The organism is Kingella potus, assembly GCF_900451175.1.
Taxonomy (GTDB): Bacteria; Pseudomonadota; Gammaproteobacteria; order Burkholderiales; family Neisseriaceae; genus Neisseria; species Neisseria potus.
Genome location: NZ_UGJJ01000001.1, coordinates 1,147,978 through 1,203,254, shown reverse-complemented (window position 1 = coordinate 1,203,254; position 55,277 = coordinate 1,147,978). Strand labels below are relative to the sequence as shown.

The following is a 55,277-nucleotide window of genomic DNA, read 5'->3' as shown; positions in this document are numbered from 1 at the left end:
CGCTTTCCCACCGCGCCGCCGCAAACGGCGCGGTTTTTGCGTTTATAATCCGCCCTTTCCCCACCTCCGCAAGGAAACGAAAATGAGCCTGAAACAGCAAATCAACGAAGACATGAAAACCGCCATGCGCGCCAAAGACCAGCTTGCATTAGGCACCATCCGCCTTATCAACGCCGCCATCAAGCAATACGAAGTGGACGAACGCGCCGAAGCCGACGATGCAAAAATCACCGCCATCCTCGGCAAAATGATCAAGCAGCGCAAAGACAGCGCGAAAATCTACACCGAAGCGGGCAGGCAGGATCTGGCCGACAAAGAAAACGCCGAAATCAAAGTGCTCAACCGCTACCTGCCCGAAATGCTTTCCGCCGAAGCCGTGGCCGCCGAAGTGGCCGCCGCCGTAGCCGAAACCGGCGCATCCTCGCCCGCCGACATGGGCAAACTGATGGGGCTGCTGAAAACCCGCCTCGCCGGCAAAGCCGACATGGGCGAAGTGAACAAAGCCGTCAAAGCCGCACTCGCCAAATAAGCGCGCCGTATCGTCAAAGACAGGCCGTCTGAAAAGCGGGCGGCACACGCCGCTGCGGCAGCGGCCGCATTCCCCGCTGCACACGGCCCGCCCGAACCCGTTTTCCGAATGCCGTTTTCAGAAAGGAAGCCGCCATGCGCCAATCCTCGCTGTTTTTTCCCCTGCTGCTGATTACCGTCGGCGCGGCCTGGTTTCTCAAAACCACCGACATCCTGCCCGCCACTTCCACCATGATTGCCATCGGCCTCGCCGCATTCGGCATCCTCGTGCCGCTGACCGACGGCATCAACAAACAGTCCGTCGTGGCCGGCCCCCTCCTGATCTACTGCGGCGCGGCGGTCTATCTGCACAGCGAATATCAGACCGCCCTTTCCCCGCTTACCGCCTTCGGCATGATGGTGCTCGGCTGCCTGCTGCTGCTCTCGCGCAGCAGCCTGATTCCCTACAAAACCGTCAAACAGCCGCCGCAGTAAACACCCGACATCCGCACCCGTTCCCCAAAGCCGTCCGTCCCTTTTCAGACGGCCTCATCCGGGCCGCCCTCCCGCCTGTGCGGGCAGGCGCGGCCTTCATGCTAAAATGCGCCCCCTTTTGTCCCGCACACACGAATACGCCATGAGCAACACCCGATACAGCGAATCCAGCATCACCGTACTCAAAGGCTTGGAGCCGGTTAAAGAACGTCCGGGCATGTACACCCGCACCGACAGCCCCACGCACATCTGCCAGGAAGTCATCGACAACGCCGCCGACGAAGCACTCGGCGGCTTTGCCGACCGCATCGACGTAGAAATCCACGCCGACGGCTCGCTCTCGGTGCGCGACAACGGGCGCGGCATCCCCACCGGCATCCACCCCGCCGAAGGGCTGCCCGTAATCGAACTCGTGTTCACACAGCTGCACGCGGGCGGCAAGTTCAACAAAAAAAGCGGCGAAGGCGCGTATTCCTTTTCCGGCGGCCTGCACGGCGTGGGCGTATCCGTAACCAACGCACTCTCCACCCGCTTGGAAGTAACGGTCAGACGAGAGGGCAAAATCCACCGCATCGCGTTTTCCGGCGGCGAGGTCATCGAGCCGCTGCACGAAACCGGCAAATGCGCCGCCAAAGACAGCGGCACCGAAGTGCGCGTATGGCCGGACGGCAGATATTTTGAAAGCCCCCATTACAGCATCGCCGAACTCGAACGCCTGTTACGCGCCAAAGCCGTGTTGCTGCCGGGCGTAACCGTATCGCTCACGCGTCCGGCAAAAGGCGCAGACGCGCCGCAAACGCAAAGCTGGCACTATCCCGACGGCCTCAAAAGCTACCTCACCGACCTCATCAGCGAGGCGCAGGAGGCTGTGCCGCTGTTTTCCTGCGCCAACTACCTTTCAGACGGCCAAAGCGGCGATTTTGCCGCCGGCGAGGGCACGGCCTTTGCGCTCACCTGGCTCGAAGAGGGCGCGTGTACCGGCGAAAGCTATGTCAACCTGATTCCCACCCCCTTGGGCGGCACCCACGAAGCAGGTTTGAAACAGGCCGTATTCCAAGCAGTAAACAACTTCATCAACCTGCACAACCTCCTGCCGCGCGGCGTGAAAGTGCAGAGCGACGACGTGTTCGGCAAAGTAGCCTTCGTCCTCTCGGCCCGCGTGCTCGACCCGCAGTTCCAAGGACAAACCAAAGACAAACTCACCAACCGCGACGCACTCAAACTCGTGGCCGCCGTATCGGGCGACCCGCTCGAACTGTGGCTCAACCAAAACGTCGAATACGGCAAAAAAATCGCCGAACTGGCCATCCGCCAAGCACAGGCGCGGATGCGCTCGGTGAAAAAAATCGAAAAGAAAAAAGGCAGCGGCGTGGCCGTATTGCCCGGCAAACTCACCGACTGCGAAAGCGAAGACATCCGCGAAAACGAGCTGTTTCTGGTGGAGGGCGATTCGGCCGGCGGCTCGGCCAAGCTCGCCCGCGACAAAGCCACCCAAGCCATCCTGCCCCTGCGCGGCAAAGTGCTCAACAGCTTTGAAATCCACCCCGACCAACTTTTCGGCAACGCCGAAATCCACGACATTTCCGTCGCCATCGGCGTTGACCCGCACATGCCCGGCCAAGAAGCCGACCTCTCCGGCCTGCGCTACGGCAAAATCGCCATTCTCTCCGATGCCGACGTGGACGGCTCGCATATCCAAGTCTTGCTGCTCACCCTGTTTTACCGCCATTTCCCCAAACTCGTTTCAGACGGCCATATCTACGTTGCCCAACCGCCGCTGTTTCGCGTGGACGTAGCCGCACAAGGCAAAAGCAAACCCGCGCGCAAATTTTACGCACTCGACCAAAACGAGCTGGACGGCATTTTGGAGCGTCTGCAAAAAGAAGGCGTACCCGAGGGCAAATACGCCATCAGCCGCTTCAAAGGCTTGGGCGAAATGAATCCCGACCAACTCAAAGACACCACCATGCACCCCGACACCCGCCGCCTGCTGCGCGTTGGAATCCCGGAAGGCGCAGGCGAAGAAACCTACGATATTTTCGTCAAACTCATGGGCAAAGGCGAAGCCGCCGCCCGCCGCGCCTGGATGGAACACGAAGGCGGTACTGCCGCAGTCGATATTTAACGTCTGAAAACCCAAACAGGCCGTCTGAAAATCCGAATATGGGTTTTCAGACGGCCTGTTTGGGTTTTATCCCCTCCACCGCCTGCGGGGGAAGGTTAGGGTGGGGCTTTGGCTGCTTGTCCGGCATTTGCGGCGCAGCGGGCAAAGCGGCTCTGCGCACCGCCGCCCTCCCCGGCCCTCCCCCGCGCGGGCGCAGGGGAGGGAGCGCGGGTTTGCGGCTGCTTTTGCGGTTTTCAGACGGCCTCTGTATCGCGGGAACGCGTGCGTGGCTGCGCCACACACCCTACGGAGGATTCCGCACGGCAGTTCGGCAGTTCGGGTAGGGTGTGCCGCCCGAGCGGCGCACGCGTTCTCTGCGGACGGCGGCTTTGGCTGATTAGGAAAACATGAGGCCGTCTGAAAAACGTATTGCGGTTTTCAGACGGCCTCATGTTTTTGTATCCCCTCCCCCGACTGCGTAGAAAGGAATGGAACGCGTGGGCTGCCTAGCGTTTGTCTGCTTTGGCGGAAAGATAGTTGCCCGCGCTTTGGATGACGATGACGATCAGGCTGAGCAGGGCGACGACTTCGGCCATTACGTCGGGCATATAACGCTGGTGGCCGTAGCGGATGCCCAAGTCGCCGATGCCGCCGCCGCCGATCAGGCCGGCGGCCGCGCTTTCGCCGAGGATGGCGATCAGCAGGATGGTGATGCTCAGAATCAGGCCGGCGCGGGCTTCGTTCACCAATACTTTGAAGACGATGGTCAGCGGCTTCGCCCCCATGGCCTGCGCGGCTTCGATTACGCCTTTGGGCACTTCGTTGAGGTTTTGTTCGACCAGGCGGGCGAAGTAGAAGGAGGCGGCGATGGAAAGCGATACGGAGGCGGCCAGGGGGCCGAAGGAGGTGCCGACGATGGCGCGGGTGAGCGGCATCAGCACAATCATCAGGATGACGAAGGGGAAGGCGCGCATAAAGCTCACCAGCCAGCTTACCGTGCGGTTGAGGCCTGGGCGGGCGAACACCTGGCCGGGGGCGGAGGCAAACAGCCAGATGCCGAGTGCGCCGCCGATTACGATGGCAACAGCGGCTGATACGCCGACCATAATCAGGGTCTGCCCGATGGCTTTGTAAAATTCGGGCAGCAGGCGTTGCAGGTTTTCCAGGGCGTTGGCGTTCACAGTTCCTCCGAGACGAGTTCGCGGCCGATGGCGGTTTCGGCGTGTATTTGGCGGTTTTCCACGCAGGCCACTTCCAGCAGGCGGCCTTGGTCGAGCAGGGCGGCGCGGCGGCACAGGCGGCGGATGACGCTCATTTCGTGGGTTACGATGACGATGGTTACGTTGAAGCGGCGGTTGATGTCTTCGAGGCATTCGAGCACGCTGCGGGTGGTGGAGGGATCGAGGGCGGAGGTGGGTTCGTCTGCGAGGATGACTTTCGGGTTCGGCGCGAGGGCGCGGGCGATGCCGACGCGCTGTTTCTGCCCGCCGGAAAGTTGGGCGGGATAGTGGCCGGCGCGGTCGGCAAGGCCGACGATTTCAAGGCATTGGTATACCCGTTCGGCGGTTTTTTCAGACGGCCATCCGGCAATTTCCAGCGGGAAGGCGACGTTGCCGGCCACGGTGCGGTTGGCGAGCAGGTTGAACTGTTGGAATACCATGCCGATGTTTTGGCGGGCTTTTCTCAATTCGTCGGCACTCATGGCGGTCAGTTCCTGCCCGCCGACCAGTACCCGGCCGGTATCGGGGCGTTCCAGCAGGTTGATCAGGCGCAGCAGGGTGGATTTTCCCGCGCCGGAATAGCCCATCAGGCCGAAAATTTCGCCTTCGCGGATTTCGAGGCTGGTGGGATGAACGGCGGCAAACGATGTTTTGTCGCGGTTTTGATAGTGTTTGGAGACTTGGTCGAGGATGATCATGATGCGGTTTGTCTAAAAAACAAAGCCCGATGTGCGGCACAGCGGGCGGTGTGGTTTGCGGGCGCGATTAAACGGCAAGCGGTGGAAAATGTCAAACGCCGGAGCCGTGTGCGCGGGCGTTGCGCCGCACCCGGGCGGCAGAGGCCGTCTGAAAACACGGATTGCGCGTTTTCAGACGGCCTCTGCCGATGGCGCGCGGGCTTTATTTCATGGCGTTGGCCAGCGAGTCGATATTGTGGCGCATCATGCCGGTATAGGTGTCGGCGGGCGGGGTTTTGCTCAGTGCGTCGGAGTAGAGCTTGCCGCCGACTTTGCTGCCGGATTCTTTGGCGATGCGTTCGATCATCCGCGAGTCTTTGATGTTTTCGGCAAACACGGCTTTGATGCCTTCCTGTTTTACCTGGCGGATAAGGGCGGCAACCTGTTTGGCGGAGGGCTCGGCTTCGGTGCTGATGCCCTGCGGCGCGTAGAATTTGATGTTGTAGCGGCGGCCCATATAGCCGAAGGCTTCGTGACCGGTCAGCACTTTGCGGCGGGCGGCGGGCACGGCATCAAAGCGGCCTTTGGCATAGGTGTCGAGCTGTTGCAGCTCTTTGCCGTAGCTTTGCAGACGCTGGCTGTAATAGGCTTTGTTTTGCGGATCGGCTTTGATGAAGGCTTCGGCAACATTGGCGGCATATTTCTGCATCAGCGAGGGATCGCTCCATACGTGCGGGTCGTATTTTCCGTGGTGGTGGTGGTGTTCGTGGCCGTGATCGTGGTCATGGCCGTGTTCGTGGTGGTCGTGATCGTGATCGTGGTCGGCTTCGATGGCTTTGATGCCGGCGGCAGCTTCGGCATAGGGGATTTTGCTCTGCTTGACGGCGCGGGTCAGTTCGCCGGATTCCAAACCGAGGCCGTTGAGCAGCACGAGTTTGGCGGAGCGGATTTTTTTGATGTCGCCGCTGTTGAGGCGGTAAACGTGCAGATCCTGATCCGCGCCAATCAGGCTGGTTACGGCCACTTTGTCGCCGCCGACCTGTTTGGCCACGTCGCCGAGTATGCTGAAGCTGCTGACGACGTTTAAAGGCTCGGCCTGTACCACGCCGGCCAAAATCAGGGCGGCGAAGGCGGGTTTCCAATGTTTCATAGTTTGTCCTTTCTGCTTTGCTGGAAAAATGCGGCAGTAAAAAAGCCGCCGCGGTTGGTTAGAATGTTTTGTGGCGGCTGCCGCGCAGCCATTTGGCCAGCAGGCCGCCTTCGCTGCCGAACAGCACCGAAAAGGCGTACCAGCCGCCGCAAAAAAGAATAATCGAGGGGCCGGAGGGGATTTCCACATGATAGGAAAACAGCAGTCCGAACAGCCCGCACAGGAGGGCAAACAGCACGGCAAGCAGTATCTGCCCGCCCATGCCGCGCACCCACAGCCGGGCGGTGATGGCCGGTATCATCATCAGGCCGACGGCCATCAGCGTACCCAAGGCCTGAAAACCGGACACCAGGTTCATCACCACCAGTACGAGGAAAATCAGGTGCCACAGCCCGCCTTTGCCGTTTACCGCCTTTAAAAACAGCGGGTCTATGCTTTCCAGCAGCAGCGGACGGTAGATAACCGCCAGCGTAACAATCGTGATGCTGGCAACGGCGGCCACCAGCGTCAGCGCGGGCAGATCCACGGCGAGTATCGAGCCGAACAAAAGGTGCAGCAGGTCGATGTTGCTGCCGCCCATGCTCACCAGCAGCACGCCGACGGCAAGGCTGCTCAGGTAGAAGGCGGCGAAATTCGCGTCTTCCTTCAAGTCGGTAAAACGGCTCACCAGCCCGGCCAGCAATGCCATCACCATGCCGGCGGCAAAACCGCCCGCGCTCATCGCCGGCAGGCTCAGGCCGCCGAGCATATAGCCCACCGCCGCTCCGGGCAGCACGGCGTGTCCCAGCGCGTCGCCCACCAGGCTCATGCGCCGCATCACGAGAAACACGCCCACCGGCGCGGCACTCAGGGCAAGGAACACCACCGAAGCCAGCGCGTAGCGCATGAAGTCAAACTCGGCAAACGGCTCAATCAGCCATTCGTATAAAGAGATAGTCATATTTGCTTGTGCTTTTTTGTTTTCAGACGGCCTTTGGATGCGCGGCCGCCTGTGCTTCCGTTTGCGGGAATAAAGAGCGGGGCGGCGGACGGGCTGCCGCAAACGTTTTCAGACGGCCTCGGCTGCGGTTTGAGGCCGTCTGAAAACGCGGTTACCGAATACGGATGCCTACTTGTACAAGGCTTTTGTGCCTTCAAAGATTTGCAGGGCGGCGGCACAGGAAGCGGCGGCGCATTCCTTCATCGTCAGCACGGCGGTGTAGCGGCCGTTTTTTTCCGCCTTCCAGGACAATTCCGGTTCTTTGGTCGTGCGCGGGTCTTGCTTGACCAGCAGGCCGTTGATGCTGTCTTCGTCGATCAGGTCGAGATATACGCCGCTGTCGTACAGTTTGAGAGACATATTGCCGCAGCCCGAGCCGCAGCGGCCGGCGATGTTGTAGGTTCTGCCCGCCGTGAAACGCACGATGCCGGTGATTCTCTCCCTCGGGGCGAGCTTGGCCTCCTCGGAGAGGATTTCGCGTGAGCCTGCGCCTTCGCTCTTTTGGTATCGGCGGACGGCATCCTGCGCCTGCGAAACTGCACTGGCTGCCCCATGCTGCCCGGAAACGTTTTTTTCAGCGGCTTGCGCGCTGCTTTTCCCGCCGTCGGCATGGGCGGCGGCACAGGCAAAGAATGCGGCAAACAGAAGGACGGATTTTTTCATGATGCTTTCCTTTTTATCGGGGAGGGCGGACAACACTCCGCATGGACACTTTGCAGCGGGAAGAAGGCCGTCTGAAACCGTTTTCAGACGGCCTGAAATGTTTATGCGGCACACCATTGCGGATAATCGTGCTTCTGCATGGCGGCGGCGGCCTGTTGCAGGCAGCTTTCGGTCAGCACTTCCTCCGTTTTGCCCGCCATGATTTTTTCCCGCGCAATCAGCAGCGTGTTGGGAAAATAGGCGCGCACCTGTTCGTAGTCGTGCAGCACGGCGATAACGGCCTGTTTGTCGCCGTTGCAGCGGCGCAGCACGTCCAAAAGCGCGTAGGTCGTTTGCGCGTCCACCGCGTTGAAAGGCTCGTCGAGCAGCAGGAATTTGGCATCCTGCGCCAGCATCCGCGCAAACAGCACGCGCTGGAACTGGCCGTTGGACAAATGGGCAATCTGCCGGTCGGCCGCCCCGTCCATCTCCACCCGCCGCAGCGCGTGCATCACGCGCTCTTTCTGCGCCGCACTGACCCGGCCGAAAAAGCCGATTTCATACCACAGCCCCATCGCAGCCAGCTCGAACACCGTCATCGGCTGGCTGCGGTCGATGTCGGCCTGCTGCGGCAGATAGGCAATGTCGCGGCGGCTCATGCCGTGCCACGACACTTTGCCTGTGGAGCATTCGAGCAGGCGCATCACCGCTTTGAGCAGGGTGGACTTGCCCGCGCCGTTGGGGCCGAACACCGCCCACATCGAGCCTGCTTCAAAACAGATGTCCACATGGTGCACCGCCGGCTTCTGCCGGTAGCTCACCGTCAGGTTTTCCACCGCAATCATCACAAAGCCGCCCAGAAATAAACGCCCCACACCACGGCCAAAGCCGATGCCGCCAGAAGCAGCCGTTGGAGCAGGCCGCACAATAATATATTCATAAACACCTGCGCCGTTCTTGTCGCGCCGCCTTTTCAGACGGCCTGCCGCCCGTTCGGGCGAAAAGTGCGCATGATACGGTGTAACATTATTCTTGTAAACCAAACCGCCGTATAATCGCCCGTTTCCCCGATACGGGCCGTCTGAAAACGCAGGCCGCCGTGCCGCCGCCCGCGCCGGATGCCGTTTGCTTCAAAACCAAACAAAATACTTTTTCAGACGGCCCGGCCGCACCGCCGCACCCCGACAGGAGCCTTATCATGAATCCCGATTTTTCCAGCCGCAAACCGTTTCCCGAGCCACGCACACGCCTTCTTCTGGGCGCGGGGCTGGCGGCCGCACTTTGTTGGAGCGCGGCCGATATGCTGCTGGTGGGCTTTGCCGTTGACCCCGAACGTTATCCGCTGTTTTCCCAAACGCTCGCGCCGCTGCTGGGCGATGATGTGGATATTGCCGTGCTGATGCTTGCGGGTTCGGAGCAGCGTTTGTTTTGGGGCGTTTTGCCGGCCACGTTCAGCATGGTGCTGTATCTTGCCGCCGCCGTCGGCGCGTACCGCCTGATTGCGGCGGGCAGAGCCGCCAAAGCCTGCCTTGCCCTGCTGCTGGCCGGTTACGCGCTCTCGCCTCTGGGACACGCGGGTTTTTACTATGTGGGCATGGCCGCAAAAACGCTGGCCGCCGTGCCGCCGGACGCGCACGCGCCGCTGGTGGCACTGTTTGCCGCGTTCCACAAAATGCTGGCCGTGCATTGGTTTGCCTCGGTCGGCATATCGGCGGCGGCATGGCTGCTGGTGTTGGGACTGACCCTGGGCGGACGCACCCGCCTGCCGCGCCGTGCGGCATGGTGCAACCCGATTCCCGTCGGGCTGGCGGTCGGCTTCGCGTGCAGCCTGTTTCCGCAGTCGCCGCTTGCCGCCGCAATCGGTTCGGCCACGTTTAATCTGGCGCAGGCCGCGTTTTACGGCAGCGCGCTTTGTTATGCTTTCAAGCGGCAAAAGGCCGCCGCAACATAATGCACGGCACACGCCCGCAGGCTTTTCAGACGGCCTGTTTCCGTTTTCCCCGATACACACCCGCCTATGCCCCTGTTTAAAACCCTGCCGCCCGACACCGCCATCCGCACCCGCCTGTTTTACTATCTCGGCAGCGGGCTGGTCATCGTTTGGCTGACAGCCAACGCCGTCTCCCTCGTTCCCGCCCTGCGCGAACTCAACGAATCGGCCGACAGCCAGATGAGCGAACTCGCCCGCGCCCTGCCCTATATCGAATCCGACGAACTCGTGCTGCTGCCCGGTGTGGAAGAAAGCCTCGGCGACGAGCGCGACGGTTTTGCCAAAGACAAGCACAACGGCATCGCCATTTGGAACGAAAAAGGCGAGCTGCTGCTGGCCGACAGCAAAGGGATGCTGATTCCGTACAGCAGCACCAACGGCTTCGCCAACACCGCCCCCGTGTGGGACGACGACAGCTTCCGCGTCGTGTACTACCGCAATCCCGACACCGGCCTCACCGCCGCCGTATCGCAACGCTGGCACGAACGCTTTGAAATGCTGTGGCACATCGTATGGGTGCAGCTTGCCGCCTCCCTGCTCGTTTTGCCCGTGCTCGCCCTGCTGCTGCACATTGCCGTGAAACGCAGCATCCGCCCGCTCGACATGCTGGCAGACGAGCTTTCCCAACGCCGCGCCGACAACCTTTCCCCCGTCAGCCGCGCCGTTCCCCGCGAAACGCAGCCCCTCATCGACGCGCTCAACCGCCTGTTCGGCCGCGTACAAACAGCCTCCGAACGCGAAAAACGCTTCACCGCCGATGCCGCCCACGAGCTGCGCAGCCCGCTGGCCGCCCTCAAAGTGCAGGCCGAAGTGTTGGAAATGAGCAGCCCCGAAGAACAGCCGCACCATCTGCACCAAATCCGCGCCGGCATAGGCCGCGCCGAACACCTCACCAACCAGCTCCTCACCCTCGCCCGCCTCGACCCCGAACAGGGCTTGAAACAGCGCACCGACATCAACTGGGACACCCTCAGCAGCCAAGTGCTGCAACAATGCAACCTCGCCGCCCGCGAAAAACGCATCCGCCTCAAACGCGAACTCGGCGCAAACCCGCTGCCGCTGGCGGGCGACAACACCCTGCTGCAACTGATGCTGCGCAACCTCATCGACAACGCCATCCGCTATTCGCCCGAAAACAGCGAAGTGCTGCTGCGCTTTTCAGACGGCCTCATCGAAATCCGCGACCACGGCGCAGGCATCGCGCCCGAACACCTCGCCCGCATCAAAGAACGCTTCTACCGCCCCCCCGGCCAAAACGCGCAAGGCAGCGGACTGGGTCTGTCCATCGTCGAACAGATTGCCGCACTGCACGGCCTGAGCGTACGGCTGGAAAACCGCACCGGAGGCGGATTGAGCGTGCTGATCGAAAAAGCGTGAGGCCGTCTGAAAACCAAGAGGCCGTCTGAAAATCTAAAACGGATTTTCAGACGGCCTCTTGGCTTTATCCCCTCCCCGGCTTGCGGGGAGGATTAGAGTGGGGGCTTTCGCCGCCTGTCCTGTATGTTTGGCGCGGCGGAAAAAGCGGTTTCTGCGCACCGCACCGCCCCTCCCCTTCCCCGCACAGGCGCAGGAGAGGGAGCGGGTTTTACGGCGGGGTTGGTGTTTTCAGACGGCCTCCGTATCGGCAGGGAGCGCGTGCGCCGCAAGCGGCACACCCTACGTTGGTGCATCAAGTTGGCGCGACAGGCGGCAGGGTGTGCCGCCCGAGCGGCGCACGCGTTTCCTGCGGGTGCGGTGTTTGGCAGAGTAGGAAAACATGAGGCCGTCTGAAAACCATAAAACAGGTTTTCAGGCGGCCTCTATGTCGTGTACCGCTGCTGCGTCAGAGCGGGACGTAGCCGGCGGGATTGACGGTTTTGCCGTCTTTGCGCACTTCAAAATGCAGCTTCACGCGGTCGGAATCGGTGTTGCCCATGCGGGCGATGGTTTGGCCGCGTTTGACGGTGTCGCCGTCTTTGACCAGCAAGGCTTGGTTGTGGCCGTAGGCGGTGAGGTAGGTGGAGTTGTGTTGGACGATAACGAGGTTGCCGTAGCCGCGCAGGCCGTTGCCGGCATAAACGACTTTGCCGTCGGCGGCAGCGACAACGACTTGCCCGGCCGTACCCGCGATGTCCACGCCTTTGTTGTTCGCGCCGTAGGCGGAGATGACGCTGCCTGCGGTGGGGCGTTGCCAAGTGATGCCGGCCACGCTGCGGCTGCCGCCCGAAGAGGAAGACGAAGAAGAAGACTGCGCGGCAGAGGCGGCAGGCTGCGCCGGCACGGCTGCCGCAGGCGGCGGGGTATAGGCGGGTTCGCTGCGGACGGGTACTGCGGGGGTGGCGGCAACCGTGGAGGCCGAGGCATAGCCGGAGGGCTTGACGCGCAGGGTTTGGCCGACGCTGATGGTGTTGTCGGCGGAAAGGTTGTTCCACAGGCGCAGGTTGTCCTGGCTGATGTGGTAGCGTTTGGAGATGTTGTATACGGTGTCGCCGCGCACGACGGTGTGGGTGGCGGCATTGATGTCTACTGGTGCGTAAGAAGGTACGTAGGGGGCGGACGGTGCGGCTGTATGCGGCGCGGCGGCCGGACGGGCGGCTGGCGGCGGGGTGTAGGGCGTGCTGACGCTTTCGGCGGCAGGCGGGGTGTAGGGTGCCGCGCCGTACGGGTTGTCGCTGCCTGCGGCATAAGTGTTTGCCGACGGTATTCCGGTGTTGCCCCCTTCGATAACCGGAGCGGCGGGCTGCTGCATCCACGAACATGCGCCGAGCATGAAAACAGCCGCCAGCGTGGCGGTTTGGAGTGCCGTTTTTTTCAACATGTGTCTCTTACCTTCTTGGGTTGGTCGTTTAAGCGGACGCTATCATAATAAAACCCCGCGCCCTTCTCAACCCCGTGCGGGACGGGGCGGCAGTTTCAGCGGGATACGGATTGTAAAATCGCGTTATGGCACAACAGACGGCAGAGGATGCCGCAAAGGTTTGCCTGCCGCTTTATCCCGCACGCCGGAAACATTTTGCATAAAAGTGGCTCGGTTTCGGCTTTGTCGTGAAAACCATCACTCAGCCGTTTGATTTAGAACGAGTCTGTACCGCGCCAGTATTGCGCGGTTTCCTGTTGGCGGTTGTAGGCGGTAAGGTCGATTTGCAGCGGGGTAATGGTAATGAAACCTGCGGCGCATTCGGCAAAATCCGTACCTTCTTCGCGGTCGGCAGCCTGGCCTGCCGCGCCTATCCAATAGACTTGCTCGCCGCGCGGATTGCGGGCGGGAACGATGCTTTGTTCGTGATGGCGGCGGCCGAGGCGGGTAATTTTGCAGCCGCGCAGGTCTTCGGGCGCGGCGGCGGGAATATTGATGTTCCACAACACGGGCCGGGAAGGCGGCTCGGCGGTCAGGCGTTCGAGCAGCTTCCATGCGGCCTTTTCGGCAGTAGGCCAATGGCGGTCGTCATGGCTGTCGAGGGAGAAGGCAACGGCTGGGAAACCGAGCAGATAGGCTTCGGTGGCGGCAGCCACAGTACCTGAATAGAGGGTGTCGTCGCCCATGTTTGCGCCGTGGTTGATACCGGACAAGACCAAATCGGGTTTGAAATCGGGCAGCGCGTGCAGGGCGAGATGGATGCAGTCGGTGGGGGTGCCGCTGACATAATAGAAACCGTTTTCGGCCTGTTTGAGTTGCAGGGGGCGGTCGAGTGTGAGCGAGTTGCTGACTCCGCTGCGGTTGCGTTCGGGGGCGACGACGCGTACGTTGGCAAATTCGGCGGCCACGCGGGCAAGGACGGAGATGCCTTGTGCGAGATAGCCGTCGTCGTTGCAGATGAGGATGTTCACGGTATGCTGCTCCAAAAAAGAATGAGGCCGTCTGAAAAACGGATTCCTGCTGTATGTTGCCGTGTTTTCAGACGGCATACAAGGCTTTGTTTATAATTGGTTTAAAAGCATTTCTGCTGCCAGATTTCCGCTTTGCACCGCCGCTTCTAGGGTGGCCGGATAGCGCGGATGGAGATAGTCGCCTGCGGGATAGATGTTGTGCTGTTGCAGCCAGCGGCAGTCGGGAAGCTGTCTGCCTGCCTCAGATGCGGCAGTAGCGCGTTTTTCGGTAACGGCTTTGGCGGCAAGCAAAGCTCCCGAGTCGGGACAAATCCGGCGTAAATCGGCATCGGCGCGACGTATCCATTCTTCCGCATCCTTTTTGCCTGCCTGGTCGGATGCGCTGACAACCGCCGATACTTCGCGGCTGCTGCCGCCCAACAGGCTGCGCTGGAAAAACCATTGTACGTTACCGTCGGCCAGCCCGCACATCGGCGCAGGCAATCGGACGGCTTCGGCGTAACGCAGATAAACCGTTGTGATGGCATGATGGCGGATTTGCGAAAAGGCCGTCTGAACAACAGGCGGTGTTTCAGCCGGCAGCAGCGCGGCGGCATGATACGGAGCCACCGCCAATACGGCGGCATCGAAGATTTTACCGTTGGCCTTTATGCGTCCGTCGGGCAGAATTTCCAACCGCCCCACCCTTTCGCCAAAACGGATTTCCGCACCGCGCCCGCGCAGAAAATCTACGGCAGGTACGGCCAGCAGGCTGCCCAAATCGGTTTTCGGCAACAGATAGGCGGCAGCATCTTTTTCTGCCCAAATGCCGTCGCGCAATACGTTTTGCAGAATGTTCAGGCTGGCGGTTTCAAGCGGCGTATTCAGCGCACCCAATACCAAAGGCCGCCAGAAATCCCGCAGCAGTTTCGGCGGGCAAGCCTGTTCGCGCAGCCATTGCCCGACAGACGTATCCGCACCACTGCGCTTTTTCAGTTGCCACATTTGTCCGAATAAGGCGGTTTTCTCTCTTTGCGCTATACCCTCTGCCCGCAGAATGCCCCAAATCAGATGCAGCGGCGCAGGAAGGGATGCCGTCTGAAAACGCAGTCCGTCAGCCAAATACCATTGCAACGGCAGCTTTGCACAGTTTCGACGGTAATCGACACCGATTTTGTCCATCAAATGCCGTACGCTGCGGTAGGCATAAAGCATGATGTGCTGGCCGTTGTCCAAAAACGAAAAGCCGGCATTGTCCCCGGCCAATGTCCGCGCCCGCCCGCCTGCACTTTTTCCCGCCTCAAACAGAACAATATCGGCACAATCCGACAACCGTACGGCGGCAGACAATCCGCTCCACCCTGCTCCAATGACTGCAATTTTGCGTTTCATATTTGTACTCATGGCTTGAATCCGAACAACCAGGTTTTCAATGCAATGCGCGTTTTACGCGGTGTGGGGATACCGGTTTTGTATTTCAGCACATTGCCCACTCCGTCACGGCGGATTTCCAGCAACAGCGCGTGATAAACCGCTGCCATAACCAAGCCTGCCTTTTGTTTTTTGCTGTCTTGCGGCGGAAGCAATTCCTTCGCATCGCGATAAACCTGCAATGCCCTATCGGCTTGAAAATCCATCAGCGCAACAAATTCTTCCGTCGGACGACATTGGAGAATCATGTTTTCCGTTACGTTGAAACGGCGACATTCGTCTTGCGGCAGATAAATCCGCCCCATACACGCATCTTCGCCGACATCGCGAATAATATTGGTCAATTGCAAGGCCAAACCCTGCTTTTGCGCATATTCCAAAGTTTGCCGGTTTTCAAACCCCAAAATACGCGCAATCAGCCGTCCGACTACTCCCGCAACCCGATAACAATACAGAGAAAGGGAAGAAAAATCCGCATAACGGCTCTGTCGCAAATCCATGCGCATACCTTCGATAACTTCCACTAATTCCTCATGCGGCATATCGAACTTCCCAACAATCTGTTTTAAAGCCTGATTTACAGGATGCGCCGGACAGCCGTCTGAAAATACTTTTGCCAAATCCTCCTGCCACCACCGCAAACTTATTTCGGCTATATTTTTATCCGAACAACCGTCTACAACATCATCCAATTCACGGCAGAACGCATACAAAACAAGCAATGCATTATGTCTGTCTCCTCTAAGGAAACGGAAACCGGATAAAAAACTGGAACGGCTGGATAACGCTTTTTCACGGCAATATTCTAAAGGCTGCATCGATTTGCGGCTCTATCGGTAAAAGTAAGCGGCGATTGTAATGTGATTCACACATACAAACAATTAACCCGCAAACCACATCCGGCTTACGGGTCGAAGAGAGAAGTATGTGCAGGTACCGTGCTATTTCTTTGTACACGGCGCAGTAGTTCGAAATGCCTTAGCTGCTGCTATATTGGCTGCCCTGTTGCCTTCAATACAGGAATAATCCGACCCCGCAGTATCTCCCCATGCTGCATACTGATAACCCGACATTTTTGGCTCTACATAAACACGGAAACCTACCTTGTAATTTGTCCCTGGACGTTGGATAAATTCTGTTTTGAAGTTGTATTTCTCGTTTATTTCCGAACTGATTAATCCTTTAAATTTTCCTTCCAGTGCAGATTGATTTTGAATGACTGTCTCCAAATAATCAGGTCGTTTGACAATTTCCCCCTTAATAAAGGCAATGGCTCTTACCATATCGGTTCTGGCATGTGTCAAATTAGTTTTCTCAACATGCCTTTGATACGATGGAAATGCTATTGTCGCAAGAATTCCTATAATAATTACAACTATCATCAATTCAATGAGCGTTATACCTTTTATGTTTTTTTTATTCATCATAATTTAGTTTACCCGTTCATTACAAATCAGATATGACATAGGATTGAACTGTTACAACAGTATTATCTTTCTCACCCCATGCCCGAGCCGTAACACGAAAGGTAATCCTCTTATCATCATCGGACACCCATTCGATCAAAAAGCGAGGATTTTGAGAAACAGGAACTTTTGCGTTTATAGAATAGACAGCACCATCTTTGTCCAAACAGGGTTTACCCTTGCCACACTCTTGCTCCCAAACAGCTGGATCACTTGAATTCTTATCCAAAGAACACAAGCCTCCACCACACTGATCAGTAAATTCACCTTTTTTATCAAGTGAATTTAATCCCCTAGTGGAAATTTGATTTTCTGCATACCTAAGAGTATCTTCAGCCACCTGCATTGCCATTTTCTTATCTGCATCATTACTACTGATACGGCTTTCCGTATTAAACGACTGTGTTGCAGCCAAAACCATTACAGCCAAAACCAACATCATTACCATAACAATAGGTAAAGAAAAACCTTGCTGTTTATTCATGTTATCCTCCATCAAGCCGGTTGATCGTAACTGCGTTCTGCACATGAGTTACCCCCGCGTACAGTCGCATCAATATAATAGGTTTGCACATCGGACTCGTAACTACTCCCCACTCTTCCGGCTTTAACATCTCCACCGCCGACACCGGTCAATTGGATTTTTAATAAAGTAGGTGCAATCGCATCATTACCTGTACGGATATCAGATTCAAATTTAATTTTTGCATCATTCCGTAATGCCGTACAGCCGCTTGAATACCCAAATTGGACATTCCAATTATCAACCCCAGCCAACAACAACTGAGGATCACTAAATTCCCCATCTGCATTCAATTGAAACAAATAAAGCCCTTTTTCCCCTCCGGTTGGAGTTCCAATGGCATAAACATTTACAGCCTGCCTGAAAACCGATGTTTCTCCTTTAAAATCAGATGAACTACTATCATGATTTGCTGACAACGCATTAGGCAATGATGTTACTTTTAGTACACCGTTATCATTCTGTTTTTGCGCTCCTACAAACCGATCCAATAAGGAACAACTGCTCACAACAATAGGAGCCTGAAGATGCCCACCCAATTCTTTCAATTCATCATCACTACCCGCATTTACTGAAAATGCATTCGCACTACTAGACTTATAGCCGCTTGAGGATCCCAATCCGTAAGTAAAAACTAAGACCTTACCATTTGATATGGCAAAATTATTAAGGGAACTAGAAGCATCCGTACTATTGATAAACTTCACCCCTTGATTTTGATCTCTAAAATTTATAGATTTTAAATTGCCACCATCATGATCATTAGCCTCCGAACCAGATGCCTGTTTAGCCAAGTTGAAGCAACCAAATGCTCCTGCCATTCGTGCATCACGAACTATCATATTTGCCGCATTGCGCAAATCTTGTTGAACTTGCAAACGGTCATTAGCAATTTTACTCAACCGCTGTGTAGTAAAAAAACCAGATCCAGCTGCAATCAAAACAATCATGCTCAATGCTGCTGCAACCAATAACTCAATAAGGGTAAAACCTTTCATTCTATTATTGTATGAGTTAAGAAGATTCTCTCTAAGTTCCATCATTTATTCCTTACATAAGTCTGGAAACTAACCGATTGGGGATTATCTGTATCACCTTGAACCAACCAAGCTATCTTAATGGCCACATCGCCCATATTATCGCAGTTATCATAAAAATTACCATTATTGTCAATAATAGGTTTGTGTGCTTCCAAATCGCTATCCTTACAAATTACTGATCGGACATTCATATCACCCAAACGGTTATTTAACTCCATTTTGAAATCATAAACCTGCTTCCTGGCTAATGTATCTAAATCATAACCATCGCTGCCCGGCGCAGGATTAGAAGTAACATTACCCATAGTTCTGGTTTCATAATGGTCATATCTTCTCTCGGTAATTTTTTTTGCATCAAATTGCAATTGGGGATTAGCCAGCATCCCCTCAATCAGGTTCTGTGCAGCTTGTGCCGCAATAGTTTGAGTTTCCGCATTGCGGACGCTGCTTACCGAACGCAATTGCGTGGCCAAAAGTGCCAAAATACCGAGCACAAGCACAACAACCGATACCAACACCTCAATTAATGCAAACCCGCTTTGGGCATATTTCTTCATTATCATTTTGAACACCCTCCATAAGCATTACACTTCGTTATATCAAAATCCGTATATTCACATACCGCACTGGTATTTGAAGAGTCACAAAAACTAACTTGACTTCCAGATACAAGAAGAATTGCTGACCTTCTTTTTAAAATTTCCACCTCCCTTGCCTGTCCGTCGGTAAATTCATACTTGACATAGCCGCTGATCGGATATCCTGTCCCAGTTATTCCATTACTATCCAAACCGTAACGGCGGATAGAGCCGTCAGGCAAAAAAGCCAATACTTTTGTATTTACTCCATTGCTCGCGCTTATAGAACCACCAGAATAATTCACATTCAATATTTGACTACGAATCCGCACATCCCCAGCCTTATTTAAAATAATAGCGCGCAAAGGTTGGTCTGTATTTCTCTGATATTTTTTATCATTCGATTCAGCATCAGCCCACAAGGCCAACCCTGAACCCTCATTTTCCGCCTTACAATATCCGTTCGGATTTCCGTCTTTCCTGATTTGTACAGGACAGAGATAAACAGGCCTGTTAAGCCTGGCCGCTTCGGAACGTCCAAAGCGAATCATATTGGCCACTTTTTCAGCAGCAGCCGCAACCCGCCTTTTAGCCACCCACTCCGAGAGGTTGGGTATCGCAATGGCCATCATAATAGCCATGATGGCTATCGTAACCATCAGTTCAATTAATGTAAAACCCTTTTGTATATTTTTCATGAAGTTATTCCTAATCTAACCCGTTTGCGCAAAGGGTATTTCTCTCGAAAAGAATTATTTTGTCATTTTAAGCGATAACACAGCATATATTCCAGCAAAATTTAACCAATCCCTGTTTTTTCTTCACCTTACTCCTCAATTGTTACCATATCCGGTACATAAGCCGCGTTGTCAAACTTGGTAAACTGCCCCATCCAAGTTAGGTGGATTTTGCCGACGGGACCGTTTCTATGCTTACCGATGATACATTCGGCCAGCCCCTTCATCGGTGATTCGGGATTGTAGTACTCGTCACGGTACATAAACATAATTAGATCGGCATCCTGCTCAATTGCGCCGGATTCGCGCAAATCGGACATCATCGGACGTTTATCAGTGCGCTGCTCTACCGATCGGCTCAACTGCGACAGAGCAATAATCGGAACTTGTAATTCTTTGGCTAGCGATTTGAGCGAACGGGAAATTTCGCCCAGTGCAGCAGCTCGGTTATCGTTACGGCCAGAACTTTCCATCAACTGCAGATAATCAATAATAATCAGCCCGAGTTTGCCGTTAAACTGCCTGGCCAGCCTGCGGGCACGGGCGCGGAGTTCGAGTGCGGTCAGGCCGGCAGTTTCGTCAATGAACATCGAGGCATCTGACAACTTAATGACCGCTTCGTTCAATCGGCCCCAATGTTCGTCCTGCAATTTGCCGGTTTTCAAAACATGCTGATCCAGCCTGCCGACCGAGCCGAGCATACGCATAACCAACTGTGCTCCGCCCATTTCCATGGAAAACACAGCAACGGGCAGTTTTCCTTCTATGGCAACGTGTTCGGCGATATTGAGGGAAAAGGCGGTTTTTCCCATAGACGGACGACCGGCAACAATAATCAGGTCGCCCGGCTGCAAGCCGGAAGTTTTTTTGTCCAAATCGGTAAAACCCGTGGCGATACCGGTTACTTCGTCGGGATTATCGCGGGCGTACAGCATATCGATACGCTCCACTACTTCTTGCAGCAAGTCGGGAAGTTGCAGGAAGCCCTGTTTGGATTTTGCCGTACTTTCGGCAATTTGAAAGACTTTGTTTTCGGCCTCGTCCAGCAGTTGTGCGGCATCTCGGCCTTCGGGGTTATAGGCATTCCTAGCAATTTCCGTGCCTACTTCCGCCAAGCGGCGCATAATGGAGCGTTCCCTGACGATTTCGGCATATCGGCGGATATTTGCGGCAGAAGGCGTATTTTGTGCCAAATTAATCAGATAGTTGAATCCGCCTACCGCTTCCAGTTCGTCGCTGCGTTCCAGAAACTCCTGCACGGTTATGACATCGGCAGGACGGCTTTCGTTAATTAGTGCCGTAATTGTGCGGAAAATTATGCGGTGTTCATGACGGTAAAAGTCTTCTCCCGCCACTACGTCCGCAATTCTGTCCCACGCGCTGTTTTCCAGCAGCAGGCCGCCTAATACCGACTGTTCGGCTTCGACGGAGTGCGGCGGCAGCGGCAGGCCGGGTGCGGAACCGCTTTCTTCGTGTTCGGGATAATTGTCGGCTGGGTAATCGTTCATGATGTCGCCCGTATGTTTTTCCAGACGGCCTCATCCGTATGAAAAACGTCTGTAATGTATTTGTTTAAGAAGAAAATTCCAGCAGTTGGAATTCGTCTTTTCCGGCAAAGCATTCGGGACATTCCCAATCTTCGGGCAGGTCTTCAAACTTGGTGCCGGGTGCGATGCCGCGCTTGGGGTCGCCGAGTTCTTCGTCGTAAATCCATTCGCACAATACGCAGACATATTGGGCCATTTTCGTTTTCCTTGTCGTTGTCTGATATTCAAAGCCAAACAGGCCGTCTGAAAAAACGGCCTGTCCTTTCTATCGTTATTTTACCGATAGTTTGCGTACGGATGTGGGATTTAAATAGAAAACTCGTTTCCGCCCATAAATTCCAGCTCGCTGATTTCCTTGCGCAAGTGTTTGATGGCCGGCGTTACGATGGCGACAAACATCGCTTCGCGTATGCGCCGCTGTACGGGGCTGTTCATCAGGTAGCCTGCCGCGCCGGTATGCAGGGCGGCGGATTGGGCGGCATCGAGGCACAACCAGGCGGCGGCTTCGCGCAGGCGCAGGGTTTCGAGCAGCTCCGGCTCGTTGCGCCAAGCCGCACCGGCCAGTTCTGCGGTGTGTTTCAAGGCCGTCTGAAAACGTTTTTCCAGCTCGCTTCTGCCGTTGTCGAGAAAGTCGTTGGTTTCGCTGCCTGCGTCGGCAGCGGCGATTTCGGCAAGACAGCCGTCGATGATGCCTGCGCCGATGCCGATTTGCAGCAGCACGAAGCCGGATTTGATGGTGGGGATATAGTTTTCAAACTGTTCGGGTTCGGCAATTACGTCTTCGTGCGGCACAAAAACATTTTCAAATTTGATGGCAAAGGTGCGCGTGCCTTCGAGGGCGCAAAATTCGGGACAGGGAATCAGCGATACGCCTTCGCGCCGCCCGCCGGTAACGAACATGACATATTTGTCGCCGATTTGCGCGGTGTTTGCCCAAATGTGGTCTTCGCCGAGGTTGGAAACCCAGGGCAGGATGCCGTTTACGGTGTAGCCGCCTTCGGCCTTTTCTGCCTGCAACTGGTGTTTTTCTATGCCGGCCAAGTGTTTGACGGTGTTGGACATACCGGTACCCGCCAGCACTTTGCCGTTTAATACGTCGGACAGGTAGCGGCGTTTTGTTTCAGCATTCGGCGTTTGGTGCAGATACCACGCGCAGGCGGCCTGGCACCAGGCGGAAAAGGCGGTGGCGCCGCAGGCTTTGCCCACTTCGCGCAGCACTTCGATCTGCACGGCCAATCCCAATCCGCTGCCGCCTTCTTCTGCCGTGCCGACGGCGGCAAAACCGCCGATGCCGCCGAGTTTGCGCAGGAAATCTTCGGGATACAGCCCTTTGCGGTCGATGTCTTCCACCAAAGGCTTCAAATCGGTTTGCACCAGTTCGGCAACGCGGGACAACAGGGTTTCGCGGTTCATCGGATTCTCCAAAAATAGCGGTTTCGGGACGGGATTTGTTTGAAAGGCCGTCTGAAAAGACGTTTTCAGACGGCCTCAAATGCGGTTTATGCGTATGCCTGCAATTCGGGGTTGATTTCGGTACGCGCCAGATTGTTGGTGTAGTTGCACAGGGTGGCGAGGGCGATGCCGAGTACGACTTCCACAGCCTGCTGCCCGTTGTATCCTGCGGCAAAAAATGCCTGCAATTCGTCGTCTGACACATTGCCTTTTTGCGCCATGACCTGCTGCGTGAAATCCGACAGCGCGTTCAGTTTGGCATCGTTGATTTTGCCGATGGCGCGGACGGCGGCGATTTCGTCTTCTTTCAGCAGCTTTTTCAGCGTTGCCAGCTTGGTGTGTCCGGCCACGCAGAAGCCGCATTGGTTGGTTTTTGCGGCCAGAATCTGGACGACTTCGCGCTCGCCGGCGGTGAGGGAGGTTTCGCCGTTGAGTTTGCCCACTTCCTGATAGAAAGCGAGGGCTTCGGGCGAATTGGCCAGCACGCCGATGAGGTTGGGCAGGAAGCCGTTGGCTTTGAGCGCGGCTTCGACGCGGGGCTTGGCTTTTTCGGGTGCGGTTTCGACGGTGTGGATGGGGAGGCGTGCCATGGTGGTTTCCTTATTTGATGTATTTGCAAACCGGCGGATGATAGCGGAGGATGCGGCCTCCGTGAAAGAACGTTTTTTGCGGATTGGCAAACGGAAAGTTATAAGGCCGTCTGAAAGCGCGGTTTGGACGTGCTTTTCAGACGGCCTGTTGTGTCTGCTGCGGTATGTATTCAGCGGTTGAAGCTCAGATAGCGCAGCAGCAGCCCTGCACCGATCAGGCCGCAGACAAGGTAAATCATGCTGGATGTGCCGTGCCAGATGCCGAAAGAGCCGCCGGCCAGCGACAGCAGCCAGTTGGAAGTGCCGGCTTTGTGGGCGGCGATTACGGGGGCAAGCAGAAATTGGTTGGCAGCCAGCAGCAGCAGCAGGACGGCAATGAATTTGGGGGCAATGCTGCGTTCGTTGCGGCCGAAGCCGTGCGGCCTGCGGCTTTTTGCGGCAAACCAGGCCAGCAGCCAGACGGCGAGGCCGAAATAGTTGGCGGTGGCAAACAGCAGGCCGGCAATGTCGCCGGCTTCCTGGCGGCCGATGCGCTCAAACAGTATGCCGGCGGCGTAGGCGGCCGTTATCTGCATCCCCAGCCATGTGCCGGCAAGCAGTGCGGTCAGACGGTTCATCGGTTTCTCCTGTTCAAACAAACGGGCGGCATACTAACATATTTTCAGACGGCCTTTTTTCAGACGGCCTTGCCCGTGCCGTGTCCCACGAGGTTGCCGCCGTCTTTGGGGTGCAGAAAGGTAAAAATCCAGCCGGCGCAGAAGGTGATTGCGCCGATGGAGACGAAGGTCAGGCGGAAGGCGCGGTGTACGTCGGCGGTGCGCGGATCGGCGCTGCCGAAAACGTTGAGCAGCATCGCGCCCAAGCCGATGCCCAGGCTGATGGCAAGCTGCTGGTTTACCGCCATCAGGCTGTTGCCGCTGCCCTCCATCTGCGGGCGCAGGTCGGCCAGCGTGAGCGTGTTCATCGACGAATATTGCAGCGAATTGCACATGCCCATGCAGAACAGGGCGGGCACAAGCAGCCACAGCGGCGTGGCGGCGGTAACGAGTGCCATCGACATAATCAGCAGACCGATGATGCGCGTGTTCCACACCAGCACGCTGCGGTAGCCGAAGCGGCCGATTACGGGCTTGACCAAAGGTTTCACCAGCAGGGCGGCAAGGGCGACGGGAGCCAGCGTCCAGCCTGCCGTACTCGCGCTGCGGGCAAACACCACCTGCAACAGCAGCGGCATGAGAAAGGGCATCGCGCCCATGCCCAAACGGCTGATCAGGTTGCCCAGAATGCCCAGGCGGAAAGTGCGCACCAGCCGCAGGCGCGGCGGATAGAGCGCGTGGTCGCCGTCGTGGCGCGCATGCCGCCAGTAGAGCCACAATGCGGCAAAACCGCCCGCGCCGCAAACGGCGGAAAAAAGCCGCGCCGACGGATGCGTCAGCATTTCCACAGACAAACTCAGCCCGACCGCCGCGCCGCCGAACAGCAGGAAACCGATCAGGTCGAAATGCGGTTTTTCCCCGTCGGCCGCGTAAAAATCAGGCATGATTTTCACCGCCAGCGCAATGCCCGCCAGCCCGACGGGTACGTTAATCAGAAACACCCAGTGCCAGCTTGCGTATTCCACCAGATAGCCGCCCACCAGCGGCCCGACCACCGGCCCCAACAGCGCGGGCATCACGATAAAGTTCAGCCGTTCCAGCAGCTCGTCCTTGTCGTATGCGCGCAGCACAATCAGGCGCGGCACGGGCACCATCATCGCCCCGCCCAAACCCTGCACCACCCGCGCCACCACCAGCATCGGCAGGTTCGGCGCGGCGGCACACATCAGCGAGCCGAACACAAACAAAGCCATCGACACCGAAAACACTTTTTTCGTGCCGTAGCGGTCGGTCAGATAGCCGCTCAAAGGCATAAACAGAGCCAGCGTCAGCGCGTAGGAAATCACCGCCGACTGCATATTCAGCGCACTCTGGTGCAGATCCGCCGCCATCTGCGGCAGCGCGGTGTTCAGCACCGTGGCATCGAGCATCTGCATAAAAATACACACCGCCAGCAATATCGGCAGCCAGCGCGACTGGGGTTGCGCCATATCCCTATCCTTTTCCAAAACTACTGCTGCGGCCGTCTGAAAACATTGCGGAAAACATTTTCAGACGGCCTTCAAATCCGTCAGCCGCGTACCCGCCAGCACATCGTAAAGAAACTGCCGGTCCGCATTGAACAGCGCAAACCCCCACGGCAGAATCCACCAGAAAAGCGATGCGCCGAAAGCCGCCCCCGGCGGCACGCCCATGCCGCGGTTCAGCGCGGCATAGGCCAGCATCGGCACAAACACCAAAAACACACAAGCCCAAATAAAGCGCAGCCGCAAAAGCCGCAGCGGCGGCTCCCCGCCCGCAGCGGCGGACAAACCGATACGCCACACCTGCATCGCCAGCGTCTGCCCCTTCCTGCGCCACGCCGTTTTGAAATACAGCCACCACGCATACAGCAGCACCAGCGACACGGCAAAGCTCGCCGCAGGCGGCGAAACGGCATTGAGCAGCATAGCCAGCACGCCTGCGGGCACAAAGGCCGCACAAGTAACCGCGCCGGCAAGCAGCATTTCGTAAACCAGCGCGGCAAAGCGGCGTTTGAGCGGCGCGGCGGGCGGGACGGAGAGCGGAGTCATCGGCATTCCTCAAAAAAAAATCAAACCGAGGCCGTCTGAAAAAGCCTGCACACCCTGTTTCCACAGTTTTCAGACGGCCTGCGTGCAAACAAGTGCGGATGATACCGAAACAAAGCGAACACCGCACACAAAGCACCGCCTCCCTGCCTTTTCCGCCGGCAGCGATACCGGCGGCACTTGCAAAATCCCGCTCCGGTGCGGCAACGCGGTAGGCCTTTTCCAAGCCGTGCCGCTATAATGCCGCTCCCGCCGCCGGCCGCAGGCCCGGCCTTCCGAAAACACAGCCCGGGCGCAGCCGCACCCCTACCGGCCGCCATCCCGCAGAAAGGAAAAACCATGCCCCAAATCGGCATCATCATGGGCAGCAACAGCGACTGGCCCGTCATGCGCCGCGCCGCCGAATTTCTCGAACAGTTCGGCGTATCCTACGAAGCCCGCGTCGTCTCCGCCCACCGCACCCCCGATTTAATGTTCCAATACGCCGAAACCGCCCGCGAACGCGGCTTGCAGGCCATCATCGCCGGCGCGGGCGGCGCGGCACACCTGCCCGGCATGGTCGCCGCCAAAACCACCCTCCCCGTCCTCGGCGTACCCGTCCCCAGCCAATACCTGCGCGGCGAAGACTCCCTGCTCTCCATCGTGCAGATGCCCAAAGGCATCCCCGTCGCCACCTTCGCCATCGGCGAAGCGGGAGCGGCCAACGCCGCCCTGTTTGCCGTATCCCTGCTCGCCCTGCACAGCCCCGAACTGGCAGAAAAACTCGCCGCCTTCCGCGAAAGCCAGAAACAAACCGTGCTGGCAATGGAGCTGCCACCCGCAGAAAAATAAACCGGCAGAAAACCGAAAGGCCGTCTGAAAACCGTTTTTTCAGACGGCCTTTCGGTTTTCCGTATCCAATCCCGCGCAGGGCGTATCGCCAAAGCGACGCACGCGGTTTTACGTTTTACGGTTTGGCCGGAGACTCTGCCTGTAACACAAAGAACGCGTGTACTGCCTTCGGGCGGAACACCCACCCGAACGGCAAAGGCCGTCTGAAAACGCAAACGGAATATCGGATGCGCCAAACCCGTACGTTCAAACAGCCTTTCCCGTCTTGCAAACAAGCGTGAAAAGCAATGATGCACACATCTGCAACCGCGTGCGTCGCTTTGGCGGCGCACCCTACTTTGGCAACAGAGGCCGTCCGAACCATCTTTTCAGACGGCCTGCTGCTTTTTCTGTGCCGAATCCCGCGTAGTGTGTCCCAAAAGCGACGCACGCATTCCCGACCGCAACGCAAAGGCCGTCTGAAAACAAAAAATCAAATGTTCAGACGGCCTTTTCCTGCTGCCGTTTGCCCTTTTCCCGCAATATTTCCCGCATTTTCCGCGTAAAGCAGCGTAAGAATGTATACAATGTAAAGAAATTGTGAAATTTATGGCTTGGCACTATTACATTTTTACCCGATTTTGTATATCGTAACGGTTTGGCGTACCCTATCCGATCAACAAACCAAGGAAAAACATGTCTGCCTCCGCAAAAGAAACCCTCAACCCCTTTGAAATCGCCCGCAAACAGGTCAAAACCGCCTGCGACCGCCTCAACGCCGATCCCGCAGTGTACGAAATCCTCAAAAACCCCATGCGCGCGCTGGAAGTAAGTTTCCCCGTGAAGCTCGACGACGGCACCGTCCGCACCTTCACCGGCTACCGCGCCCAGCACAACAACGCCGTCGGGCCCTACAAAGGCGGCGTGCGCTTCCACCCCAATGTCAATTTTGACGAAGTCAAAGCCCTCTCCATCTGGATGACCATCAAATGCTGCGTGGCCGGCGTACCCTACGGCGGCGGCAAAGGCGGCGTAACCATCGACCCCAAACAATATTCCGAAGCCGAGCTCGAACGCATCGCACGCGGCTACGCCAACGCCATCGAGCCGCTGATCGGCGAAAAGATTGACATCCCCGCGCCCGACGTAAACACCAACGGCAAAATCATGTCGTGGATGGTGGACGAATACGAAAGCATCGTCAAAAAATCCGCCCCCGGCGTGTTCACCGGCAAACCCGTCGAATTCGGCGGCTCGCTCGCCCGCAACGAAGCCACCGGCTACGGCGTAAACCTCGCCGCCATGCAGGCATTGGAGAAGCTCGACAAACCCGTCAAAGGCGCGACCTACGCCATCCAGGGCTTCGGCAACGTCGGCTTCCACACCGCGCTGTACGCCCATCAGGCCGGCGCGAAAATCGTTGCCGTATCCACCGTCGATGTCGCCATCTACAACGAAAACGGCCTCGACATGGACGCGCTGTTCAAAGAATACCGTGCCAACGGCTTCATCACCAACCAAGCGGGCTACGGCAAAGAAATCAGCAATGCCGAACTGCTCGCACTGGACGTGGACGTACTCGCCCCCTGCGCCCTCGAAAACCAGCTCACCTCCGAAAACGCCGGCAGCGTACGCGCCAAAATCATCTCCGAAGGCGCAAACGGCCCCACCACCCCCGAAGCCGATGCCGTCCTGCGCCAAAACGGCGTACTGGTCGTACCCGACATCCTCGCCAACTGCGGCGGCGTGGTCGTGTCCTACTTCGAATGGGTGCAAAACCTGCAAGGCTACTACTGGGAATTTGACGAAGTGCAGGAAAAACAAACCGTCGTCCTGCGCCGCGCCTTCAACGACATCTGGAATCTGGCACGGGAATTCGACATAGACCTGCGCACCGCGTCCTACATGATGAGCATCCGCCGTCTGGAAAAAGCCATGAAGCTGCGGGGATGGTACTGATACCGTCCGAACCGGCTAACACGGCAAAGGCCGTCTGAAAACCCCGTTTTGTGGTTTTCAGACGGCCTCTGTATTGGTAACGGACAATCCGTCCGTGCCGCACCGGCGGCGCACGCGTTCCCAACCAGTCATCGTTGGCATTATGGCGTTTGTATGGTGTGCCGCCCTACCGAACGGCAGAGGCCGTCTGAAAAGTAGGTATCGGCAAAACCGTGTGCGCGGCGAATCCGCACAGCCTGCGCGGGACACAAGGTAGGGTGTGTCGCCATAAAGCGACGCACGCGTTCCCTGTGTTGCAGCAAATCAAACTGTTCCCGAGTAGCAAAAACGCGTGCGTCGCGGCGCGACACACCCTACCAAACGGCAAAGGCCGTCTGAAAATCCTTTGCAGGGTTTTCAGACGGCCTTTTCTGCTTCAAGCCGCAGGCGGTTTAGCGCGGGGCGACCATATCGGCGGGTACGACCAGTTCGTCAAATTCTTCGCCGGAGAGCAAGCCCAGTTCGATGGCGGTTTCGCGCAGGGATTTGTCGTTTTTGTAGGCGGTTTTGGCGACTTTGGCGGCGTTTTCGTAGCCGATTTTGCGGTTGAGCGCGGTAACGAGCATCAGCGAGTGGTGCAGGAAGTAGTCGATTTTTTCCGGCACGGGTTCGATGCCGGCGGCGCAGTGTTCGTTGAAGCTGTTGCACGCGTCGCCCAAGAGGCGCACGGATTGCAGAAGGTTGTAGGCAATCATCGGCATGTAAACGTTGAGCTCGAAGTTGCCCGATGCGCCGGCCATGCCGATGGCGACGTCGTTGCCGAATACCTGGCAGCACACCATGGTCATGGCTTCGCATTGGGTCGGATTGACTTTGCCGGGCATGATGGACGAGCCGGGTTCGTTTTCGGGGATTTTGATTTCGCCCAGGCCGCAGCGAGGGCCGGAGGCGAGCCAGCGCACGTCGTTGGCGATTTTGTTGAGGCTGGCGGCGAGGGTTTTGAGCGCGCCCGAGGCGTACACGGCGGCATCGCGGCCGGCTAAGGCTTCGAATTTGTTGGGCGCGGTAACGAAGGGCAGGCCGGAGAGTTCGGCCAGTTGGGCGGCGGCTTTGACGGCATATTCGGGGTGGCTGTTCAGGCCGGTGCCGACTGCGGTGCCGCCAAGGGGCAGTTCGTACAGGCCTTTGAGTGCGTCTTGCAGGCGGTCAAGGCCGTGGTCGAGCTGGGAAACGTAGCCGGAAAATTCCTGCCCCAAAGTCAGCGGGGTGGCATCTTGCAGGTGGGTGCGGCCGATTTTGACAATAGAGGAAAATTCTTTGGCTTTTTTGTCCAGCGTGTCGCGCAGGGCTTTTACGGCGGGAATCAAGAGGCGGTTGATTTCGATCGCGGCGGCCACGTGGATGGCGGTGGGGAAGCTGTCGTTGGTGGACTGGGCGTGGTTGACATGATCGTTGGGGTGGACGGGCCGGTAGGCGGCCAGGCCGGTGCCGGCGATTTCGTTGGCGCGGTTGGCGATCACTTCGTTCATATTCATATTCGACTGCGTGCCCGAGCCGGTCTGCCACACCACCAGCGGGAATTGCGCGTTCAGGCTGCCTGAAAGTACGTCGTCTGCCGCCTGCACAATCAAATCGGCCTGCTCTTGCTTGATGCGGCCGAGGGCGGCATTGGTGCGGGCGGCGGCTTTTTTCACCAGCGCCATCGCGTGAACCAGCGGCAGCGGCAGGGTTTCGCCGCCGATTTTGAAATTTTCGCGGCTGCGCTGGGTTTGTGCGCCCCAATAGGCTTCGGACGGAACTTGTACGTCGCCCATGGTGTCGTGTTCGGTGCGGGTGCTCATAGGTTTCTCCTTGGAAAAGATACAGATGAAAGAAAAGCAGCACGGATGCCGGCTGCTGCTGCGCGTGTTTGCTTTTGCCGAACGATTATAACGATTGCTTGCATAACTTTGCAAATACGCCGTTCAGACGGCCTGTTTGCCGCCCTTTTGCAAATATGCTCTAATGGCTTTTCTTTTCCAACTCCCGCCAAAGGCAGGCCGCCATGTCCCCCGTCATCCGCTCGCTGCTCGATACCGACCTTTACAAATTCACCATGTTGCAGGTTGTGCTGCACCAATTCCCGCAGGCGCACGGCGTATACGAATTCCGCTGCCGCAACAACGAAGACACGGTCTACCCGCTGGCCGAAATCCGCGAAGATTTGGAACGCGAGCTGGACGAGCTGTGCCGCCTGAAACTCACGCAGGACGAATTGGACTACCTGCGCGGCCTGCGCTTTATCAAAAGCGATTTTGTCGATTATCTCGAACTCTTCCAGCTCAAACGCCGCTTCGTAACCGTGTCCGCCGACAGCGGCGGCCGCCTGCACATCCGCGTCGAAGGCCCGCTGTTGCAGGCCATGTTCTTTGAAATCTACATTCTCTCCATCGTAAACGAACTCTACTTCCGCCGCCTCGAAACCCCCGCCGTCCTCGAAGAAGGCGAACGCCGCCTGCAAGAAAAAGCCGGGCGGCTCAAAGTGTTCGCCGCCGCGCAAAACCCCGCCGACCCGCCCTTTCTCGTTTCCGACTTCGGCACGCGCCGCCGCTACACCCTGGCCTGGCAGGAACACGTCGTGCGCACCCTGCACCGCGCCGCGCCCGAATCCTTCCGCGGCACCAGCAACGTCTATCTGGCCAAAAAGCTCGGCCTCACCCCCATCGGCACCATGGCGCACGAATTTTTACAGGCCTTTCAGGCACTCGACGTGCGTCTGCGCGATTTCCAAAAAGCCGCCCTCGAAGCCTGGGTGCACGAATACCGTGGCGACTTGGGCATCGCCCTCACCGACGTGGTGGGCATGGACGCGTTTTTGCGCGACTTCGACCTCTATTTCGCCAAACTGTTCGACGGCCTGCGCCACGACAGCGGCGACCCCTACATCTGGGGCGACAAAGCCTACGCCCACTACAAAAAGCTCAAAATCGACAGCCGCAGCAAAATGCTGACCTTTTCAGACGGCCTCAACCTCGAAAAAGCCTTCGCCCTGCACGGCTATTTCAAAGACCGTTTCAAAACCAGCTTCGGCATCGGCACCAACCTCACCAACGACCTCGGCCACACCCCGCTGAACATCGTTTTGAAACTGGTCGAATGCAACGGCCAATCCGTCGCCAAGCTCTCCGACAGCCCAGGCAAAACCATGTCCGACAACAACACCTTCCTCGCCTACCTGCGCCAGATTTTCCAAATCCCCGAAGAGTCCGCCGCCCAAGCGCAATAGGCGGAAACCGCACAGGCCGTCTGAAAAGTATGTATCGGCGAATCCGCACAACCCGCGCAGGACGCAAGGTAGGGTGTGTCGCCTAAGCGACGCACGCGTCCCCTACAACAAAAGGCCGTCTGAAAACCCAAAAGTTCGGTTTTCAGACGGCCTCCGTATAAATAGCGAAACATCCGCCCTGCCCGCAACAGATAGGACGTACCGCCAAGCGGCGCACGCGTTCTCTGTGTTGCAGCAAAGCAGACTTTTCCCAAGCAGCAAAAACGCGTGCGTCGCTGCGCGACACACCCTACCGAGCGGTACAGGCCGTCTGAAAAATATGTGTCGGCGAATCCGCGCGGGACGTAAGGTAGGGTGTGTCGCCTAAGCGGCGCACGCGCTCCCCACCACAACAAAAGGCCGTCTGAAAACCCGTTTTGCGGTTTCAGACGGCCTCTTTGCGCACCTTATACGATACGCGCCTGCAACAAATCGTTCATGTTCAACGCGCCGAGCAGCCTGCCCTCCGCATCGGCCACCAGCAGGCCGCCGATATTGTTCTGCTGCATTGCTTTCAGGGCTTCGGTGGCGAGCTTGTCGGGCAGGATGGTTTTCGGCTCGGCGTACATCACGTCGTTTACCGTCAGTCCGGCGAAGGTTTCGCTTTTCTGGAACAGGCGGCGCAGGTCGCCGTCGGTCATCACGCCTTTCAGACGGCCTGTGCCGTCGGTTACCGCCAGCATCCCCATGCCTTTTTCGCTCATGATGACGATCGCGTCTCTGAGCGGCGTGTGTTCGGCCACGGCGGGCGAATCCTTCCCCGCGTGCATCAGGTCGGCCACGCGCAGCAGCAGGCGTTTGCCCAGCCGGCCGGCGGGGTGGCTGAGGGCGAAGTCTTCGCGGGTGAACGAGCGGGCGCGCAGCAGGGAAACGGCCAGCGCGTCGCCCAATGCCATCACGGCGGTGGTGCTGGACGTGGGGGCGAGGCCGAGCGGGCAGGCTTCCTGGGACACGGCGGCGGTGAGGTGGATGTCGGCATGGCGCGCCATGGTGGATTCGGGATGGGCGGTGATGCAGATGAGGGTGATGTTTTTGCGTTTGAGCGCGGGCAGGATGGCATTGATTTCGTCGCTCTCGCCGGAATTGGAAATCGCCAGCACCGCATCGCCGTCTACTATCATGCCCAAGTCGCCGTGTGCCGCTTCGGCGGGGTGGACGAAAAAGGCGGGTGTGCCGGTGGAGGCGAGCGTGGCGGCGATTTTGTGGCCGACGTGGCCGGATTTGCCGATGCCGGTAACGACGAGGCGGCCGGTGCAGTTGAGTACGGCATCCACGGCGGCGGAAAATTCGCCGTCGAGGCCGTCTGAAATTTCGCGCAGGCCGTCGGCTTCGGTGCGCAACACTTCTTGCGCCCATTCGACATACCGGGCGGCATTATTGTTGGTCTGCATAATCGTTTTCCTGTTCAAAAACGGGGTTTCGCGCTAGGATGTGCCGTCCCCGTGTCGGAGATTATTAAGAAATGAAAAAAACGGCTATTTTATCGGATGTGAAAAACTTAGGCCAACAAATCTGGCTCGACAACCTCTCGCGCTCGCTGGTGGACAGCGGCACGCTGGCGCAGATGCTGCGGCAGGGCGTGTGCGGCGTAACGTCCAATCCCGCCATCTTCCGCAAAGCGTTTGCCGCCGACCCGCTGTATGCGGAGCAGATTGCCGCGCTGAAACGGCAAAACCTGACCGCCAAACAGCGTTACGAAACGCTGGCCGCCGAAGACGTGCGCGCCGCCTGCGCCGTCTGCATGGAGGAATACCGCGCCGGCGGCGGAGAGGGCGGCTTCGTGAGCTGGGAAGTGTCGCCGGAGCTGGCGCACGACGCGGCGGGTACGGTGTCCGAAGCGAAACGGCTGTACGAAATGGTGGGCTGCGAAAACCTGATGGTCAAAGTGCCGGCCACCGACGCAGGCCTTTGTGCGCTGGAAACGCTGGTTTCAGACGGCCTCAATGTCAATCTCACCCTGCTGTTTTCCCGCCGCCAAACCGTCAAAGCCTACGAAGCCTATGTGCGCGGCATCCGTGCGCGGCTGGACGCGGGCAAGTCCGTATCCTCCGTGCGCGTGGTGGCCAGCTTCTTCATCTCCCGTATCGACAGCGCGCTGGACGACACCCTGCCCGCGCCGCTGCGCGGCCAAACCGCCGTCGCGCTGGCCAAAGCCGCCTATGCCGACTGCCGCGCGTTTTTCGCCGCAGACGGTTTTGCCGGATTGGCACGGCAGGGCGCACATCCCGTGCGCCTGCTCTGGGCCTCCACCGGCGTGAAAAACCCCGCCTATCCGGACACGCTGTATGTGGACAGCCTAATCGGCAGGGACACGGTCAATACCGTACCCGATGCCACGCTGGCCGCCTTTGCCGACCACGGCACCGCCCGAGCCACGCTGGCGGAAAACACCGCCGCCGCCTTCGCGCAACTGGACGAGGTGTCCCGCCTGGGCATAGATTTGGAGGCTTTGGCCGCGCGGCTGCAAAACGACGGCCTGCAACAGTTTGACGAAGCATTCGCCCAACTGCTGGAACTGCTGGCGTAAAAAGCCGCTGCCGCTTCCGAGGCCGTCTGAAAACCCGTGCGCCAACCCGCCACGCCGTTTTCAGACGGCCTCAAGCTCTGCGCCGCAAAGCGGGGAACACCCCGCCCGCAGAAAGCAGGCAATTGCGCCGGCGGCGGAAAAGCGGATGACGGGGCAGGGTGCGCCGTGCAAACGGCATGACGGATATTTCCGCGTTGTTCCGCTATCTTGCCCGCTTTGCCTTCCGGCAAACCGCGCAGGCCGCCGCCCGGGCTGTTCTGCGGCGCAAAAAAGCGGCAAAAAACAGGCATCCGTTGCGGATGCCTGTTTGCGTTTGTCCGTCTGCAAGCCGCTTATTTCGCGGTTTGCACCGCCTGGATGGCGGTCAGCGCGATGGTGTAAACAATGTCTTCCACCAATGCGCCGCGCGAGAGGTCGTTTACCGGCTTGCGCAGGCCTTGCAGCATGGGGCCGACGCTCAATACGTTGGCATTGCGCTGCACGGCTTTGTAGGTGCAGTTGCCGGTGTTCAGGTCGGGGAAGACGAACACGGTGGCTTTGCCGGCCACAGGGCTGCCCGGGGCTTTGGACTTGGCCACGCTTTCCACCACGGCCGCGTCGTATTGCAGCGGGCCGTCCACGGCCAGATCGGGGCGTTTTTCCCTAACCAGCTTCGTGGCTTCGACCACGGTGTCCACATCGGGGCCGCTGCCGGAATTGATGGTGGAATAGGAAATCATCGCCACGCGCGGCTCGATGCCGAAGGCTTGGGCGGAATCGGCCGACTGGATGGCGATTTCGGCCAGTTGTTCGGCGTTCGGGTTAGGATTGACCGCGCAGTCGCCATACACCACGGTCTGCCCGGGCAGCAGCATAAAGAACACGCTGGACACAATGCTCGCGCCCGGGGCGGTTTTGATAAGCTGCAAGGCGGGGCGGATGGTGTTGGCCGTGGTGTGCACCGCGCCGGACACCAGGCCGTCCACATCGTTTTGCGCCATCATCATCGTGCCGAGGACAACGGTGTCTTGAAGCTGCTTACGCGCGTCTTCGGGCGTGAGGCCTTTGGATTTGCGCAATTCGCACATCGGCGCAACGTATTGTTCGACCAGATCGGCGGGATTGAGGATTTCCACCGATTCAGGCAGGGTAATGCCCAAACCCGCGGCCACGGCTTCCACTTCTTCGCGCGGCGCGAGCAGCACGCAGCGGGCGAGGCCTTTTTCGTGGCAGATGGCGGCGGCCTGCACCGTGCGCGGCTCCGCGCCTTCGGGCAGGACGATGCGTTTGCCGGCTTTGCGGGCGGCTTCCATCATATTGAAGCGGAACTGCGCGGGCGACAGGCGTACGGGCTGCGGCGCGGCCAGCGCGGCGGTGTTTTCCGGCTTTTCGATGCTGCCGAGAAAGGGCAGCGCGGCGGCTTCGGCCACGGCGGCTGGTGCGCCGACGAGGCCGCCGAATTCCACGGCGCGTCCGGCAAACGAGGCTTTGGCCGTCAGCACGCGCTCGGCGGAGGCGTGGCCGCTGCCGGCGGCAAATACGACGCGGGCGTTGAACGCATCGGCCAGCTCGTTGTTCAGCCTGCTCAAAAAGAGGTATTCGTCGTTGGGCGTGATGCCGCGTATGACGAGGTTTTGTTTGCCGAGGGCGGCGGCGCGGCCGACCAGCAGGTCAAACCAGTCGTCGGCTTTGCCGGCGGCGGCAAGGCGCACGCCTTCGTCTGCGTATCCGCCTACGTCGAACACCGCCGCATCGGGAAGCTGCGCGGCAAGGTTGGCGGCGGCCTGCGCGGTGTCTGCGTGGGCGCAGACGGGGAAAATCAGGATGTTGGCCATTTTTATTCCTTTCAATGGACTGTGATACACACCGTATCGTTTGCTAAAAGACTGCGGCCGTCTGAAAACGGGTTTTCAGACGGCCTCTCGTTATGATTGGGTTTGCGCTTCGGCAAGCTCGAAGCTGTGGGTGATTTTTGCGGTTTTGCCCAGCATCACCGAAGCCGAGCAGTATTTTTCCGCCGACAAATCCACAGCCTTGGCAACGGCGGCTTCTTTCAGGCCGTGCCCGACTACTTTGAAATGAATGTGGATGGCGGTGAACACGCGCGGGGCATCCGCCGCACGCTCCGCGCTGACTTCGGCTTGGCAGTCGGTAACGTTCTGCCGCTGCTTCTGCGCAATCATCACCACATCGATGCTGGCGCAGCCGGCCAAGCCCAGCAGCAGCATTTCCATCGGCGACGGGCCGCGCCGCACGCCGCCTTCCGTATCCGAGCCTTCCATCACCACGCTGTGTCCCGCTTCGGTGCTGCCGACGAAACACAGATTGTCCAAACGCTTGCTGCTTATCTTCATCGCCGCCCCCGCTTATCCGGCACGGACCGGCTGCGGCGATACCAAAATGCCGTCTGCGTCGCTGTACAGGAAATGGCCGGGAACAAACTCGGTGCCGCCGAAAGAAAGCACGGCATCGGTTTCGCCCGCACCCGCCTTGTCGCTTTTGCGCGGATTGGTGCCCAAAGCCTTGATGCCGAAATCGATTTCGTTGAGGGCTTCGCTGTCGCGCACCGCGCCGTACACCACCGCGCCCGCCCAGCCGTTGGCCGCGCCCGCCGTGGCAATCAGATCGCCGATCAGCGCGCTGTCCAAAGAGCCGCCGCCGTCCACCACCAGCACTTCGCCATCGGAATGGGAATTGAGCAATGTTTTGACCAAGCCGTTGTCGCGGAAACAGCGGACGGTGCGGATGCGGCCGCAGAAACGGGCGCGGCGGCCGAAGCTGCGGAACTGGACATTGCAGGAGGGCGTGTCGGGGGCGGCATCGATCAGGTCGGCCGTGGAAAAATCGGTGTACATGAGGCGGCTCCGTGTATGGTGCGCGGCAGAATCCGCGCGGTTGAAGAAAGGCCGCATTATATAGAATCGGCTCCGCTGCCGAAAGGGAAAGGCCGTCTGAAAACGGAGCCGCACCCGCGCCGAGGCCGTGTTTTCAGACGGCCTCAAAACACCCGTTTCCCCTTGCGGCGCAGCCGCTTTTGCCTTGCCGCGCCATGCGTCCGGAGGCACAAAGCGGGCGGCCTTTTGTGGCATAATGGCGGCCTTTCCGTCTGCCGCATCCTGCCCCGCACACGGCGCGGGCCGTCCCGTCCGCAATCCCGAAGGGACGGAGCCTCCCGCAGCACGCCGCACGGAATCTTTTTTGCGCCGCCGCGCTTTCCCTCCGCGCCGCAGCTTCCCCACCGACAGCCGCAGAGGCCGTCTGAAAAAACACAGAAAGCACCCCCATGAACGCCTTTTCCACACTGGGTCTGGGCGCGGAAATCGTTGCCGCCCTGACCGAACAGGGTTACGAAACCCCCACCCCCATCCAAGCCGCCGCCATTCCCAAAGTGCTGGCCGGACACGACCTGCTGGCCGCCGCGCAAACCGGCACCGGCAAAACCGCCGCCTTTATGCTGCCCGCGCTCGAACGCCTCAAACGCTACGCCAACACCTCCGCCTCCCCCGCCATGCACCCCGTGCGGATGCTGGTGCTGACCCCCACCCGCGAGCTGGCCGACCAAATCGACCGCAACGTGCAGGCCTACATCAAAAACCTGCCGCTGCGCCACACCGTCCTGTTCGGCGGCGTAAACATGGACAAACAAACCGCCGATTTGCGCGGCGGCTGCGAAATCGTCGTCGCCACCGTCGGCCGCCTGCTCGACCACGTCAAACAGAAAAACATCAATTTCGCCAAAATCGAAACCGTCGTTCTCGACGAAGCCGACAGAATGCTCGATATGGGCTTTATCGACGACATCCGCGCCATTATGCGGATGCTGCCCGCCGAACGTCAGACCCTGCTCTTCTCCGCCACCTTCTCCGATCCCATCCGCAGGCTCGCGCAAGACTTCATGAACGCGCCGGAAACCGTCGAAGTGGCCGCGCAAAACACCGCCAACGCCAATGTCGAACAGCACGTCATCGCCGTGGACACCTTCAAAAAACGCCCCCTGCTCGAACGCCTGATTGTCGATTTGGACATCAGGCAAGTCATTGTTTTCTGCAAAACCAAGCAAAGCGTCGACCAGGTAACGCGCGATTTGCAGCGGCGCGAAATCGCCGCCAAATCCATCCACGGCGACAAATCGCAGCAAACCCGCCTCGACACCCTCGCCCAATTCAAAGAAGGCAGCCTGCGCGTACTCGTTGCCACCGACGTGGCCGCCCGCGGGCTGGACATCGCCGAGCTGCCCTTCGTCATCAACTACGAGCTGCCCACCCAGCCCGAAGACTACGTCCACCGCATCGGCCGCACCGGCCGTGCCGGAGCCGACGGCGTGGCCATCTCGCTGATGGACGAGAGCGAACAGAAAATGTTTGAAGCCGTGTGCGCACTCACCGGCAACAACATCCCCGTCGAACGCATCGAAGGCTTCGAGCCGCAATGGTGGGACGGCGGCACACCGCAGCCGGTCGTGCAGAGGCCGTCTGAAAACCGCCGCGACAGCCGCAGCCGCCCCGACAAAAGCCGCAACGGCGCAGGCGCGGCCGAAACCCGCCGCCGCGAAGCCCCCGACGAATGCCCCCGCATCGAAGGCCGCCGCCGCCGGCGCGGCGAGCGCGTCAAATGCGCCCTCGTCCAGCCCAACTACGGCGTGAAATAAAGAGCGCGGGCAACCGCATTCCGCCCCGCAAACAACGGCAGGCCGTCTGAAAAACCATTTTCAGACGGCCTCTGCCGTTTAGGTAGGGTGTGTGGCGCAGCCACGCACGCGGCTGCGGAGATTGCACGGCTTTTGCGCTGCGGCAGGGAACGCGTGCGTCGCCAGGGCGACACACCCTACGCGGGATTATGCTGGATGCGGCAGGACAAACAGAAAAGGCCGTCTGAAACCCGAAAAACCCGCCGCAAAACCCGCTCCCTCTCCTGCGCCCGCGCGGGGAGGGCTGGGGAGGGGGTGGCGGTTTGCAAAACCGCTTTCCCGCCCGCCAGCGCAGCCGAAGCGGCAACAGCCCCCACCCCAACCCTCCCCCGCAGGCGGGGGAGGGAGTAAAGGCCGTCTGAAAATGGTTTTTCAGACGGCCTTTACCTGTATCGCCGATGCAGCGTGTGCCGTTTTACGGCGCACGCGGATTCCGTCTTTCGGAAAAAACGTGGATTTGTTGCAGGCAGAGACGCGTGCGTCGCTGTGGCGGCACACCCTACGGCATTATCGGGCACGCGGTTTGGGTTTTCAGACGGCCGCCGCCGCCCGCAGAAACGCCGCCATTTTCGCCGCGTCTTTCACGCCTGCCGCGCTTTCCACGCCGCCGGACACGTCCACCGCCGCCGCACCCGATTCGCGTACCGCCGCCGCCACGTTGTCGGGAGTCAGCCCGCCTGCCAGCACCCACGGTTTGTCCGTGTAGCCGCGCAGCAGCGTCCAGTCGAAGCTCTGCCCCGTGCCGCCGTATGCCTGCGGATGGTAGGCATCAAACAGCAGGGCGCGGGCATTGGGAAAACGCGCCGAGGCCGTGCGGATGTCGGCTTCGCCGCGTACGCGCACGGCTTTGAGATAGGGGCGGCCGAAGCTGCGGCAGAATGCGTCGTCTTCGTCGCCGTGAAACTGGATGATGTCGGCCGGCACCTGCCGCAGGATGTCGCGCACGGTTTCCGCGCGCTCGTTGACAAACAGGGCGGCGGCGGAGACGAAAGGCGGCAGCGCGGCCACGATTTGTGCCGCCTGCGCCGGCCCGACCGCGCGTTTGCTTTGTCCGTAAAACACCAGCCCGATGGCATCAACGCCCAGCGCGGCGGCTGCGGCGGCATCTTCGGGACGGGTGATGCCGCAGATTTTGCTGCGGATTTTGTGTGTCATGGTTTGCCTTTCGCATTGGCATAAACATAAAAAGGGCGGCCCGCGCCGCCCGCAGGCCGTCTGAAAAAAACGTTCGGCCGCCTGCGCCGCGCCGCCCGCAGAGGCAGCCTCAAAGCTGCGGCCACAGCCAGTCGGGCAGCGGCGGTGCGGCGAGGCCGCATTCGGGCGGGTAGTCCGCGCCGGTGAGGTAGAGGCCGTCGGGCATGAAGGTGGGCGGTGCTTTGAGGCGGCTTTTGGCGGCCAAAAGCGCGGCGAAGCCTTGCGGCGTGAGCCGCCCGCTGCCGACGTATACCAACGCGCCGACGATGTTGCGCACCATGTGGTGCAGGAAGGCGTTGCCGTGCAGATCGAGCGCCATAAACTGCGGCGTGCCGGAGAGGCGCACGGAATACAGGGTTTTCACGGGGGACTTGGCCTGGCATCCGGCGGCGCGGAAGCTGGAAAAATCGTGTGTTCCCGCCAACAGGGCGGCGGCTTCGCGCATGGGTGCAAGATCGAGCGGCGTGTGCGTCCACCCTGCCCTGCCCGCCAAAAGCGGGGAGCGGACGGGGGCGGACTGCAAGACATAGCGGTAGCGGCGGCCGCAGGCATCGAAACGGGCGTGGAAGTGCGGCGCGACGGTCTGCACCCGCAGCACGGCAATGCCCGCAGGCAGCAGGCTGTTGGTGCCGCGCACCCAGGCCTGTTCGGGGCGGACGGCGGCGGTGTCGAAGTGGACGACTTGGGCGGCGGCGTGCACGCCGGTGTCGGTGCGGCCGGCGGCGGTGGCGGCAACGCGCTCGCCCGCAATGCCGCTTAACGCTTCTTCCAAGGCTTCCTGCACGGTGGGCACGCCGCCGGCCTGTTTCTGCCAGCCGAAAAAACGGCTGCCGTCGTAGGCGATGGTCAGGGCGCGGCGGGTTTTGGCGGCGGGATTCATGGCGGCGGGCATGGTGCGGAAAAGGCGGCATTATAACGGCAGAGGCCGTCTGAACGCGCGTTGCGGATTTCAGACGGCCCCTCCTCTTGCATACCAGGCGCAATGCGTGCGCCGCACGGGGCATATCCTTGTATAATCGCGCCCTTTTTATTCATGTGTCTGCCGTGCGTTTACGGGGCGGCATGGCACCAACGCAGGGAAAAGGGATTGATGGCTGCACAACACGGTATGGACATCCCCCACGTAGTCGCGCTGTTGGCGGCGGCGGTGGTGGCGGTGCCTTTGTTCAAACGGCTGGGGCTGGGCTCGGTGCTGGGCTATCTGACGGCGGGCCTGGCCGTCGGCCCTTTCGGGCTGGGGCTGTTTTCAGACGGCAGCACGATTTTGCACGTTGCCGAATTGGGCGTGGTGATTTTCCTGTTTGTCATCGGGCTGGAAATGAAGCCCTCACACCTGTGGCATCTGCGCAAACAGATTTTCGGGCTGGGCAGTATGCAGGTGGTGGGCGCGGCCGCGCTGCTGACTCCGGTCGGCATGGCTTTCGGCTTTTCGTGGCAGGTGTCGTTTGTCGGCGCGGCCGGCTTCGTGCTGACTTCCACCGCGATTGTGATGTCGGTATTGGGCGAGCGCAACGGGCTGACTACGCCGTCGGGGCAGAAAATCGTGTCGGTGCTGCTGTTTGAAGACCTGCTGATTGTGCCGCTGCTGGCGGTGGTAACGTTTCTGTCGCCCACCCACACCGGCAGCGGCACGCCGATGTGGCAGCAGATCGGCACCGCGCTCGCCTGCGTGGCGGCGGTGGTGGCGGCGGGACGCTGGCTGCTCAACCCCGTTTTCCGCGCCCTCGCCCGCAGCAAGGCGCGCGAAGTGATGACCGCCGCCGCACTGCTGGTGGTGCTCGGAGCGGGCGTGCTGATGGAAAAAGGCGGCCTGTCGATGGCGATGGGCGCGTTTCTGGCCGGCGTGATGCTGTCCGAATCCGATTTCCGCCACCAGCTCGAAGCCGATGTCGAACCCTTCCGCGGCCTGCTCCTGGGGCTGTTTTTCCTGGCCGTGGGCATGTCGCTGGATTTGAAAGTCGTCGCGCAAAACCTGCCGCTGATTGTTTCGAGCGTACTCGCGCTGATGTCGGTGAAGGCCGTCTGCATCTATATCGTGGCGCGGATGGCCGGAAGCTGCCGCGACGAAGCCATAGACCGCGCGGTGCTGATGGCGCAGGGCGGCGAATTTGCCTTCGTGCTGTTTGCCGCCGCCTCGTCGCAGGGCGTGATCAGCGAGGCGGAAAACGCCAACATGACGGCGGTGGTCGTGCTGTCGATGGTACTCACGCCGCTGCTGCTGATTGTGCGGGAAAAAATGCCGAAGAAAGCCGCCGCAGAACGCGGAGCCGACACCATCGACGAACAGCACACCGTGCTGCTTGTCGGCTTCGGCCGCTTCGGCCAGATTGTCTATTACATCCTCAACGCCGCCGGCTACCCGACGACCATCATCGACAAAGACGAAAAAAACGTGGCCGGCATGAACAAATACGGCATCAAAACCTATTTCGGCGATGCCTCCCGCCCCGAGCTGCTGCACGCCGCCGGCATCGACACCGCCTCGGTACTCGTCGTCGCCATCGACAACAAAGAACAGGCCTTGCAAATCATCCGCACCGCCCGCGAAAGCAACCCCACCATCCAAATCGTCTCCCGCGCCTACGACCGCGTACAAACCTACGAACAATACCGCGCCGGCTCCGACGAAATCGTGCGCGAAACCTTCGATTCGGGCGTGCGCGCCGGCAAACGCGCCCTCGAAGCCCTCGGTATGCCGCACGACACCGCAGAAAAAGCGGGCAACATCTTCTTCCGCATGGACAGAAAGGGCATGGGCAAAATGGCCGTGCTGTACGAACCCGGGCTGGAATCCTTTACCAACCGTGCCATGCTCGAAGAAGCCCGCCGCCAGGACGAGCGCACCAAAGAGGCCGTGCAGGCCATGCTCAACGGCGAAGAAGACATCGACGAAAGCGTATAGGCCGTCTGAAAACGCGCCTGCGGAGCGGCTGCCTGCTTACAGGCGGCTTGTCTGATATAGTCCGCCTGCCGCCGTCTTGGTTTTCAGACGGCCTCCGCGCAGCCGCAGAGGCCGTCTGAAAAAGCAGCGGCAACCGTCCGAACCCTTTGAAAGGAAAACACATGGCCATCATGCAACTGGCAGAAAACCTCTACATCGCCCCGCAGCTTGGCGAAGCCGATGCCGCCGAAGCGGCGCGGCTGGGCATCAGAAGCGTCATCTGCAACCGCCCCAACGGCGAAGAGACACACCAGCCCGACTACGAACAGGTAAAAAGCTGGCTTGCCGCCGCCGGCATCACCGAAACCGCTTGGCAGCCCGTAACCGCGCCCACCATCACGCTACGGGACGGACAGGCTTTCCGCCTGCTGGCCGCCGCCTCCGACCAGCCCGTGCTGGCCTACTGCCGCTCCGGCACGCGCAGCGCGCTGCTGTGGGCCTACGGCGCGGTGGCAAACGGCACAAGCGTTGCCGACGCACTTGCCGCCGCCGCCCGCGCGGGCGTGGATTTGTCGAAATTCGCCGCCGGGCTGGAGCAGGCGGCAGGCCGCTGAAACGCACCGCCGCCGCCAACCGCACGCAAAAAAGCCCGCTCTGCCCGAGAGCGGGCTTTTCCGCAGCGGCGGTGTCCGATGCACGGCCTCTGAATACCACAGGCCGTCCGGACAGTTTTCAGACGGCCTTTTGCCGTAGCCTGTGCAGGGTGTGTGCACAAGCCGCGCACGCGGGTTTTGTTTTTAAAACGGGGCTTCCGTTGCGGGAAACGCGTGCATCGCCGGGGCGACACACCCTACGGGGGATTATCGGACACACGCGGTGTGGGTTTTCAGACGGCCTGTCTGCTTTCGTGCAGCCTGTCAGGCCGTCTGAACATCCGCCCGACAAGGTTTCGGCCGCCCTACCCTGCCGCAGGCTTCCGCATCAAACAGGCGGCTCTGAAACACAGTACAATCCGTTTTCATTTTCAGACGGCCTGCCGTTACACCATAAGGAAACCGCCATGCCCCAACCCGACCGCGAAACCCTATTCCCCGTATTGATGAACGAAGACACCGCCGCGATGGACACCCTGCTTGCCGACGGCTGGCGGGTCAATTACGTACTCAAAGACACAAACGGCTCATACGAATTACCCTCCACTCTCGCCGTCAAATACCGCAAAATCAACACCCTCGCCTGGCTTATTGCCCACGGCGGCATAGACACCAACCCCAACTGCCCCACGCTCATCGATGCCGCCCGCTACGGCGACGAAGCAGGCCTGCGTCTGCTGCTTGCCCACGGCGCAGACATCAACGCCCGAACCCCTCTGGGTGTAAACGCCCTGGATATTGCCATATACGGCAAACACTATGCCCTGCTGCCCGTGCTGCTGGAGCTTGGCTACGACATCGCCGCCGACGACACCACCCTGCGCGAAGCCGTATTCGATAAAGACCACCGCGCCATAGATTTCCTGCTTGCCCACGGCGCAGACCCCAACCGCATCGGTCTCAGCACGGCTTTTTCCGACAACGAAAGCCCGCTCACCGTTGCCGCATGGGTAAACGACTTTCCCGCCGTGCAAAAACTCGTCGCCCACGGTGCCGACGTGTGCCACAAAGACAAAAAGGGCAAACGCGCCTACAACCACGCCGTTGCCAAGAAAAACACAGAAATGGCGCAGTTTCTCAAAGAATTGGAACCCGAAGAGTGGCACAGCGAAGAACAACGCCTGCTGGAACTCAAAAGCTACAAACTGCCCGCCGCACTGATAGAAATCCTGCGCCGCCCCGAAGCCGAACGCCGCTTTGCATTGCCCGGCCTGCCCGATCCGCGCTGGATACAGTTCACCCACATTACCGCCACGAGCGAAGTCAAATGGCACGGCTACAAACTGCTGGATTTGCTTTCCGGCGTGGACAATTACAGCGCGGAAGGCTTCCTGATGTGGTATCCCAAAGGCAAATGCCTGGCCTCGCTGGACTGGGAACACCAGGAATTCCGCGAACTGGGCAGCATGAAAGACTTTCTCGCCAACCCGTCTGCGGTCATCGCCAAAGTGTTTGAAGCACCCACATTCAGCGCGGAAGACTGATGCGGCAAGGCCGTCTGAAACGCCTGTTTCCCGTTCGGCAAGCCGCAGACCGCGCCGCCCATCCTGCAAAAAACGCACCGACAAGGAGAACCCCCGTGCAAAAAACCCTGATTCTCGCCGCCCATCCCAATCTCGCCGCCTCCGTCGTCAACCGCCGCTGGCTTGCCGAGCTGGACAAACACAGCGGATACACCGTGCACCAACTCTACCCCGCCTACCCCGACGGCAAAATCGACACCGCCGCCGAACAATGCCTGGTGGAGGCGCACGACCGCCTGGTGCTGCAATTTCCCGTCTATTGGTTCAGTTGCCCGCCGCTGCTGAAACAATGGTTTGACGATGTGCTCACTTACGGCTGGGCATACGGCAGCCAAGGCAAAGCGTTGCAAGACAAAACCGTGGCACTCGCCGTATCGCTGGGCGCACCCGCCGCCGATTACCGCGCGGAGGGCAAAATCGGCTGTCCGCTGACAGAAGTGCTGCGCCCCTTCGAGCTGACCATGCGCTACTGCAACGCCGACTACCGCCCGCCCTTTACCTTCCACACCATCGACAGCAACGCCGCCTACGACGATGCGGCACGCGCCCTCATCGACCAAAGTGCCGCCGACTATCTGGAGTGGCTCAAGCACTTGTCTTAAGCAAACAAGCAGGCGCAGCCTGCCGTATGGCATTCAAGCATGATATGCCGCCAAAGCGGCGCACGCGCCGGCGGACTGCCCGCCGCCTTGCCCGAACTGAGGCAAAAATAAAGCAGCCCGGGCTGTCAAACCCAAGCTGCGTATTTTATGCCCGAGGCCGTCTGAACACTTTTCAGACGGCCTTTTCGCGTCCTTCCAGCCATTGGTCGCGGGCGCGTTTGGCCTGCTCGAAGCAGCGGTAGAGGCCTTCGCCATCGTTGTTGTGCAGCAGGGCTTCGATGTGTTCGAGCTGTTCGATCTGGCCGCGCACCAGTCCGGCCAGCGCGGCGCGGTTGTCGAGACAGATGTCGCGCCAGAGGGCGGGGGAGCTGGATGCGAGGCGGGTGAAGTCGCGGAAGCCGCTGGCGGCGTTGGCGAAACAGGCTTCGGCATCGGGGCGGGCAAGGATTTGGGCAACATAGGAGAAAGCCAGCAGGTGCGGCAGGTGGGACACGGCGGCGAATACGGTGTCGTGGACGGCGGCATCCATGCGGCAGACCTGTGCGCCGACGGCCTGCCACAGGGCGGCGGCGCGGATTTCCGCCTGCGGGTTTTGCGCCGGATGCGGGCAGATGACGAGCCTGTTGCCCGCAAACAGCCCGTGCCGCGCGGCTGATGCGCCGTGGCGTTCCGAGCCTGCGGCGGGGTGGGCGGCAACGCAGTCGGGCAGGTGCTGCGGCAGGCAGGCGGCAAAGGCGGCAAGGGAAGACTGCTTGGTGCTGCCCGTGTCGCAGACGACGGCTCCGGCGGCAAGATGGGGGGCGAGGGCGCGGCAGACGGCAGGCAGGGCGGAAACGGGGGTGGCGATGAGGACGAAATCCGCGCCGGATACGCTGCGGGCGCAGATTTCGGCGTGCGCGCTGTCGATGATGCCGCCGGCCAGGGCGCGTTCGAGGTTGCCGCCGTCGGTGTCGATGCCGGCGATGTGTTCCGCAAGGCCGAGGCGTTTGAGGTCGAGGGCGAAGGATCCGCCGATCAGGCCGGTGCCGATGAGGACGAGTTTGCGTACGGGTGGGATGCCGGTCATGGCTGTTTTCCTTGTTTTGCTGTGTTGGAGGCCGTCTGAAAACGTATTTTCAGACGGCCTCTCTGCCCGACTGCCTATTTCAGGGCGCGGATGCCGACTGCGTCGCGCACTTTGTCTAAAAGTCCGCGTGCTTCGCGGCGGGCTTTTTGCGCACCTGCCTGCAAAATCTCTTCGATTTGCGCGGGGCGGGCGGTGAGTTCGTTGTAGCGTTCGCGCTTGTCCGCCAGCTCGGCGTTGATTTTGGCGGCCAAGAGTTTCTTCGCTTCGCCCCAGGCGAGGCCGTCGGCCAGCATTTGTACGAACGCTGCGTTTTCGTCCGGCGTGGCGAAGGCTTTGTAGATTTCAAACAGCGGGCTTTCGTCGGGCTGCTTGGCTTCGCCCGGCTCTTTCAGATTGGTGAGGATTTTGTTGACCGATTTTTGCAGCTTTTTCTCAGTGTCAAACAAGGGGATGGTGTTGCCGTAGCTTTTGCTCATCTTGCGCCCGTCAAGGCCGGCCAGCAGCTCGACCTGTTCGTCGATTTTTACTTCGGGCAGGGTGAAGAGTTCGCCGAAGCGGTGGTTGAAGCGGCCTGCGATGTCGCGCGCCATTTCGACGTGTTGGATTTGGTCGCGGCCGACGGGCACTTCCTGCGCGTTAAACATCAGGATGTCGGCACTCATCAGAATCGGGTAGCTGTACAAGCCCATTTCCACGCCGTGATCGGGGTCTTCCTGATGCTCTTCGGTGTTGGCCTGTACGGCGGCCTTGTAGGCGTGGGCGCGGTTCATCAGGCCTTTGGCGGTGATGCAGGTGAGTATCCAGTTGAGCTCCATCACTTCGGGGATGTCGCTTTGGCGGTAGAAGGTGGTGCGTTCGGGGTCGAGGCCGCAGGCAAGCCAGGTGGCGGCTACGGCTTGTGTGGATTCGTGGATGCGCCCGGGTTCGTGGCATTTGATGATGCCGTGGTAGTCGGCAAGAAACAGGAAAGATTCGGTGTCGGGGCTTTGCGCGGCGCGGATGGCGGGGCGGATCGCGCCGACGTAGTTGCCCAGATGGGGAATGCCGGTGGTGGTAACGCCGGTGAGGACGCGTTTTCTGTTCATGCTCGTTTGCCTTGTTGTGCGGTTTCAGACGGCCTCTTCGCAACGGCAGGCCGTCTGAAAAGGCAGGGCGCGGATTTTAGCAGACTTTTCCCGCTTCCCGTTCGGCGGCGGGCTTCATGCTGTATAATCCGCAGCTTTTCCGTACGGACGGCCACACACCCCGCCCACACCCGCAACCAGGACGCAGAGGCAGCAGCATGGCAAGAGCAGAACAAACCCAAATGTCCCCCGAAGAATGGCGCGCCAGCACCTCGCTGTCGGGCGTTTACGCCCTGCGGATGCTGGGGATGTTTCTGGTTTTGCCCGTGCTCTCGCTTTACGCCGCCGGACTGCCGGGCGCGCAGCACAACGCCGCGCTGGCCGGCTTTGCCGCCGGAATATACGGGCTGACGCAGGCTCTGATGCAGCTTCCGCTGGGCATGGCTTCCGACCGTTTCGGCCGCAAGAAAACCATTTATTTCGGCCTGATTCTGTTTGCCGCCGGCAGCTTCACCGCCGCCGCCGCCGACACTTGGGCCATGCTCGCGCTCGGACGCGCCCTGCAAGGTGCGGGCGCGGTAAGCGCGGCGGTTACCGCGCTCTTGGCCGACCTGACCCGCGACGAAGTGCGCACCCGCTCGATGGCGATGATCGGTCTGAGCATAGGCATCACTTTCTCCGCCAGCCTGGTGCTCTCGCCCATGCTGACCGGCCTTATCGGCGTGAAAGGCCTGTTTCTGCTGACCGGCATCCTGACGCTGGCCAGCATCCTCGTCGTGGCCTTCCTCACGCCCGACCCGCAGGTTTCCAAGCTGCACGAAGACGCGCAGGCGCAGCCATCGCGGCTGGCGGAAGTGTTCGCAAACCGCCGCCTGATGACCCTCAATTTCGGCATCTTCGCCCTGCACTGCGGCATGATGGCCATCTTCGCCAGCCTGCCTTTTGTGATGGAAAACATCGGCCTGGACAAAACCGGCCATTGGAAAGTCTACTTCCCCGCCACCCTCACCGGCCTCATCCTGATGATACCCGCCATCATCGTCGGCGAAACCAGAGGCCGTCTGAAACAAGTGTTTGTGGCCGGTATCGCCCTGACCGCCGCCGCCGTCCTGCTGCTGCTGTTCTCACTCGAATCGCTGTGGCTCATCACCGCCTGCCTCACCGTTTATTTCGTCGGCTTCAACATTCTCGAAGCCAGCCAGCCCTCGATGGTGTCCAAAATCGCCCCCGCCGATCTGAAAGGCACGGCGATGGGCGTGTACAACACCCTGCAATCCGTCGGCCTGATGAGCGGCTTTTGGATCGGCGGCTGGCTCTACCAGCACTACGGCATGTATGCCGTTCTCGCCTTCGTGGCCGCGCTTACCCTTGTCTGGCTGGCCGCCGCCGCCGCCAGCCCCGCGCCCAAGCCGGTGAAAAACATCGCCCTGCGCATAGGCAAAACCTGGCTCGGGCGGCAGGAAGCCCTGCGTTACGCCCTGGGCGGCGTGGCCGGCATCGAACAGATCAGTTTCAGCGGCGACGGCGAAACCGTCTACATCAAAGCGTTGCAGAAAGGCTTTGACGAAGCCGCAGCGAAAACCATCATCTCAGGAGAGTAAAACCATGAGCGTCAATAAAGTCATCCTCATCGGCCGTCTCGGCCGCGATCCCGAAGTGCGCTATATGCCCAACGGCGACCCCGTCTGCAACTTCACGATGGCCACCAGCGAAACCTGGAACGACCGCCAGAGCGGCCAACGGCAGGAGCGCACCGAGTGGCACAACATCACCATGTACCGCCGCCTGGCCGAAATCTCCGGCCAGTATCTGAAAAAAGGCAGCCAGATCTATATCGAAGGCCGCATCCAAAGCCGCAAATACCAGGACCGTGACGGCAATGAGCGCACCGCCTACGAAATCATCGCCAACGAAATGAAAATGCTCGATTCCCGCCAGAGCGGCGGCGGCGCGCCCTATCAGGAAGGCGGCTACCCGCAGGCTGCGCCGCAACAGCAGCAATACCGTCAGGAAGCCCCGCCGCAGTACAGCAGCGAGCCGCCCGCCGCGCCCGCCCGCCGCCAGAGTGCCGCGCCCGCCGCACCGGTGGAAGACATCGACGACGATATTCCGTTTTAAACTTCAAGCCCGCCGCCAAGCCGAGAGGCCGTCTGAAAAGTGTTTTCAGACGGCCTCTGCGCATTATCCGCCTGGCCGTGCGGTGCAGGATTCATCTTGGCAAATCTGCCGGCATCCATCCGTTTTTTCAGATACAGGACCCGTTGCGAATTGGCCGCATCCGCCCGGCAATCCAAAATAATCATGCCGTTGCGCTCAAACCAAATCACGCCCAGCGTAAACAAAAAGCTGCGGTAATCCCCTGCCGGCCGTATCGCCCGCCCTTGCAAAAATGCCTGCATGGCGTTATCCAGCCCGTTCAAATGCGCCAACACACCGCGCACAGTTTCGGGCAGATTTTGCTGACGGAAAAGTCCAAATTTTTTTGTTTGTCGTAATCAAAGCCTATCATGCCGTTTTCATCGGCAGCCTGAAAGCGGGCATCGCGCATCAGCTTGTCCAAATCCAAACCGGCAAAGCGGTTGCGTGGAAAATGTTTGAGCATGGTGGTTTCCTTGTTGCGGCAGATAAGGCCGTCTGAACGCTGCAAAACGGTTTTCAGACGGCCTGTTTCCTTTTCCGCCGCGTTCAGATGTGGTGGACGACGAGTTTCTTGCCTTTGTAATCCAGCACGTCGGTATCCATATCGAACAGTGCCTGGATGTTGTCGGCAGTGAAAACCTGTTCGGGCGGGCCGCTGAGGAAGACGCGGCCTTTTTTCATGGCGACGATGTGGTCGGCGTAGGCGGCGGCCTGGTTGATGTCGTGCAGGACGACGACGGTGGTGCGGCGGTGTTCGTCGGTAAGGCGGCGCAGCAGGCGCATCAGGGCGCGGGCGTGGTACATATCGAGATTGTTGAGCGGCTCGTCGAGCAGGACGTAGCCGGTCTGCTGGCAGAACACCATGGCTATCATGCCCCGCTGGCGTTGGCCGCCGGAGAGTTCGGTCAGGTAGCGGCCGGCATAGGGGCGCAGCTCGAAGGTGTCGAGCGCGTCTTCGACGATGGCTTTGTCGTTTTCAGACGGCCTGCCCTGATGGTAGGGATAGCGGCCGAACATGAGCAGGTCGCGCACGCTGATGCGGCTGACGATGCTGTTGTCTTGTGTGAGGATGGAGAGGACTTTGGCCAGCTCGGCCGAGGGGGTGGCGGTTACGTCGTGGCCGCCGACGCTGATGCTGCCGTGCTTGAGCGGCTGCAAACGGGCGGCGAAGGACAGCAGGGTGGATTTGCCTGCGCCGTTGGGGCCGATGAGGGCGGTGATGCCGCCTTCGGGCAGATCGAGGCTGATGTCGTCAAGTATGGTTTGCCCGCCTATGCTGTGGCTGACGTTGCGGATTTGTATCATGCTGCGGATTTCTCTGTCGGGTTGTCGGATTCGGCAGGCCGTCTGAAAACCTTGAAAACGGTTTTTCAGACGGCCTCAATGCTTTTTTTCACGGCCTGCGCCGCGCTTTTTTTCGGGGGGGGGGGGTAAATTGACGCGGCTGTAAAAGCTGCCGTTTATCTGGGTGGTGTTGATGTGGTACATGCGGTAGGCGTGGAACAGCGTGCTGTCGGGCTTGTCGGGCTTGTGCCAGAAATCGGCCAAATCCTGCTGCGAGGTCAGGCCAGGGATGTTGTAGTGGGCGCGGCCGAGGAGCTTGACGGGCATATTGTGGATGAGGGCGGAAAGGCCGCTGGTGCTGTTGAGCGTTACCATGCCCGCGCCGTGGCGCAAAAAGACGGGCAGCGGCACGTCGCGGACGTAGAAAACGCGGCCGGCAAGATGGGGATGGGCGGCCAGAAAAGTGCCGATGTCGTGGTGGTAGTCGGTGAAGCCCCTGTCCATCGGATGATGTTTGACGATGAGGGTGGTGTCGGCCGGGGCGTGGGCGGCGAAGGACGCGAGCACGTGCAGCAAAAAGGCGCGCACGCCGTCGAAATCGCTGTGGACGCATACCTGGCTGTCGTTGAACACTTGCAGGGGAACAATAAAGAAGCGGCCGAAGCGGCCGGCGCGTACCTGCTGCGCGAAACGGCGGTCGGCAAAGGCGTAGCCGGCGCGTTTGATGCCGCTGCGCAGCCACAGGCCGATGTAGTGGCCGATGCCCATATTGCGGTGGTGGCGGTAGGCGGGGTAGCGGCGGCGGGCGAAGTTGGCGGCGGCGTAATACCACATGGCGCGTTTGGCACGCGGCCAGAAGCCGTCGGGCACGGCGGCGGGGGCGGCATATTGCTGCCGCGCGAGCTTGGGGTAGCTTTTCAGGAAGAAGCCGCCTTCGCGCGGCAGGGGGGAGTAGGCATTGACACCGCTTTGTTCGAGGGTAACGAAGTGGGGACGGAAATAACCCTCCTCAAACACCCAAAAGCCGGTTTTGCTGCGGGCGCATACTTGTTTGGCGGCCAGATGGTAGGGGCGGTTGTCGCCGAAGCAGACGACGGCATCGATTTTGTGTTTTTTGAGAAAGCCGGCGAGAAAGGCGGAGAAATCTTCGAGCGTGCCGCAATAGTCGTGTACGCGGCCGCTGCCGTCGGGCGGGTAGTAGCTGCGGTCGCCGCCGTTGAAGTTGAATTTGAAAACCTGGCTCTGCCCTTGTTCCAGCCAGTGGGCAAAGTTGCGGAAAAACGGCCCTATCGGGCCTTGCAAAAGCAAAACACGCCGCTTGCGGGCGAGTTTTTCCAAATTGGAAGGGATGGTTTTCATAGAAAGATGCGCGGCTGGCACGGCCTCTTGTCTGCGGTGGGAATCGGGCGGTATTTAAACAAATATGCCTTTATTTTTCAAGTTCTCCCGCCGTTTATCGCGGAAAAGTTTGCTTTTGGGCAATAAAACGCGCGGCGTAGCAGCATTCGGCGGTGAGCGGGATGTTGCGGGCGGCGGCGTGTTCCGTCAGCGCGCCGACCAGCATGGCGGCGATGCCGCGCCCGCGAAAGTCGGGGGAAACTTCGGTGTGGACGACATTCCATGCGCCGTTTTGCTCTTCGTAGGCGATGTAGCCGGCTTCGCGGCCGCCGATTTCGATTCGGAAGCGGCATTGTGCGGGAAGGTGGACGGCTTGCGGGGCTTGTTCCATATGGTTTCTTTCTGCGGCTCAAGCGCGGATAAAATGAAAACATTTAAACAATCAATAAAATACGCTGACAACCAGCCAGGTGCCGTGAAAGGCGGAATGGTCGATTGCCGCATTGGCGATGCCGAATGCGCATTTGAGCCACGCTGCGCCGTCGTCTGCGGGAAAATCGGCGCAGCAGGGCAGCGGCAGGGCGGTATCGGGCGTGCCGATGCGCAGCAGAATCTGATCGCTGCCTTCGCCCGAACCCAGCAAAATGCGTTCGACGGGATATTGGCGCAGGCGGGCAAGGTAGTCCGGGTGGAAATAATCCATTTTCAGCCTCCTGATTTTGTCGGCGGCAGGGGCGTGTTTTCAGACGGCCTTTTGGGCGGCGTCGGCAATCGGCATCTGCGTGCCGAACCAGCCCCGGTAGATGCGGTGCTGTGCGGTGAGGCCGTCTGAAAGACGCATCGGTTCGAGGATGTCGATTTGCCCGCCTGCGGGCGTTTGGCGCGGGTATTCCCACACCAGCGTGTCGCCCGCCGCGAGGTAGCGGCCTTCTTCGCGGTGCCGGCGCACGGGTTCGTTGGGACGGCGGCGGTCGGGGAGGTGGGTGATTTTTGGGGTGTCGGGCATGGTTTTCCCTTTTGCGTCAGGGCATTTGCGGGCGGTGGAACTGCGGCAGGATGTGGCCGCGGTCGCGCAGGCGCACGGAGTCTAAAACGTATTGGGCGGCGGTGCGGTCGGCGGGGTCGAGGTTTTGCTGCAAGAGTTGGCGCAGCAGGGTTTCGGCGCGGGCAAAGTCGCCGCTGATGCGGTACATGCCGGCCAGGGCGTATCGGGCGGAATGCAAATCGCGCGGGTTGGTGTTGTTGTCGCGCACGGCCTTGTTTAGGAAGGAGAACGCTTTGGCGTGCAGGCGTTTGCGGGCGGCGGCGTTCATGTCGCGGTTGCCGTTGGCGGCGAGGAAGTAGAGCCAGCCGACGGCGGCGGGGCTGTATTGGCCGGATTGTTCGGCGAACACGGGCAGGTAGTCTTCCAGTCCGGCGTTTGCGGGCAGGCTGCGGTAGGCTTTGCTGATGATGATTTTTTGGTAGCGCGCCAGCTCGTCGGGGGTAAATTTGCCGTATTTGGCGGTTTTGAACACCAGTTTGTTGCCGGGGCAGATTTGGTATTCGGGCGCGCTGTCGTGCATGGTTGCCCAAAATTCTTCGCCGCCGACGGGGCAGGTAATTTGGGTTTGCGCCGGCGGGCTGATGGCGGCGGCGGGTGCGGCGGCGGCGAGGAGCAGGAGCGGGAGGGTTTTGTTCATGGTGTGTCTTTTGGGTTGTGTTTTCAGACGGCCTTTTGGGCGGCGTCGGCAATCAGCATCTGCGTGCCGAACCAGCCCCAGTAGATGCGGTGCTGTGCGATGAGGCCGTCTGAAAGACGCATCAGTTCGAGGATGTCGATTTGCTCGCCTGCGGGCGTTTGGCGCGGGTATTCCCACACCAGCGTGTCGCCCGCCGCGAGGTAGCGGCCTTCTTCGCGGTGCCAGCGCACGAGTTCGTTGGGGCGGCGGCGGGTGCCTTCTTCGAGGAAGGCGAGGATTTCGGCTTTGCCGCGCAGGATGCCGCTTGCGCGTTTCATGATGACGGGGACAAGCGGGCTTTCGAGTACGGCATCGTCGGCATATAGGGTGATGAGGCGGGCGGTGTCGCGCTGCTTGGCGTATTCGTGCCAGTCGCGGTAGATGCGTGCAAAGTCGTTCATATTTCTCCTTCTGCAAAACGGGGGCGGCAAGGCTGCCGCAAAGGGAAACGTGTGCGCCTGTTGTCCGTTTTCAGACGGCCTTGCGCAGGCGCAGGGCGTTGGCCATCACCAGCAGTGAGCTGCAGCTCATGCCGAGGGCGGCCAGCCAGGGGGTAACGAAGCCGGCGGCGGCAAGCGGGACGGCGGCCAGATTGTAGGCGGCCGCCCACCAGAGGTTTTGGCGGATGACGGCGGCGGTGCGCCTTGCCTGACGGACGGCGGCGGGAATGGCGGCGGGGTCGTCTTCCAGCAGGATGATGTCCGCGCCCGAGCGGGCGATGTCCGCTCCGCCGGCCACGGCAACGGATACGTCCGCCGCCGCCAGCGCGGGTGCGTCGTTGATGCCGTCGCCCGCCATCATGACGGTGCGCCCCTGCGCCTGCAAGGCTTGGATGTAGGCGGGCTTGTCTTCGGGCGAGGCTTCGGCGCGGAAGCTGTCTGTGCCCAGCTCTGCGGCCAGGGCGGCGACGGTGCTTTGGCGGTCGCCGCTGAGGATGTGGGGCGCGAGGCCGCCGCGTTTGAGCTCTGCGATCATTTGCGCCGTGCCT

57 protein-coding genes and 1 pseudogene (1 of these 58 running past the window's edge) are annotated in these 55,277 nt (G+C 59.7%); 17 read left to right on the top strand and 41 right to left on the bottom strand.

Annotated elements, in window-relative coordinates; translation table 11 throughout:
* Window positions 1-82: 82 nt before the first annotated feature.
* The 3 genes from DYE40_RS05555 to DYE40_RS05545 all read left to right on the top strand — a co-directional run bounded on the left by DYE40_RS05555 (window position 83) and on the right by DYE40_RS05545 (window position 3,127).
* On the top strand, window positions 83-529 hold the full coding sequence (locus DYE40_RS05555; protein WP_115308087.1) for a GatB/YqeY domain-containing protein: 447 nt from the start codon (window positions 83-85) through the stop codon (window positions 527-529).
* 134 nt (window positions 530-663) lie between these two features.
* Complete coding sequence (locus DYE40_RS05550; protein ID WP_115308086.1) at window positions 664-1,002, top strand: hypothetical protein; 339 nt, start codon at window positions 664-666, stop codon at window positions 1,000-1,002.
* Between the two features lie 142 nt (window positions 1,003-1,144).
* Entirely contained in the window at window positions 1,145-3,127 is a 1,983-nt protein-coding gene (locus tag DYE40_RS05545; protein ID WP_115308313.1) for a DNA topoisomerase IV subunit B, read from the top strand.
* Between the two features lie 485 nt (window positions 3,128-3,612).
* Here DYE40_RS05545 and DYE40_RS05540 read toward each other — a convergent pair whose 3' ends face one another.
* The 6 genes from DYE40_RS05540 to DYE40_RS05515 form a co-directional block, all read right to left on the bottom strand.
* Window positions 3,613-4,287, bottom strand: a complete 675-nt coding sequence (locus tag DYE40_RS05540; RefSeq protein ID WP_115308085.1) for a methionine ABC transporter permease — start codon at window positions 4,285-4,287, stop codon at window positions 3,613-3,615.
* Window positions 4,284-5,024 (bottom strand): methionine ABC transporter ATP-binding protein, encoded by a 741-nt coding sequence (locus DYE40_RS05535; RefSeq protein WP_115308084.1) that lies wholly within the window; start codon window positions 5,022-5,024, stop codon window positions 4,284-4,286. The genes DYE40_RS05540 and DYE40_RS05535 overlap by 4 nt, the downstream gene beginning before the upstream one ends.
* Before the next feature lie 202 nt (window positions 5,025-5,226).
* On the bottom strand, window positions 5,227-6,153 hold the full coding sequence (locus DYE40_RS05530) for a metal ABC transporter solute-binding protein, Zn/Mn family (protein WP_115308083.1): 927 nt from the start codon (window positions 6,151-6,153) through the stop codon (window positions 5,227-5,229).
* A 58-nt stretch (window positions 6,154-6,211) separates the two neighbouring features.
* Complete coding sequence (locus DYE40_RS05525) at window positions 6,212-7,093, bottom strand: metal ABC transporter permease (RefSeq protein WP_425311276.1); 882 nt, start codon at window positions 7,091-7,093, stop codon at window positions 6,212-6,214.
* A gap of 168 nt (window positions 7,094-7,261) precedes the next feature.
* Window positions 7,262-7,795, bottom strand: coding sequence for a hypothetical protein (locus DYE40_RS05520; protein ID WP_115308311.1), 534 nt, complete (start codon window positions 7,793-7,795; stop codon window positions 7,262-7,264).
* Between the two features lie 101 nt (window positions 7,796-7,896).
* Complete coding sequence (locus tag DYE40_RS05515) at window positions 7,897-8,622, bottom strand: metal ABC transporter ATP-binding protein (protein ID WP_115308082.1); 726 nt, start codon at window positions 8,620-8,622, stop codon at window positions 7,897-7,899.
* Window positions 8,623-8,972: 350 nt separating this feature from the next.
* Here DYE40_RS05515 and DYE40_RS05510 point away from each other — a divergent pair, with 350 nt between their 5' ends.
* The gene (locus DYE40_RS05510) at window positions 8,973-9,725 is read left to right on the top strand and encodes a DUF6796 family protein (RefSeq protein WP_115308310.1); all 753 of its coding nucleotides are present in this window, start codon (window positions 8,973-8,975) and stop codon (window positions 9,723-9,725) included.
* Between the two features lie 66 nt (window positions 9,726-9,791).
* Entirely contained in the window at window positions 9,792-11,141 is a 1,350-nt protein-coding gene (locus DYE40_RS05505; protein ID WP_172461221.1) for an ATP-binding protein, read from the top strand.
* Between the two features lie 445 nt (window positions 11,142-11,586).
* Here DYE40_RS05505 and DYE40_RS05495 read toward each other — a convergent pair whose 3' ends face one another.
* From DYE40_RS05495 to DYE40_RS05420, 16 genes are all read right to left on the bottom strand, one after another.
* Window positions 11,587-12,561 carry a peptidoglycan DD-metalloendopeptidase family protein gene (locus DYE40_RS05495; protein WP_115308080.1) on the bottom strand — a complete coding sequence of 325 codons (975 nt, stop codon included), beginning with the start codon at window positions 12,559-12,561 and terminating at the stop codon, window positions 11,587-11,589.
* Window positions 12,562-12,815: 254 nt separating this feature from the next.
* Window positions 12,816-13,571: a 5'/3'-nucleotidase SurE gene (gene surE, locus DYE40_RS05490; protein WP_115308308.1), complete on the bottom strand. Its 756-nt coding sequence runs from the start codon at window positions 13,569-13,571 to the stop codon at window positions 12,816-12,818.
* 90 nt (window positions 13,572-13,661) lie between these two features.
* On the bottom strand, window positions 13,662-14,942 hold the full coding sequence (gene hpnE / locus DYE40_RS05485; protein ID WP_425311275.1) for a hydroxysqualene dehydroxylase HpnE: 1,281 nt from the start codon (window positions 14,940-14,942) through the stop codon (window positions 13,662-13,664).
* Window positions 14,943-14,950: 8 nt separating this feature from the next.
* Window positions 14,951-15,799, bottom strand: coding sequence for a presqualene diphosphate synthase HpnD (gene hpnD / locus DYE40_RS05480; RefSeq protein WP_115308078.1), 849 nt, complete (start codon window positions 15,797-15,799; stop codon window positions 14,951-14,953).
* 123 nt (window positions 15,800-15,922) lie between these two features.
* Window positions 15,923-16,408, bottom strand: coding sequence for a type IV pilin protein (locus DYE40_RS13110; protein ID WP_280529848.1), 486 nt, complete (start codon window positions 16,406-16,408; stop codon window positions 15,923-15,925).
* 19 nt (window positions 16,409-16,427) lie between these two features.
* Window positions 16,428-16,931: a pilus assembly PilX family protein gene (locus tag DYE40_RS05470; RefSeq protein WP_244732225.1), complete on the bottom strand. Its 504-nt coding sequence runs from the start codon at window positions 16,929-16,931 to the stop codon at window positions 16,428-16,430.
* Between the two features lie 11 nt (window positions 16,932-16,942).
* The gene (locus DYE40_RS05465) at window positions 16,943-18,010 is read right to left on the bottom strand and encodes a PilW family protein (RefSeq protein WP_115308307.1); all 1,068 of its coding nucleotides are present in this window, start codon (window positions 18,008-18,010) and stop codon (window positions 16,943-16,945) included.
* Window positions 18,010-18,567, bottom strand: coding sequence for a type IV pilus modification protein PilV (pilV, locus tag DYE40_RS05460; protein WP_172461220.1), 558 nt, complete (start codon window positions 18,565-18,567; stop codon window positions 18,010-18,012). Before pilV ends, DYE40_RS05465 begins: the two co-directional genes overlap by 1 nt.
* Window positions 18,568-18,569: 2 nt before the next feature.
* Window positions 18,570-19,286 (bottom strand): GspH/FimT family pseudopilin, encoded by a 717-nt coding sequence (locus tag DYE40_RS05455; protein WP_115308074.1) that lies wholly within the window; start codon window positions 19,284-19,286, stop codon window positions 18,570-18,572.
* A gap of 128 nt (window positions 19,287-19,414) precedes the next feature.
* Window positions 19,415-20,833 (bottom strand): replicative DNA helicase, encoded by a 1,419-nt coding sequence (gene dnaB / locus DYE40_RS05450; protein WP_244732220.1) that lies wholly within the window; start codon window positions 20,831-20,833, stop codon window positions 19,415-19,417.
* A gap of 64 nt (window positions 20,834-20,897) precedes the next feature.
* On the bottom strand, window positions 20,898-21,068 hold the full coding sequence (locus DYE40_RS05445) for a rubredoxin (RefSeq protein WP_115308073.1): 171 nt from the start codon (window positions 21,066-21,068) through the stop codon (window positions 20,898-20,900).
* A 110-nt stretch (window positions 21,069-21,178) separates the two neighbouring features.
* A complete protein-coding gene (locus DYE40_RS05440) occupies window positions 21,179-22,285 on the bottom strand; it encodes an acyl-CoA dehydrogenase family protein (protein WP_115308072.1) in 1,107 nt (368 codons plus the stop codon).
* Window positions 22,286-22,371: 86 nt separating this feature from the next.
* Complete coding sequence (locus DYE40_RS05435) at window positions 22,372-22,914, bottom strand: carboxymuconolactone decarboxylase family protein (RefSeq protein WP_115308071.1); 543 nt, start codon at window positions 22,912-22,914, stop codon at window positions 22,372-22,374.
* Window positions 22,915-23,084: 170 nt separating this feature from the next.
* On the bottom strand, window positions 23,085-23,531 hold the full coding sequence (locus tag DYE40_RS05430) for a DUF4149 domain-containing protein (protein ID WP_115308070.1): 447 nt from the start codon (window positions 23,529-23,531) through the stop codon (window positions 23,085-23,087).
* A 59-nt stretch (window positions 23,532-23,590) separates the two neighbouring features.
* Window positions 23,591-25,000 (bottom strand): MFS transporter, encoded by a 1,410-nt coding sequence (locus tag DYE40_RS05425; RefSeq protein ID WP_115308069.1) that lies wholly within the window; start codon window positions 24,998-25,000, stop codon window positions 23,591-23,593.
* 60 nt (window positions 25,001-25,060) lie between these two features.
* Window positions 25,061-25,582 carry an RDD family protein gene (locus tag DYE40_RS05420; RefSeq protein WP_115308068.1) on the bottom strand — a complete coding sequence of 174 codons (522 nt, stop codon included), beginning with the start codon at window positions 25,580-25,582 and terminating at the stop codon, window positions 25,061-25,063.
* A 336-nt stretch (window positions 25,583-25,918) separates the two neighbouring features.
* On the opposite strand from DYE40_RS05420, the gene purE reads away from it, so the two are divergent.
* Complete coding sequence (purE, locus tag DYE40_RS05415; RefSeq protein ID WP_115308305.1) at window positions 25,919-26,410, top strand: 5-(carboxyamino)imidazole ribonucleotide mutase; 492 nt, start codon at window positions 25,919-25,921, stop codon at window positions 26,408-26,410.
* Between the two features lie 675 nt (window positions 26,411-27,085).
* On the top strand, window positions 27,086-28,348 hold the full coding sequence (locus tag DYE40_RS05410; RefSeq protein ID WP_115308067.1) for a Glu/Leu/Phe/Val family dehydrogenase: 1,263 nt from the start codon (window positions 27,086-27,088) through the stop codon (window positions 28,346-28,348).
* A gap of 431 nt (window positions 28,349-28,779) precedes the next feature.
* Here DYE40_RS05410 and fumC read toward each other — a convergent pair whose 3' ends face one another.
* Window positions 28,780-30,168: a class II fumarate hydratase gene (gene fumC / locus DYE40_RS05405; RefSeq protein WP_115308066.1), complete on the bottom strand. Its 1,389-nt coding sequence runs from the start codon at window positions 30,166-30,168 to the stop codon at window positions 28,780-28,782.
* Between the two features lie 203 nt (window positions 30,169-30,371).
* Between fumC and pncB the strand changes: the two genes are divergently transcribed.
* On the top strand, window positions 30,372-31,592 hold the full coding sequence (pncB, locus tag DYE40_RS05400) for a nicotinate phosphoribosyltransferase (RefSeq protein ID WP_115308065.1): 1,221 nt from the start codon (window positions 30,372-30,374) through the stop codon (window positions 31,590-31,592).
* Window positions 31,593-32,038: 446 nt separating this feature from the next.
* Here pncB and DYE40_RS05395 read toward each other — a convergent pair whose 3' ends face one another.
* Complete coding sequence (locus tag DYE40_RS05395) at window positions 32,039-33,022, bottom strand: KpsF/GutQ family sugar-phosphate isomerase (protein ID WP_115308064.1); 984 nt, start codon at window positions 33,020-33,022, stop codon at window positions 32,039-32,041.
* Window positions 33,023-33,093: 71 nt separating this feature from the next.
* Between DYE40_RS05395 and tal the strand changes: the two genes are divergently transcribed.
* Complete coding sequence (gene tal / locus DYE40_RS05390) at window positions 33,094-34,158, top strand: transaldolase (RefSeq protein ID WP_115308063.1); 1,065 nt, start codon at window positions 33,094-33,096, stop codon at window positions 34,156-34,158.
* A 332-nt stretch (window positions 34,159-34,490) separates the two neighbouring features.
* On the opposite strand, the gene pta is transcribed toward tal, so the two are convergent.
* From pta to rraA, 3 genes are all read right to left on the bottom strand, one after another.
* Window positions 34,491-35,972, bottom strand: coding sequence for a phosphate acetyltransferase (gene pta / locus DYE40_RS05385; RefSeq protein ID WP_115308304.1), 1,482 nt, complete (start codon window positions 35,970-35,972; stop codon window positions 34,491-34,493).
* Window positions 35,973-36,062: 90 nt separating this feature from the next.
* Window positions 36,063-36,491, bottom strand: coding sequence for an OsmC family protein (locus DYE40_RS05380; RefSeq protein ID WP_115308062.1), 429 nt, complete (start codon window positions 36,489-36,491; stop codon window positions 36,063-36,065).
* Between the two features lie 12 nt (window positions 36,492-36,503).
* A complete protein-coding gene (rraA, locus tag DYE40_RS05375; RefSeq protein WP_115308303.1) occupies window positions 36,504-36,992 on the bottom strand; it encodes a ribonuclease E activity regulator RraA in 489 nt (162 codons plus the stop codon).
* Between the two features lie 428 nt (window positions 36,993-37,420).
* On the opposite strand from rraA, the gene DYE40_RS05370 reads away from it, so the two are divergent.
* Together DYE40_RS05370 and DYE40_RS12250 are read left to right on the top strand one after the other, a co-directional pair.
* Window positions 37,421-38,785 carry a DEAD/DEAH box helicase gene (locus tag DYE40_RS05370; protein WP_115308061.1) on the top strand — a complete coding sequence of 455 codons (1,365 nt, stop codon included), beginning with the start codon at window positions 37,421-37,423 and terminating at the stop codon, window positions 38,783-38,785.
* A 153-nt stretch (window positions 38,786-38,938) separates the two neighbouring features.
* A complete protein-coding gene (locus DYE40_RS12250; protein WP_147286592.1) occupies window positions 38,939-39,175 on the top strand; it encodes a hypothetical protein in 237 nt (78 codons plus the stop codon).
* Window positions 39,176-39,355: 180 nt separating this feature from the next.
* On the opposite strand, the gene DYE40_RS05365 is transcribed toward DYE40_RS12250, so the two are convergent.
* Both DYE40_RS05365 and truA read right to left on the bottom strand, forming a co-directional pair.
* Window positions 39,356-39,979 carry a phosphoribosylanthranilate isomerase gene (locus tag DYE40_RS05365; RefSeq protein ID WP_115308060.1) on the bottom strand — a complete coding sequence of 208 codons (624 nt, stop codon included), beginning with the start codon at window positions 39,977-39,979 and terminating at the stop codon, window positions 39,356-39,358.
* 109 nt (window positions 39,980-40,088) lie between these two features.
* Window positions 40,089-40,898, bottom strand: a complete 810-nt coding sequence (gene truA, locus DYE40_RS05360; protein WP_115308302.1) for a tRNA pseudouridine(38-40) synthase TruA — start codon at window positions 40,896-40,898, stop codon at window positions 40,089-40,091.
* A 210-nt stretch (window positions 40,899-41,108) separates the two neighbouring features.
* Here truA and DYE40_RS05355 point away from each other — a divergent pair, with 210 nt between their 5' ends.
* The 4 genes from DYE40_RS05355 to DYE40_RS05340 all read left to right on the top strand — a co-directional run bounded on the left by DYE40_RS05355 (window position 41,109) and on the right by DYE40_RS05340 (window position 45,677).
* A complete protein-coding gene (locus DYE40_RS05355; protein WP_172461219.1) occupies window positions 41,109-42,920 on the top strand; it encodes a monovalent cation:proton antiporter-2 (CPA2) family protein in 1,812 nt (603 codons plus the stop codon).
* 161 nt (window positions 42,921-43,081) lie between these two features.
* The gene (locus tag DYE40_RS05350) at window positions 43,082-43,513 is read left to right on the top strand and encodes a TIGR01244 family sulfur transferase (protein WP_115308058.1); all 432 of its coding nucleotides are present in this window, start codon (window positions 43,082-43,084) and stop codon (window positions 43,511-43,513) included.
* 446 nt (window positions 43,514-43,959) lie between these two features.
* On the top strand, window positions 43,960-45,036 hold the full coding sequence (locus DYE40_RS05345; RefSeq protein WP_115308057.1) for an ankyrin repeat domain-containing protein: 1,077 nt from the start codon (window positions 43,960-43,962) through the stop codon (window positions 45,034-45,036).
* A gap of 95 nt (window positions 45,037-45,131) precedes the next feature.
* Complete coding sequence (locus DYE40_RS05340) at window positions 45,132-45,677, top strand: NAD(P)H-dependent oxidoreductase (protein WP_115308301.1); 546 nt, start codon at window positions 45,132-45,134, stop codon at window positions 45,675-45,677.
* 172 nt (window positions 45,678-45,849) lie between these two features.
* On the opposite strand, the gene DYE40_RS05335 is transcribed toward DYE40_RS05340, so the two are convergent.
* On the bottom strand, window positions 45,850-46,743 hold the full coding sequence (locus DYE40_RS05335; protein WP_115308056.1) for a prephenate dehydrogenase: 894 nt from the start codon (window positions 46,741-46,743) through the stop codon (window positions 45,850-45,852).
* Between the two features lie 74 nt (window positions 46,744-46,817).
* Window positions 46,818-47,828 carry a tryptophan--tRNA ligase gene (gene trpS / locus DYE40_RS05330; RefSeq protein ID WP_115308055.1) on the bottom strand — a complete coding sequence of 337 codons (1,011 nt, stop codon included), beginning with the start codon at window positions 47,826-47,828 and terminating at the stop codon, window positions 46,818-46,820.
* A 197-nt stretch (window positions 47,829-48,025) separates the two neighbouring features.
* Here trpS and DYE40_RS05325 point away from each other — a divergent pair, with 197 nt between their 5' ends.
* Window positions 48,026-49,408, top strand: coding sequence for an MFS transporter (locus DYE40_RS05325; protein WP_115308300.1), 1,383 nt, complete (start codon window positions 48,026-48,028; stop codon window positions 49,406-49,408).
* A gap of 4 nt (window positions 49,409-49,412) precedes the next feature.
* A complete protein-coding gene (locus tag DYE40_RS05320) occupies window positions 49,413-49,925 on the top strand; it encodes a single-stranded DNA-binding protein (protein ID WP_115308054.1) in 513 nt (170 codons plus the stop codon).
* Here the strand turns inward: DYE40_RS05320 and DYE40_RS05315 are convergent.
* From DYE40_RS05315 to DYE40_RS05270, 10 genes and pseudogenes are all read right to left on the bottom strand, one after another.
* Window positions 49,922-50,206: a hypothetical protein gene (locus DYE40_RS05315; protein ID WP_147286591.1), complete on the bottom strand. Its 285-nt coding sequence runs from the start codon at window positions 50,204-50,206 to the stop codon at window positions 49,922-49,924. The two genes, DYE40_RS05320 and DYE40_RS05315, sit on opposite strands and share 4 nt — an antisense overlap.
* Window positions 50,207-50,223: 17 nt before the next feature.
* Window positions 50,224-50,409, bottom strand: a complete 186-nt coding sequence (locus DYE40_RS05310; protein WP_147286590.1) for a hypothetical protein — start codon at window positions 50,407-50,409, stop codon at window positions 50,224-50,226.
* 83 nt (window positions 50,410-50,492) lie between these two features.
* Complete coding sequence (locus tag DYE40_RS05305) at window positions 50,493-51,251, bottom strand: iron ABC transporter ATP-binding protein (RefSeq protein ID WP_115308051.1); 759 nt, start codon at window positions 51,249-51,251, stop codon at window positions 50,493-50,495.
* 75 nt (window positions 51,252-51,326) lie between these two features.
* Window positions 51,327-52,589 (bottom strand): capsule biosynthesis protein, encoded by a 1,263-nt coding sequence (locus tag DYE40_RS05300; protein WP_115308050.1) that lies wholly within the window; start codon window positions 52,587-52,589, stop codon window positions 51,327-51,329.
* Between the two features lie 94 nt (window positions 52,590-52,683).
* Window positions 52,684-52,959: a GNAT family N-acetyltransferase gene (locus DYE40_RS05295; protein ID WP_115308049.1), complete on the bottom strand. Its 276-nt coding sequence runs from the start codon at window positions 52,957-52,959 to the stop codon at window positions 52,684-52,686.
* A 51-nt stretch (window positions 52,960-53,010) separates the two neighbouring features.
* Entirely contained in the window at window positions 53,011-53,271 is a 261-nt protein-coding gene (locus DYE40_RS05290) for a hypothetical protein (RefSeq protein ID WP_115308048.1), read from the bottom strand.
* 39 nt (window positions 53,272-53,310) lie between these two features.
* Window positions 53,311-53,538: pseudogene (locus DYE40_RS05285) on the bottom strand (nuclear transport factor 2 family protein); the annotation flags it as partial.
* Window positions 53,539-53,590: 52 nt separating this feature from the next.
* Window positions 53,591-54,250, bottom strand: a complete 660-nt coding sequence (locus DYE40_RS05280; RefSeq protein WP_115308047.1) for a hypothetical protein — start codon at window positions 54,248-54,250, stop codon at window positions 53,591-53,593.
* A gap of 23 nt (window positions 54,251-54,273) precedes the next feature.
* Window positions 54,274-54,690, bottom strand: a complete 417-nt coding sequence (locus DYE40_RS05275) for a nuclear transport factor 2 family protein (protein ID WP_115308046.1) — start codon at window positions 54,688-54,690, stop codon at window positions 54,274-54,276.
* 70 nt (window positions 54,691-54,760) lie between these two features.
* Window positions 54,761-55,277 carry the 3' end of a heavy metal translocating P-type ATPase gene (locus tag DYE40_RS05270; RefSeq protein ID WP_115308299.1) on the bottom strand. Its footprint extends 1,937 nt past the window's final position, so only the last 517 of its 2,454 coding nucleotides appear in the window; its start codon lies off the right edge, out of view — the gene reads right to left on this strand; the stop codon is at window positions 54,761-54,763.

What these genes read in the sequence shown, in the direction of transcription:
- pta (WP_115308304.1), bottom strand. Translation starts at nt 35,972, where the DNA reads ATGGCCAACATCCTGATTTTCCCCGTCTGCGCCCACGCAGACACCGCG.
- DYE40_RS05345 (WP_115308057.1), top strand. Translation starts at nt 43,960, where the DNA reads ATGCCCCAACCCGACCGCGAAACCCTATTCCCCGTATTGATGAACGAA.
- pncB (WP_115308065.1), top strand. Translation starts at nt 30,372, where the DNA reads ATGTCCCCCGTCATCCGCTCGCTGCTCGATACCGACCTTTACAAATTC.
- DYE40_RS05530 (WP_115308083.1), bottom strand. Translation starts at nt 6,153, where the DNA reads ATGAAACATTGGAAACCCGCCTTCGCCGCCCTGATTTTGGCCGGCGTG.
- DYE40_RS05520 (WP_115308311.1), bottom strand. Translation starts at nt 7,795, where the DNA reads ATGAAAAAATCCGTCCTTCTGTTTGCCGCATTCTTTGCCTGTGCCGCC.
- truA (WP_115308302.1), bottom strand. Translation starts at nt 40,898, where the DNA reads ATGAATCCCGCCGCCAAAACCCGCCGCGCCCTGACCATCGCCTACGAC.
- DYE40_RS05525 (WP_425311276.1), bottom strand. Translation starts at nt 7,093, where the DNA reads ATGACTATCTCTTTATACGAATGGCTGATTGAGCCGTTTGCCGAGTTT.
- DYE40_RS05305 (WP_115308051.1), bottom strand. Translation starts at nt 51,251, where the DNA reads ATGATACAAATCCGCAACGTCAGCCACAGCATAGGCGGGCAAACCATA.
- purE (WP_115308305.1), top strand. Translation starts at nt 25,919, where the DNA reads ATGCCCCAAATCGGCATCATCATGGGCAGCAACAGCGACTGGCCCGTC.
- DYE40_RS05495 (WP_115308080.1), bottom strand. Translation starts at nt 12,561, where the DNA reads ATGTTGAAAAAAACGGCACTCCAAACCGCCACGCTGGCGGCTGTTTTC.
- DYE40_RS05315 (WP_147286591.1), bottom strand. Translation starts at nt 50,206, where the DNA reads ATGCAGGCATTTTTGCAAGGGCGGGCGATACGGCCGGCAGGGGATTAC.
- DYE40_RS05325 (WP_115308300.1), top strand. Translation starts at nt 48,026, where the DNA reads ATGGCAAGAGCAGAACAAACCCAAATGTCCCCCGAAGAATGGCGCGCC.
- DYE40_RS05370 (WP_115308061.1), top strand. Translation starts at nt 37,421, where the DNA reads ATGAACGCCTTTTCCACACTGGGTCTGGGCGCGGAAATCGTTGCCGCC.
- DYE40_RS05545 (WP_115308313.1), top strand. Translation starts at nt 1,145, where the DNA reads ATGAGCAACACCCGATACAGCGAATCCAGCATCACCGTACTCAAAGGC.
- DYE40_RS05295 (WP_115308049.1), bottom strand. Translation starts at nt 52,959, where the DNA reads ATGGAACAAGCCCCGCAAGCCGTCCACCTTCCCGCACAATGCCGCTTC.
- DYE40_RS05380 (WP_115308062.1), bottom strand. Translation starts at nt 36,491, where the DNA reads ATGAAGATAAGCAGCAAGCGTTTGGACAATCTGTGTTTCGTCGGCAGC.
- DYE40_RS05470 (WP_244732225.1), bottom strand. Translation starts at nt 16,931, where the DNA reads ATGAATAAACAGCAAGGTTTTTCTTTACCTATTGTTATGGTAATGATG.
- pilV (WP_172461220.1), bottom strand. Translation starts at nt 18,567, where the DNA reads ATGAAGAAATATGCCCAAAGCGGGTTTGCATTAATTGAGGTGTTGGTA.
- hpnD (WP_115308078.1), bottom strand. Translation starts at nt 15,799, where the DNA reads ATGCAGCCTTTAGAATATTGCCGTGAAAAAGCGTTATCCAGCCGTTCC.
- trpS (WP_115308055.1), bottom strand. Translation starts at nt 47,828, where the DNA reads ATGAACAGAAAACGCGTCCTCACCGGCGTTACCACCACCGGCATTCCC.
- DYE40_RS05320 (WP_115308054.1), top strand. Translation starts at nt 49,413, where the DNA reads ATGAGCGTCAATAAAGTCATCCTCATCGGCCGTCTCGGCCGCGATCCC.
- DYE40_RS05505 (WP_172461221.1), top strand. Translation starts at nt 9,792, where the DNA reads ATGCCCCTGTTTAAAACCCTGCCGCCCGACACCGCCATCCGCACCCGC.
- DYE40_RS05430 (WP_115308070.1), bottom strand. Translation starts at nt 23,531, where the DNA reads ATGAACCGTCTGACCGCACTGCTTGCCGGCACATGGCTGGGGATGCAG.
- DYE40_RS13110 (WP_280529848.1), bottom strand. Translation starts at nt 16,408, where the DNA reads ATGATGAATAAAAAAAACATAAAAGGTATAACGCTCATTGAATTGATG.
- DYE40_RS05445 (WP_115308073.1), bottom strand. Translation starts at nt 21,068, where the DNA reads ATGGCCCAATATGTCTGCGTATTGTGCGAATGGATTTACGACGAAGAA.
- DYE40_RS05275 (WP_115308046.1), bottom strand. Translation starts at nt 54,690, where the DNA reads ATGAACGACTTTGCACGCATCTACCGCGACTGGCACGAATACGCCAAG.
- DYE40_RS05555 (WP_115308087.1), top strand. Translation starts at nt 83, where the DNA reads ATGAGCCTGAAACAGCAAATCAACGAAGACATGAAAACCGCCATGCGC.
- DYE40_RS05310 (WP_147286590.1), bottom strand. Translation starts at nt 50,409, where the DNA reads ATGCTCAAACATTTTCCACGCAACCGCTTTGCCGGTTTGGATTTGGAC.
- DYE40_RS05550 (WP_115308086.1), top strand. Translation starts at nt 664, where the DNA reads ATGCGCCAATCCTCGCTGTTTTTTCCCCTGCTGCTGATTACCGTCGGC.
- tal (WP_115308063.1), top strand. Translation starts at nt 33,094, where the DNA reads ATGAAAAAAACGGCTATTTTATCGGATGTGAAAAACTTAGGCCAACAA.
- rraA (WP_115308303.1), bottom strand. Translation starts at nt 36,992, where the DNA reads ATGTACACCGATTTTTCCACGGCCGACCTGATCGATGCCGCCCCCGAC.
- DYE40_RS05425 (WP_115308069.1), bottom strand. Translation starts at nt 25,000, where the DNA reads ATGGCGCAACCCCAGTCGCGCTGGCTGCCGATATTGCTGGCGGTGTGT.
- DYE40_RS05365 (WP_115308060.1), bottom strand. Translation starts at nt 39,979, where the DNA reads ATGACACACAAAATCCGCAGCAAAATCTGCGGCATCACCCGTCCCGAA.
- DYE40_RS05410 (WP_115308067.1), top strand. Translation starts at nt 27,086, where the DNA reads ATGTCTGCCTCCGCAAAAGAAACCCTCAACCCCTTTGAAATCGCCCGC.
- DYE40_RS05395 (WP_115308064.1), bottom strand. Translation starts at nt 33,022, where the DNA reads ATGCAGACCAACAATAATGCCGCCCGGTATGTCGAATGGGCGCAAGAA.
- DYE40_RS05280 (WP_115308047.1), bottom strand. Translation starts at nt 54,250, where the DNA reads ATGAACAAAACCCTCCCGCTCCTGCTCCTCGCCGCCGCCGCACCCGCC.
- DYE40_RS05510 (WP_115308310.1), top strand. Translation starts at nt 8,973, where the DNA reads ATGAATCCCGATTTTTCCAGCCGCAAACCGTTTCCCGAGCCACGCACA.
- fumC (WP_115308066.1), bottom strand. Translation starts at nt 30,168, where the DNA reads ATGAGCACCCGCACCGAACACGACACCATGGGCGACGTACAAGTTCCG.
- DYE40_RS05455 (WP_115308074.1), bottom strand. Translation starts at nt 19,286, where the DNA reads ATGAAAAATATACAAAAGGGTTTTACATTAATTGAACTGATGGTTACG.
- DYE40_RS05535 (WP_115308084.1), bottom strand. Translation starts at nt 5,024, where the DNA reads ATGATCATCCTCGACCAAGTCTCCAAACACTATCAAAACCGCGACAAA.
- DYE40_RS05335 (WP_115308056.1), bottom strand. Translation starts at nt 46,743, where the DNA reads ATGACCGGCATCCCACCCGTACGCAAACTCGTCCTCATCGGCACCGGC.
- DYE40_RS05420 (WP_115308068.1), bottom strand. Translation starts at nt 25,582, where the DNA reads ATGACTCCGCTCTCCGTCCCGCCCGCCGCGCCGCTCAAACGCCGCTTT.
- hpnE (WP_425311275.1), bottom strand. Translation starts at nt 14,942, where the DNA reads ATGAAACGCAAAATTGCAGTCATTGGAGCAGGGTGGAGCGGATTGTCT.
- DYE40_RS05435 (WP_115308071.1), bottom strand. Translation starts at nt 22,914, where the DNA reads ATGGCACGCCTCCCCATCCACACCGTCGAAACCGCACCCGAAAAAGCC.
- DYE40_RS05440 (WP_115308072.1), bottom strand. Translation starts at nt 22,285, where the DNA reads ATGAACCGCGAAACCCTGTTGTCCCGCGTTGCCGAACTGGTGCAAACC.
- DYE40_RS05290 (WP_115308048.1), bottom strand. Translation starts at nt 53,271, where the DNA reads ATGGATTATTTCCACCCGGACTACCTTGCCCGCCTGCGCCAATATCCC.
- DYE40_RS05355 (WP_172461219.1), top strand. Translation starts at nt 41,109, where the DNA reads ATGGCTGCACAACACGGTATGGACATCCCCCACGTAGTCGCGCTGTTG.
- DYE40_RS05465 (WP_115308307.1), bottom strand. Translation starts at nt 18,010, where the DNA reads ATGGAACTTAGAGAGAATCTTCTTAACTCATACAATAATAGAATGAAA.
- DYE40_RS05300 (WP_115308050.1), bottom strand. Translation starts at nt 52,589, where the DNA reads ATGAAAACCATCCCTTCCAATTTGGAAAAACTCGCCCGCAAGCGGCGT.
- DYE40_RS05350 (WP_115308058.1), top strand. Translation starts at nt 43,082, where the DNA reads ATGGCCATCATGCAACTGGCAGAAAACCTCTACATCGCCCCGCAGCTT.
- dnaB (WP_244732220.1), bottom strand. Translation starts at nt 20,833, where the DNA reads ATGAACGATTACCCAGCCGACAATTATCCCGAACACGAAGAAAGCGGT.